At 39.2% G+C, this 57671-nt stretch carries 57 protein-coding genes and 1 riboswitch (2 of these 58 cut by a window edge); of the genes, 26 read left to right on the top strand and 31 right to left on the bottom strand.

All coding sequences use genetic code 11. The annotated features are described in order from the left end of the window. The 3 genes from I6E72_RS07655 to yaaA all read right to left on the bottom strand — a co-directional run. A protein-coding gene (locus I6E72_RS07655) for a methyl-accepting chemotaxis protein (protein ID WP_197111687.1) crosses the window boundary here: on the bottom strand, nucleotides 1–1609 show its 5' portion. 362 nt of this gene lie to the left of the window's left edge; the window shows 1609 of its 1971 coding nt (coding positions 1–1609); its start codon is at nucleotides 1607–1609; the stop codon falls past the left edge of the window. Between the two features lie 361 nt (nucleotides 1610–1970). Then, nucleotides 1971–2918, bottom strand: coding sequence for a mechanosensitive ion channel family protein (locus I6E72_RS07650; protein WP_197111686.1), 948 nt, complete (start codon nucleotides 2916–2918; stop codon nucleotides 1971–1973). A 121-nt stretch (nucleotides 2919–3039) separates the two neighbouring features. Further along, a complete protein-coding gene (gene yaaA / locus I6E72_RS07645; RefSeq protein ID WP_007583748.1) occupies nucleotides 3040–3819 on the bottom strand; it encodes a peroxide stress protein YaaA in 780 nt (259 codons plus the stop codon). A 225-nt stretch (nucleotides 3820–4044) separates the two neighbouring features. Between yaaA and tal the strand changes: the two genes are divergently transcribed. Further along, nucleotides 4045–4995 (top strand): transaldolase, encoded by a 951-nt coding sequence (gene tal / locus I6E72_RS07640; protein WP_007376481.1) that lies wholly within the window; start codon nucleotides 4045–4047, stop codon nucleotides 4993–4995. A 222-nt stretch (nucleotides 4996–5217) separates the two neighbouring features. Further along, nucleotides 5218–5406: a DUF3545 family protein gene (locus I6E72_RS07635; protein ID WP_007583746.1), complete on the top strand. Its 189-nt coding sequence runs from the start codon at nucleotides 5218–5220 to the stop codon at nucleotides 5404–5406. 107 nt (nucleotides 5407–5513) lie between these two features. Here the strand turns inward: I6E72_RS07635 and ung are convergent, their stop codons facing one another. The 8 genes from ung to I6E72_RS07595 form a co-directional block, all read right to left on the bottom strand. Continuing rightward, nucleotides 5514–6176, bottom strand: coding sequence for a uracil-DNA glycosylase (ung, locus tag I6E72_RS07630; RefSeq protein WP_197111685.1), 663 nt, complete (start codon nucleotides 6174–6176; stop codon nucleotides 5514–5516). Continuing rightward, nucleotides 6173–7033 carry a cobalamin-binding protein gene (locus tag I6E72_RS07625; RefSeq protein ID WP_197111684.1) on the bottom strand — a complete coding sequence of 287 codons (861 nt, stop codon included), beginning with the start codon at nucleotides 7031–7033 and terminating at the stop codon, nucleotides 6173–6175. The genes ung and I6E72_RS07625 overlap by 4 nt, the downstream gene beginning before the upstream one ends. Then, entirely contained in the window at nucleotides 7033–7632 is a 600-nt protein-coding gene (cobO, locus tag I6E72_RS07620) for a cob(I)yrinic acid a,c-diamide adenosyltransferase (protein WP_007376484.1), read from the bottom strand. Before cobO ends, I6E72_RS07625 begins: the two co-directional genes overlap by 1 nt. Further along, nucleotides 7625–9109, bottom strand: coding sequence for a cobyric acid synthase (locus tag I6E72_RS07615; protein WP_197111683.1), 1485 nt, complete (start codon nucleotides 9107–9109; stop codon nucleotides 7625–7627). Before I6E72_RS07615 ends, cobO begins: the two co-directional genes overlap by 8 nt. 4 nt (nucleotides 9110–9113) lie before the next feature. Further along, nucleotides 9114–10118, bottom strand: coding sequence for a FecCD family ABC transporter permease (locus tag I6E72_RS07610; protein ID WP_197111681.1), 1005 nt, complete (start codon nucleotides 10116–10118; stop codon nucleotides 9114–9116). Nucleotide 10119: 1 nt separating this feature from the next. Beyond that, nucleotides 10120–10932, bottom strand: a complete 813-nt coding sequence (locus tag I6E72_RS07605) for an ABC transporter ATP-binding protein (protein WP_197111679.1) — start codon at nucleotides 10930–10932, stop codon at nucleotides 10120–10122. A 511-nt stretch (nucleotides 10933–11443) separates the two neighbouring features. Beyond that, nucleotides 11444–11593: riboswitch (cobalamin riboswitch) on the bottom strand. A 34-nt stretch (nucleotides 11594–11627) separates the two neighbouring features. Then, nucleotides 11628–12560 (bottom strand): porin, encoded by a 933-nt coding sequence (locus I6E72_RS07600; protein ID WP_002961381.1) that lies wholly within the window; start codon nucleotides 12558–12560, stop codon nucleotides 11628–11630. A 166-nt stretch (nucleotides 12561–12726) separates the two neighbouring features. Next, the gene (locus tag I6E72_RS07595; protein ID WP_007583736.1) at nucleotides 12727–13599 is read right to left on the bottom strand and encodes a LysR family transcriptional regulator; all 873 of its coding nucleotides are present in this window, start codon (nucleotides 13597–13599) and stop codon (nucleotides 12727–12729) included. A 91-nt stretch (nucleotides 13600–13690) separates the two neighbouring features. Here I6E72_RS07595 and I6E72_RS07590 point away from each other — a divergent pair, with 91 nt between their 5' ends. Together I6E72_RS07590 and I6E72_RS07585 are read left to right on the top strand one after the other, a co-directional pair. Next, entirely contained in the window at nucleotides 13691–14065 is a 375-nt protein-coding gene (locus I6E72_RS07590; RefSeq protein WP_007583734.1) for a DUF413 domain-containing protein, read from the top strand. Between the two features lie 86 nt (nucleotides 14066–14151). After that, nucleotides 14152–15387 carry a GGDEF domain-containing response regulator gene (locus I6E72_RS07585; RefSeq protein ID WP_197111677.1) on the top strand — a complete coding sequence of 412 codons (1236 nt, stop codon included), beginning with the start codon at nucleotides 14152–14154 and terminating at the stop codon, nucleotides 15385–15387. A 17-nt stretch (nucleotides 15388–15404) separates the two neighbouring features. On the opposite strand, the gene rarD is transcribed toward I6E72_RS07585, so the two are convergent. Both rarD and I6E72_RS07575 read right to left on the bottom strand, forming a co-directional pair. Then, nucleotides 15405–16322: an EamA family transporter RarD gene (gene rarD / locus I6E72_RS07580; protein WP_101216526.1), complete on the bottom strand. Its 918-nt coding sequence runs from the start codon at nucleotides 16320–16322 to the stop codon at nucleotides 15405–15407. Nucleotides 16323–16373: 51 nt separating this feature from the next. After that, the gene (locus I6E72_RS07575) at nucleotides 16374–16829 is read right to left on the bottom strand and encodes a thioesterase family protein (protein ID WP_024596241.1); all 456 of its coding nucleotides are present in this window, start codon (nucleotides 16827–16829) and stop codon (nucleotides 16374–16376) included. A 385-nt stretch (nucleotides 16830–17214) separates the two neighbouring features. Here I6E72_RS07575 and recQ point away from each other — a divergent pair, with 385 nt between their 5' ends. The 4 genes from recQ to I6E72_RS07555 all read left to right on the top strand — a co-directional run bounded on the left by recQ (nucleotide 17215) and on the right by I6E72_RS07555 (nucleotide 21853). After that, complete coding sequence (gene recQ, locus I6E72_RS07570) at nucleotides 17215–19038, top strand: DNA helicase RecQ (protein WP_010553279.1); 1824 nt, start codon at nucleotides 17215–17217, stop codon at nucleotides 19036–19038. A 7-nt stretch (nucleotides 19039–19045) separates the two neighbouring features. Continuing rightward, nucleotides 19046–19330, top strand: coding sequence for a DUF3630 family protein (locus I6E72_RS07565; RefSeq protein ID WP_007583724.1), 285 nt, complete (start codon nucleotides 19046–19048; stop codon nucleotides 19328–19330). A 171-nt stretch (nucleotides 19331–19501) separates the two neighbouring features. Beyond that, nucleotides 19502–21211, top strand: coding sequence for a ShlB/FhaC/HecB family hemolysin secretion/activation protein (locus I6E72_RS07560; RefSeq protein ID WP_024609055.1), 1710 nt, complete (start codon nucleotides 19502–19504; stop codon nucleotides 21209–21211). Nucleotides 21212–21280: 69 nt separating this feature from the next. Continuing rightward, nucleotides 21281–21853: a mechanosensitive ion channel domain-containing protein gene (locus tag I6E72_RS07555; protein ID WP_197111674.1), complete on the top strand. Its 573-nt coding sequence runs from the start codon at nucleotides 21281–21283 to the stop codon at nucleotides 21851–21853. Between the two features lie 90 nt (nucleotides 21854–21943). Here the strand turns inward: I6E72_RS07555 and I6E72_RS07550 are convergent, their stop codons facing one another. The 3 genes from I6E72_RS07550 to I6E72_RS07540 are packed head-to-tail and all read right to left on the bottom strand — an operon-like array spanning nucleotide 21944 to nucleotide 24331. Further along, nucleotides 21944–23002: a succinylglutamate desuccinylase/aspartoacylase family protein gene (locus I6E72_RS07550; protein ID WP_007585786.1), complete on the bottom strand. Its 1059-nt coding sequence runs from the start codon at nucleotides 23000–23002 to the stop codon at nucleotides 21944–21946. Beyond that, nucleotides 22989–23894, bottom strand: a complete 906-nt coding sequence (gene rimK, locus I6E72_RS07545; protein ID WP_002961977.1) for a 30S ribosomal protein S6--L-glutamate ligase — start codon at nucleotides 23892–23894, stop codon at nucleotides 22989–22991. Before rimK ends, I6E72_RS07550 begins: the two co-directional genes overlap by 14 nt. 2 nt (nucleotides 23895–23896) lie before the next feature. Further along, nucleotides 23897–24331 (bottom strand): ATP-dependent zinc protease family protein, encoded by a 435-nt coding sequence (locus I6E72_RS07540; protein WP_007585784.1) that lies wholly within the window; start codon nucleotides 24329–24331, stop codon nucleotides 23897–23899. A 285-nt stretch (nucleotides 24332–24616) separates the two neighbouring features. On the opposite strand from I6E72_RS07540, the gene I6E72_RS07535 reads away from it, so the two are divergent. Next, nucleotides 24617–25588: a zinc transporter ZntB gene (locus tag I6E72_RS07535; RefSeq protein WP_197111672.1), complete on the top strand. Its 972-nt coding sequence runs from the start codon at nucleotides 24617–24619 to the stop codon at nucleotides 25586–25588. Between the two features lie 55 nt (nucleotides 25589–25643). On the opposite strand, the gene I6E72_RS07530 is transcribed toward I6E72_RS07535, so the two are convergent. The 10 genes from I6E72_RS07530 to I6E72_RS07485 all read right to left on the bottom strand — a co-directional run bounded on the left by I6E72_RS07530 (nucleotide 25644) and on the right by I6E72_RS07485 (nucleotide 36931). Then, nucleotides 25644–26828 carry a polysaccharide lyase family 7 protein gene (locus tag I6E72_RS07530; RefSeq protein WP_197111670.1) on the bottom strand — a complete coding sequence of 395 codons (1185 nt, stop codon included), beginning with the start codon at nucleotides 26826–26828 and terminating at the stop codon, nucleotides 25644–25646. A 1036-nt stretch (nucleotides 26829–27864) separates the two neighbouring features. Continuing rightward, nucleotides 27865–28200, bottom strand: a complete 336-nt coding sequence (gene rraB, locus I6E72_RS07525) for a ribonuclease E inhibitor RraB (protein WP_007585369.1) — start codon at nucleotides 28198–28200, stop codon at nucleotides 27865–27867. Then, nucleotides 28200–28913, bottom strand: coding sequence for a 1-acylglycerol-3-phosphate O-acyltransferase (locus I6E72_RS07520; protein ID WP_197111668.1), 714 nt, complete (start codon nucleotides 28911–28913; stop codon nucleotides 28200–28202). Before I6E72_RS07520 ends, rraB begins: the two co-directional genes overlap by 1 nt. 162 nt (nucleotides 28914–29075) lie before the next feature. Beyond that, entirely contained in the window at nucleotides 29076–31370 is a 2295-nt protein-coding gene (gene parC, locus I6E72_RS07515; protein WP_010553285.1) for a DNA topoisomerase IV subunit A, read from the bottom strand. Nucleotides 31371–31380: 10 nt separating this feature from the next. Then, nucleotides 31381–32475, bottom strand: a complete 1095-nt coding sequence (locus I6E72_RS07510; RefSeq protein ID WP_197111666.1) for a PQQ-dependent sugar dehydrogenase — start codon at nucleotides 32473–32475, stop codon at nucleotides 31381–31383. A gap of 29 nt (nucleotides 32476–32504) precedes the next feature. Continuing rightward, nucleotides 32505–34394 carry a DNA topoisomerase IV subunit B gene (gene parE / locus I6E72_RS07505; RefSeq protein WP_010553287.1) on the bottom strand — a complete coding sequence of 630 codons (1890 nt, stop codon included), beginning with the start codon at nucleotides 34392–34394 and terminating at the stop codon, nucleotides 32505–32507. Between the two features lie 108 nt (nucleotides 34395–34502). Then, entirely contained in the window at nucleotides 34503–35063 is a 561-nt protein-coding gene (locus tag I6E72_RS07500; RefSeq protein WP_007585377.1) for a YqiA/YcfP family alpha/beta fold hydrolase, read from the bottom strand. Beyond that, on the bottom strand, nucleotides 35048–35833 hold the full coding sequence (locus I6E72_RS07495) for a metallophosphoesterase (RefSeq protein WP_101226491.1): 786 nt from the start codon (nucleotides 35831–35833) through the stop codon (nucleotides 35048–35050). Before I6E72_RS07495 ends, I6E72_RS07500 begins: the two co-directional genes overlap by 16 nt. After that, nucleotides 35820–36278, bottom strand: coding sequence for a DUF1249 domain-containing protein (locus I6E72_RS07490; protein ID WP_007585381.1), 459 nt, complete (start codon nucleotides 36276–36278; stop codon nucleotides 35820–35822). The genes I6E72_RS07495 and I6E72_RS07490 overlap by 14 nt, the downstream gene beginning before the upstream one ends. Nucleotides 36279–36304: 26 nt before the next feature. Beyond that, entirely contained in the window at nucleotides 36305–36931 is a 627-nt protein-coding gene (locus I6E72_RS07485) for an NUDIX domain-containing protein (RefSeq protein ID WP_165725184.1), read from the bottom strand. 151 nt (nucleotides 36932–37082) lie between these two features. Here I6E72_RS07485 and tolC point away from each other — a divergent pair, with 151 nt between their 5' ends. The 3 genes from tolC to I6E72_RS07470 all read left to right on the top strand — a co-directional run bounded on the left by tolC (nucleotide 37083) and on the right by I6E72_RS07470 (nucleotide 40092). Then, a complete protein-coding gene (gene tolC / locus I6E72_RS07480) occupies nucleotides 37083–38438 on the top strand; it encodes an outer membrane channel protein TolC (protein WP_024590686.1) in 1356 nt (451 codons plus the stop codon). Nucleotides 38439–38548: 110 nt separating this feature from the next. Next, nucleotides 38549–39478 carry an LpxL/LpxP family Kdo(2)-lipid IV(A) lauroyl/palmitoleoyl acyltransferase gene (lpxL, locus tag I6E72_RS07475; protein WP_024590685.1) on the top strand — a complete coding sequence of 310 codons (930 nt, stop codon included), beginning with the start codon at nucleotides 38549–38551 and terminating at the stop codon, nucleotides 39476–39478. A gap of 41 nt (nucleotides 39479–39519) precedes the next feature. Continuing rightward, nucleotides 39520–40092, top strand: a complete 573-nt coding sequence (locus tag I6E72_RS07470) for a toxin co-regulated pilus biosynthesis Q family protein (RefSeq protein WP_101226493.1) — start codon at nucleotides 39520–39522, stop codon at nucleotides 40090–40092. A 75-nt stretch (nucleotides 40093–40167) separates the two neighbouring features. Here the strand turns inward: I6E72_RS07470 and glnE are convergent, their stop codons facing one another. Then, on the bottom strand, nucleotides 40168–42963 hold the full coding sequence (gene glnE / locus I6E72_RS07465; RefSeq protein WP_197111664.1) for a bifunctional [glutamate--ammonia ligase]-adenylyl-L-tyrosine phosphorylase/[glutamate--ammonia-ligase] adenylyltransferase: 2796 nt from the start codon (nucleotides 42961–42963) through the stop codon (nucleotides 40168–40170). 77 nt (nucleotides 42964–43040) lie between these two features. On the opposite strand from glnE, the gene I6E72_RS07460 reads away from it, so the two are divergent. The 6 genes from I6E72_RS07460 to ruvX all read left to right on the top strand — a co-directional run bounded on the left by I6E72_RS07460 (nucleotide 43041) and on the right by ruvX (nucleotide 47507). Further along, nucleotides 43041–43934, top strand: a complete 894-nt coding sequence (locus tag I6E72_RS07460; RefSeq protein WP_007585393.1) for a DUF350 domain-containing protein — start codon at nucleotides 43041–43043, stop codon at nucleotides 43932–43934. Nucleotides 43935–43996: 62 nt separating this feature from the next. Further along, nucleotides 43997–44497 carry a hypothetical protein gene (locus tag I6E72_RS07455; protein ID WP_165739977.1) on the top strand — a complete coding sequence of 167 codons (501 nt, stop codon included), beginning with the start codon at nucleotides 43997–43999 and terminating at the stop codon, nucleotides 44495–44497. 69 nt (nucleotides 44498–44566) lie between these two features. Further along, nucleotides 44567–45301, top strand: a complete 735-nt coding sequence (gene rsmE / locus I6E72_RS07450; protein WP_024592834.1) for a 16S rRNA (uracil(1498)-N(3))-methyltransferase — start codon at nucleotides 44567–44569, stop codon at nucleotides 45299–45301. A gap of 54 nt (nucleotides 45302–45355) precedes the next feature. Continuing rightward, the gene (gshB, locus tag I6E72_RS07445) at nucleotides 45356–46306 is read left to right on the top strand and encodes a glutathione synthase (protein ID WP_007585399.1); all 951 of its coding nucleotides are present in this window, start codon (nucleotides 45356–45358) and stop codon (nucleotides 46304–46306) included. 155 nt (nucleotides 46307–46461) lie between these two features. After that, nucleotides 46462–47019 (top strand): YqgE/AlgH family protein, encoded by a 558-nt coding sequence (locus I6E72_RS07440; RefSeq protein WP_007585401.1) that lies wholly within the window; start codon nucleotides 46462–46464, stop codon nucleotides 47017–47019. A 38-nt stretch (nucleotides 47020–47057) separates the two neighbouring features. Further along, the gene (gene ruvX, locus I6E72_RS07435; protein WP_101163676.1) at nucleotides 47058–47507 is read left to right on the top strand and encodes a Holliday junction resolvase RuvX; all 450 of its coding nucleotides are present in this window, start codon (nucleotides 47058–47060) and stop codon (nucleotides 47505–47507) included. Nucleotides 47508–47596: 89 nt separating this feature from the next. Here the strand turns inward: ruvX and I6E72_RS07430 are convergent, their stop codons facing one another. Beyond that, entirely contained in the window at nucleotides 47597–48733 is a 1137-nt protein-coding gene (locus I6E72_RS07430; protein WP_010553294.1) for a PilT/PilU family type 4a pilus ATPase, read from the bottom strand. Between the two features lie 9 nt (nucleotides 48734–48742). Continuing rightward, nucleotides 48743–49783: a type IV pilus twitching motility protein PilT gene (locus tag I6E72_RS07425; protein ID WP_007585408.1), complete on the bottom strand. Its 1041-nt coding sequence runs from the start codon at nucleotides 49781–49783 to the stop codon at nucleotides 48743–48745. A gap of 2 nt (nucleotides 49784–49785) precedes the next feature. Between I6E72_RS07425 and I6E72_RS07420 the strand changes: the two genes are divergently transcribed. From I6E72_RS07420 to I6E72_RS07385, 8 genes are all read left to right on the top strand, one after another. Beyond that, nucleotides 49786–50499 carry a YggS family pyridoxal phosphate-dependent enzyme gene (locus I6E72_RS07420; RefSeq protein ID WP_007585410.1) on the top strand — a complete coding sequence of 238 codons (714 nt, stop codon included), beginning with the start codon at nucleotides 49786–49788 and terminating at the stop codon, nucleotides 50497–50499. A 17-nt stretch (nucleotides 50500–50516) separates the two neighbouring features. Further along, on the top strand, nucleotides 50517–51338 hold the full coding sequence (gene proC, locus I6E72_RS07415) for a pyrroline-5-carboxylate reductase (RefSeq protein WP_007585412.1): 822 nt from the start codon (nucleotides 50517–50519) through the stop codon (nucleotides 51336–51338). 27 nt (nucleotides 51339–51365) lie between these two features. Further along, complete coding sequence (locus tag I6E72_RS07410; protein ID WP_007585413.1) at nucleotides 51366–51899, top strand: YggT family protein; 534 nt, start codon at nucleotides 51366–51368, stop codon at nucleotides 51897–51899. Between the two features lie 60 nt (nucleotides 51900–51959). After that, nucleotides 51960–52403 carry a DUF4426 domain-containing protein gene (locus I6E72_RS07405; protein ID WP_007376526.1) on the top strand — a complete coding sequence of 148 codons (444 nt, stop codon included), beginning with the start codon at nucleotides 51960–51962 and terminating at the stop codon, nucleotides 52401–52403. A 4-nt stretch (nucleotides 52404–52407) separates the two neighbouring features. Then, nucleotides 52408–53007: an RdgB/HAM1 family non-canonical purine NTP pyrophosphatase gene (rdgB, locus tag I6E72_RS07400; protein ID WP_197111662.1), complete on the top strand. Its 600-nt coding sequence runs from the start codon at nucleotides 52408–52410 to the stop codon at nucleotides 53005–53007. Next, nucleotides 53004–54140 carry a radical SAM family heme chaperone HemW gene (gene hemW, locus I6E72_RS07395; protein WP_024590676.1) on the top strand — a complete coding sequence of 379 codons (1137 nt, stop codon included), beginning with the start codon at nucleotides 53004–53006 and terminating at the stop codon, nucleotides 54138–54140. Before rdgB ends, hemW begins: the two co-directional genes overlap by 4 nt. Before the next feature lie 68 nt (nucleotides 54141–54208). After that, nucleotides 54209–56044, top strand: coding sequence for a DUF885 domain-containing protein (locus tag I6E72_RS07390; RefSeq protein ID WP_197111660.1), 1836 nt, complete (start codon nucleotides 54209–54211; stop codon nucleotides 56042–56044). Between the two features lie 89 nt (nucleotides 56045–56133). Continuing rightward, nucleotides 56134–56802, top strand: coding sequence for a hypothetical protein (locus tag I6E72_RS07385; RefSeq protein WP_165725178.1), 669 nt, complete (start codon nucleotides 56134–56136; stop codon nucleotides 56800–56802). Here the strand turns inward: I6E72_RS07385 and I6E72_RS07380 are convergent. Both I6E72_RS07380 and I6E72_RS07375 read right to left on the bottom strand, forming a co-directional pair. Then, entirely contained in the window at nucleotides 56785–57228 is a 444-nt protein-coding gene (locus tag I6E72_RS07380) for a hypothetical protein (protein ID WP_197111658.1), read from the bottom strand. The genes I6E72_RS07385 and I6E72_RS07380 overlap by 18 nt on opposite strands. A gap of 322 nt (nucleotides 57229–57550) precedes the next feature. After that, a protein-coding gene (locus I6E72_RS07375) for an SIMPL domain-containing protein (RefSeq protein WP_024590673.1) crosses the window boundary here: on the bottom strand, nucleotides 57551–57671 show its 3' portion. It continues 596 nt past the right edge of the window; only the last 121 of its 717 coding nucleotides appear in the window; the start codon falls outside the window, past its right edge; the stop codon is at nucleotides 57551–57553.

Here is a 57671-nt window from a genome sequence, read left to right as displayed (position 1 = left end):
CTTGCGTAGACTTAGCTAAGCTTCGTACTTCATCAGCAACAACAGCAAAACCACGCCCTTGTTCACCAGCTCTAGCTGCTTCAATTGCTGCGTTCAAAGCAAGTAAATTAGTCTGATCAGCTATCTTTTTAATAACGCCTAATACATTCACTATTTTTTCTGAATTATGCTTCAACTCCGTCACTTCATGTGCTGATTTTTTTGTAGCTTCTCCAAGAGAAACAAGTGCGTTGTAAGTACTATCATTATTTTCAGAGCCTTCTCGAGCCATTCTTTGAATATTTTCACATAATAATGATGCACTAGCAGTTGTACTCGCTATCTCTTTTACTGTTTCAGTCATTTCGGTAGTGGCGGCTGCAACTTGTATAGTTTGTGCTTGCTGCTCGGTAACTGCTAAGCTAGTTTGCTCAGTAACTGAGGCAAGCTCTGTTGCTGTACTGCCTTGCTGAACTGCAACGTTAGATAATTCACCAATCATTTTTCTGAGATTTTCTAACATGGTATGCAATGCAACTTGTAGCATGCCTACCTCATCGTGTGAATTAACTTCGATATTACTGCTAAGATCTCCTGCCGCCACTTTTTTAGCAAAAGTGGAAGCTACAATTATTGGGGTCGCTATTTTTCGAGAAAAGAAAACACCAATAAATACAACAACAATTGCAGCTACTATTATAGAAATCACACTAAAAAGCACAGTCTGATGGACTGGTGCAAATGCTTCTGATTCGTCAATTTCACTTAATATAATCCAGCTAAAATCTCCAATCTTTATACTATCGAAGGCAGAAAGCACGTTATTTCCATTATAATCTTTTATTATTTTAGTACCATGTTGAGCATTCAAAGCTAAATTTACAGCCTCTGTATCAGCACCATTATTTGTTACAGTTCCTGCAAAACTTGCTTTGAGTGAATGTCCTTCAGGGTCAAGATATGAATCAGAACGCATTAGCTTATCTTCTCCAACTAGGTAACTCTCACCAGTTTCTCCCATCCCTTCGCGAACACCCATTATTTGATTAGTCCCTTTGCTCGAAAGCTGTAAAGCAACTATTGTATCGCTACCATCAACAGGTATAGCAATAAACGCAGCGGGTTCTCCATTACTTGGTGCATACGGTTTGTAATCAGCAATACTAAAACTTTTAGATTGTTTAACCTCTTTAATTAAATCTCCTAAATTTGAACTCGCATATTTCCCTTGTAATATGTTTGTTTGATAATCAGATTCTCTAGCTTGAGTGTAATAAATAAGCCCATTGTTATTAATTAAAAACACATCGTAATAGTCATACTTCTGTATATATTCTGTAAAAAAGCGATCATAGTTGTCTTCCTCAAGCTGCGGAACAATTAAAGCCAAAAGCTCAATATCTGCTCTTTTTTGATTAAAATAATTTTCGATCTGAGTTTTTTTTATTTGATTAATCGCCTCAAGCGACTGAGATATATTGTATTCGACGCGTGATTTTGATTGTAATGTAGAAATTGTAGTAATTATGAGGGCGGGTATTATCCCTACGAGTAGGAAAATTAATGTTAGCTTAGTTTTTAAACTCCAGTGACTCGTTTGAAAAGCTGAATTTTCTTTCTTGCTTGGCATTTGTATTTACTAAATAAAGAGCAGTTAAGTTAAATCTAGCCTACCAAAAGCTAAAAATAAATTTATTTATTCAAAAACCTCGAATTTACAGGGGGAAACAAACAAAAAAGGAACATAAAAACACTAAAATGCATTTATTATCCAAACACCTCGTTGTTTATATATTTGTAATGGTTACAAGTTTATTTATTGCGCTCTTATTGGAAAATGATAATTTATACTTATATGAAGGGACTTAACTTTAAAATTAGAAATATCCTTTATTTTATAAAATGTCTAAAAAGCGCGTTTTACTCTGTAAAAACGCGCTGTTGGTAAGTAACTATTTCCCAATGCTTTTGCCTAATGAGTTTTAACTAAATTACTCACTTTGGTCAGAGTCAGTACCGTCTTTATTTGATGACTGCTGGCTTATTTTGTCGCTTATCATAGCATCGAGTTTTTCGCCCCCTTTAATACCAAAATCTAAAGTACGAATTGGGAATGGAATGCTAATGTCCGCCTCGTCTAGCGCTTGCTTAACGGCAACAACACCTTTATGGCGTACCGTCATAAAGTCAGGCTCGCCTGGGTATTTAATCCAAAACCATACCAGTAAGTTAATGCTGCTGTCACCAAAGCCTTCCGCGTATACAGCGGTTTCATCTTTGCGTATTACAAAGTCAAATTCGTTAATTTTTTCGACTATAACGTCTTTTGCCTTTTCTATGTCGTCACCGTACGAAATACCTACGGGTACTTCTATACGTCTAATACCTAGCGTGGTGTAATTTTTTAATACATTTCTAAATAAGACTTTATTTGGCACAAGTATTAGTTGCCCGTAAAAGCTCTCGATTAGCGTGTTACGTAGGTTTATAGAATGTATTGAACCAAACACATCATCGGTTTCTATTACGTCACCTGTTTTAAATGGCTTACGTACACCCATTGCTATACCAGCAATTAGGTTTTCGGTCATGTCTTGAAACGCAAAACCAATTGCTAAACCCACAATACCTGCACCAGCAAGTAGCGAAGTAACAGTACCTTTTAGCCCAACAAAATCAAGCGCTATAAATAAACCTATGCACAACACAATAACTTTAAAAATTGACGCCATTAAGTCGGCAATTTGTGTTGAGTCGAGTGAGCGGCGTAATACGTTTTTCATCAGCTTGCCAGCAAAGCGCGCCAATATTGAAAACACAATTGCGATCAGTATCGCAACTATAAAATTAGGGATATGGCTTATTACAACATCAAACCACCCTCCGAGCTTTTCTTCTATTAGTTTTTCGGCTTCGTCAATTGACGGAATGCTGATCATTTTATTTGCACCTATTTAATTAGTGTTCTCATTAATATTAGATGAGATTGCAAATATAACGCCAACATCAAAAAAGCCATGCAATGCATGGCTTTTAAATTTTTTATTTAAGCTTATAAACCTAATTTTGTTCGTCGCGCATAAATACCGGCTCAAGCTCTTTAACTGTTGCCTCTGGGCTAAAGTAATAACCTGCTACCGTAAACTCTTTAAGTTGGCTTAACTGCGTTACTTTATTTTCGATAATGTAGCGCGCCATCATGCCGCGTGCTTTTTTAGCGTAAAAGCTAATTACTTTGTATTGACCGTTTTTACAGTCTTTAAAGTGTGGGGTAATAATTTGTGCATTTAATGCTTTCTTATCTACCGCTTTAAAGTATTCGTTTGAAGCAAGGTTAACTAAATATTGTGCATCTTGTGCTTTTAATACGTCGTTTAATTTATTCGCTATTACGCTGCCCCAAAACTCGTATAAGTTTTTGCCACGTGAATTTTCAAGCTTGGTACCCATTTCAAGACGGTAAGCTTGCATTAAATCAAGTGGTTTTAATAAGCCGTATAAACCCGAAAGGATACGTAAATGGTTTTGTGCGTAATCAAGCTCGCTAGCTTTAAGCGTACTTGCATCTAAACCGCCATATACATCACCATTAAAGGCAAGTGCGGCTTGTTTAGCATTACTTTGTGTAAACGGCTGTGCCCACTCACTAAAGCGTGCTGCGTTAAGCCCAGATAGCTTGTCGCTAATTTTCATTAAACTGCCAATTTGCGCTGGTGTTAGTTCACGGCATACTTTCATGAGCTCTTCGCTGTGCTCTAGTAATTCAGGCTGAGTGAACTTGTCTGTTGCGGGTGGCGTTTCGTAATCAAGATTTTTTGCAGGTGAAATAACAGTGATCATAGTTAGCTATTGACTTGTAATTTATTTAGTGTCAATTTCAACATTAAATGAAACGAAAAGCACGTTTTGTTTAAATAAATCCTCTCTTAATAACCCATGCATTGCCGTTTTTTTATTGATCAGGACATAAGACCTATCAAGCATTGTCACACTGTTGCAGTATGGATTAGATATATTAAGAGTGATTAGATTTTTCTTTTAACTTGCTTGGAATGAGGAAAGCAAATGACTTCAGCTCTACAAAGGCTAAAACAACATTCATCTATCGTAGCCGACACTGGTGATATTGAAGCTATTAAAAAGCATCAACCAGAAGATGCAACTACAAACCCGTCGCTTTTATTAAAAGCGAGCGAGATTGAAGCATATAAGCCTTACCTAGATAAAGCTTGGAGCTACGCAAAAGAAACCGAGCAAGAGCCTGCTAAACAACTTGAACTAGCATGTGATTACTTTGCCGTATTACTAGGTAAAGAAATTAGCGCTATTGTACCTGGTTATATTTCTACTGAAGTAGATGCACGCCTTTCGTTTAATACGCAAGCTACGATTGATAAAGCACATACCCTACTTAGCCTTTACGAAAAAGAAGGTGTAAGCAAAGACAAAATTTTAATTAAAGTAGCGTCTACATGGGAAGGTATTAAAGCCGCTGAGCAACTAGAAAAAGAAGGGACTAAATGTAACCTTACTTTATTATTTAGCGATGCCCAAGCTCGCGCGTGTGCCGATGCAAACGTATTTCTAATTTCGCCATTTGTTGGCCGTATTTTAGATTGGCACGTTGCTAACGGTATGGAAAAACCAACCGATCCGCTACAAGATCCAGGTGTTCAGTCTGTACGCAGCATTTTTGAATTTTACAAACGCCATGACTACAAAACAGTTGTGATGGGTGCAAGTTTCCGTAATACAGGCGAAATTATTGCACTTACAGGTTGTGACAAGCTAACTATTAGCCCTAATCTTTTAGAAGATTTAGGTAACCTTGAAGGCGCACAAGAATATTTGCTTGAAAGCGATGTTCCACAAGAGCCAAAACCAGAGCCATTAACAGAAGCACAGTTCCGTTGGTTACATAACCAAGATGCTATGGCTACTGAAAAACTAGCTGAAGGTATTCGCTCTTTTGCTGATGCACAAGAACAACTAGAGGCGCGCTTTAAAGCAATGTAATTTGCTATAATCGTGTTTTAAAAACGTCGCAATAGCGGCGTTTTTTATGCCTAAAATACGCTACCCCTCTATATAATCTTCATATCGACTTCATATAATCCTCGTATAAACCTTCATCAATTAATCACACTTATGTAACATAACTGTCACTTTTTTATTCTATTTTAACTAGGCCTGTGGTATAGGTATTCTTGAGGTCAATAAAATCAATAGGAGAAGTTCATGGATAGCCTAAACGATATATTAGAGATATTAGAAGGACCAGATACAACAAGGAAAACCTCTCAGAAAAATAAAAAAAGAAAATGGCGTGAAATAGAAGCAATAAAAGACAAACAGCGCCTACGTAAAGAACTACAAGAACTAGACTACTTTACAGACAGTATTGCAATTGAAGAGCTCGACTTTTAATTCAATACGCCCCAACTAAACAAAAAGGCTTCCGATATATGGAAGCCTTTTTTAATGCGCTGAAAATAGCTGCATGAGATAAATTTATTATTCAGAGCCCAGGTTATTTACACCTGCCAGTTAATCTGTTTTTCATCTTGGGCTAGTAATAGCTCATTCGTTTTTGAAAAATGCTGACAGCCAAAAAAGCCTCTATGCGCCGAAAGCGGCGATGGGTGTGGCCCTTTTAAAATATGATGGCGAGCGCTATCTATGCCTTTACCTTTTTTTTGTGCATGTGCACCCCATAAAATAAATACCACACCTTCGCAGTGTTTATTAATATGCGCTATTACATTATCGGTAAATTGCTCCCATCCTAAATGCTTATGAGAATGCGCTTGCCCTTGCTCAACGGTCAATACTGTATTGAGTAGAAATACACCCTGATCTGCCCAACTTTGCAGGTAACCATGCTCAGGAGTAATAAACCCACTAATATCGGTAGCTAACTCTTTATACATATTTTTAAGTGACGGCGGCAGCTTTTTTACATCAGGCAATACCGAAAAACACAAGCCATGCGCTTGCCCTTTTCCGTGGTATGGGTCTTGTCCTAAAATTACAACGCGGATGTCATTTAGCGCTGTGGCATCAAAAGCGCTAAATACTTGAGGTTCAGGCGGATAAACAGCAACACCTTCATTGCGGCGATTAGCCACATACTCTAACGTTTCCTGCATGTAAGATTGCTGTAATTCACTTTCTAAAAATGTAGCCCAATCGCTCATTGTGTACTCTTAATCTGTTTACGTGATGCGTCTATTTTATCACACATATCCGCGAGTCCATCTAGCATGCGCGGAGTAAAACGATGTAATAAATCGGCATTTACGCTAATAAATTGATCATTTTTAACGGCGGGCACTTCTGGCCACTTTTGCCAATTAACAACCGGCTGTGGTGTTTTTGATTTTTCATCAGGAATAATGATAACTTGTGGCTTAGTAACAATGACATTTTCGATACTAATTTGCGGGTAATCTGTAACGCTCTGTGCAAATACATTGCTTACATGGCATGTTTCAATCAGCTGATTTATCCATGTATTTTTACTTACTGTCATCATGGGCTCAGCCCATAACTGATAAAACCCGGTAATATTTTTTTTATCTTGCTGGCTTTTAACAATACCATTTAGCTTATGTTTAAATGCGCTTGCCGCTTGCTGGCTTTGCTTAATGTTCCCTGTAAATTCACCAAAAGTAAGTAACTCGTCGGCCACACCAGCGATTGTGGTCGGGTTACTTAAATATACTTTTATGCCCAGGCGCTCTATTTGGGCTAAATCTTCGCTTTGATTTCCGCTTTTCCACGCAATTACTAAGTCGGGTTTAAGCGCCAATACTTTTTCTAGCGAGATGCCGTAATAACCCCCTATGCGCTCAATACTTTGGGCTTCACTTGGGTAGTCGGCGTAATCAACCGTGCCCACAATATTATCGCCCGCCCCTATGGCAAATAGGTTTTCGACTATATGTGGTGCAAGCGCGATTATTCGCAGTTTTTTAGAATCATTAACCTGCTCTGCAAGTGCACTGCCCGATACACTAAAAAGCAGCAGCCCAATAAAAAGCGCTTTAAACATTAGTAATCAAACCCTTCAAGCGCTTTTATACCAGAGTCGAATGCGTGTTTTACATTACGCACTTCGCTTACTGTGTCGGCAAGGTCTGTTAAAGTACGGTGCGCTGCACGCCCTGTAATAATAACTGACTGCATTGGTGGGCGGTTATTAAGCGCCGTTACTACTTCATCTAAATCAACGTAGCCGTAGGTCACCATATACGTAAGCTCATCGAGTAATACTAAATCAATACTGCTATCAGCAAGCATGCGTTTTGACTCTTGCCATGTTGCTTGGGCGGCTGCAGTATCGGCTTCTTTGTTTTGCGTATCCCAGGTAAAACCGGTGTTCATTACAACAAACTCAACACCTGCACCTTGTAATAAATTACGCTCGCCACATTCCCATGTACCTTTAATATATTGGCAAACGGCTGCTTTTTTACCATGCCCTACGCAACGTGCTACAACGCCAAAGCCCGAAGTTGATTTACCTTTACCGTTACCGGTGATTACCTGAAAAATACCTTTAACATCTTGTGCTGCAGCAACGCGCGCATCCACTTGTTCTTTTACTTTTTGCTGACGTTGCTTGTGCTTATCGTTGTTTTGTTCAGTCATTATTGTGCCCTTCATAAATCGAGATAATTTGCTGTATGTTTAAATGCGTTTCGCACATAGTTGCTAATCGTTCTAACTGCTGCTCGCGGTGAGCGGCAATACTAATTGGGTTAATTGAGGCGCTTGGTTTTACCCATTTTAAAATTTGCGATGTAGCATCGGCTTCATCAAATAAGCCATGTAAATAAGTGCCCGCAATGGCGTTATCATCGCTAATAAAGCCATCGAACATAAAACCATGTGGGTGGCTTTCATCAAAGGTTAAAAATGGCTTATTAAGCGCTGCACCTTGGCTAATCCCTGCATGTATTTCGTAACCACTACAGGGTGTTGATTGGTTATTTAAAAGCAGTGTAGCGGTTATTTTAGTTAATACTTTTTGCGCTGTCAGCGTGGTTTCAAAGTCGCATAGAGCAAGCCCATTCACTTGTTTTAATGACGATTCAATACCATCGGGATCGTTGATTGTATTGCCCAGCATTTGCATGCCGCCACAAATGCCAAGTACTTTGCCACCATAGCGTAAGTGGCGCTTAATTTGAGTGTCCCAGCCTTCATTTTTCAAAAAATTTAAATCGCCCAGCACATTTTTACTACCTGGGAGAATTATCAGATCAACTTCTGGAATCGTTTGGGTATGGCGCACGTAATTTATATTAATGTTTGGGTGCAAACGCAGTGCATCAAAATCGGTGTGGTTACTAATGTGGGGAACAAGTAGCACTGCAATATTAATTGTGGCGTTGGTTACATTATTATCAATTGCGACAGCGTCTTCAGCATCAAGCGCAAGATCGTGCAAATAAGGTAATACGCCAAGCACGGGTTTGTTTGTGTATTCTTCAAGCCAATCTAGCCCGCCTTGCAGCAAACCTATATCGCCTCTAAAGCGGTTTATAACAAAGCCTTTTACGCGCGCTTGTTCTGATTCGCTTAGTAGCGCTAATGTACCCACTAAGTGTGCAAACACGCCGCCTTTGTCGATATCAGCAATGATAATAACAGGGCAATCTACCTCTTCGGCGTAACCCATATTGGCAATATCGTTTTCACGCAGGTTTATTTCAGCAGGACTCCCCGCTCCTTCAACAAGGAGTAAATCAAAGCGTTTAGCTAAGCGGTTATGTGAGGTAATTACCGCATCCATCGCCACTTTTTTATAGTCGTGATATTTGCCCGCTTCCATATTACTAATGGCTTTTCCATGAATAATAACTTGCGCGCCCGTATCGCTATTAGGTTTAAGTAAAATAGGATTAAAATCTATTTCGGGCTCGACTTTAGCGGCTATTGCTTGCAAGGCTTGCGCACGGCCAATTTCTCCGCCATCTTTTGTTACCGCGCTATTAAGTGCCATATTTTGTGGTTTAAAAGGCGCAACCTTTACCCCTCGCTTAGCAAACACTCTGCAGAGGGCTGCAACTAGGGTGCTTTTACCAGCATCTGATGTAGTGCCTTGAACCATTAAGGTTTTCATGGAATTACACCCTTCGCTTTCTAAAAAATAATAAACTTAAAAAGAACACGCTACCAATAGCAGCGGTAATAACGCCCACAGGCAATTCTTGGTTTTTTAGTAAGGAGCGCGAAAGTACATCAACCCACACCATAAATGTACCGCCCACTAAGCTGGTTACTAGCAATCCCGCGATCGTGCCTTGGGAGATAAAAAAGCGCACAATATGCGGTACCATTAATCCTACAAACCCAATACCACCACACATAGCCACCAGCACAGCGGTAATTAATGAGCTTAAAACTAACATAAGTATTCTAAAGCGCTGGACCCTGACACCTAATGTAATTGCGCTTTCATCGCCAAGTAACATGGCATTGAGTTGTCTTCTAAAGCTCAGCATTACAAACGTACACAATGTAATTACCAATAAAGGCAACCAAAGCGTAGCCCACTGCGCACGAGCAAAGCTGCCCAGTGTCCAAAATAAAATAGCGGCTACCGCCTGAGGGTCACTCCAATAAAGCAACAAACTGGTAAACGCACTAAATAAAAACGACAGAGCAACGCCAGCTAATAGCATTGATTCTACCTGTGCACTTTGCTGCCTACCTGCAATAAGAATTAATAAACTCATAGCGAGTAAGCTACCTAATAACGCTGCTGCCGATAACATAAAACCTGCACTAATACCTGCTAGCGACATAAGTAACACCACGCCAAATGAGGCACCCGACGATATACCAAATAAGTAAGGGTCGGCTAGGGGGTTGCGCGTTACCGTTTGTAAAATAAGCCCCGCAATGGCTAAGCCAGAGCCTGCTAAAAAGGCGAGTAATGTGCGTGGCATTCTTAGCTCGTAAATAATACGCGTATTAAAAGACGCATCATTTGAGAGTAAAAAGCTATTAAGTACGTCTTGAAGTGAGGTCTCTGCCGCACCAAAACTAAGTGCTGTAAATAAGCTAAATAAAGCCGCTGAAGCACTTATAAATAACGCAAGTGATTGGTGAGTATTAACAGTGCTCATATTATTCATAACCATAAAAGTAAGTGATATGAGGGATGCTTTGCCCAGATTGCGACAACTGTGGGTGGTTATTTACTTGAGCGCATACACCAAAAACGTCGCCTAGCATGTTTTCGGTTAATACCTCACTTGGCGTGCCTGAATGCGTAATTTCACCATTTTTAATAACCACTAGTTCATCGCACATTGCAGAGGCTAAGTTTAAATCATGAAACGATGCAAACACCGTTACGCCCAACGATTTAGCAAGCTCCATAACCTGTATTTGGTATTTAACATCTAAATGGCTAGTTGGCTCGTCCATTATTAACAGTTGAGGTTGCTGAACTATGGCGCGGGCTATCAAGGCACGTTGCTTTTCACCGCCTGAGAGCGATTCAAAGCTCTGTTCACTATGATCTGCCAACCCTACGGTATTGATAGCTTGAATAATTTTTTGTTTATCAATGTTAGTTATTGAGCTAAATAGCGATTTATGAGGCGTTAGCCCAAGCGCAATAACATCAAATACGCTTAAGTTAAATTGCGACGGGGTTTCTTGCAAAACAACCGCTACTTTTTTTGCGTACTCATCGCTTTTTAGCTGCCAAATGTCGGTGTTGTTGAACTCTACAACGCCACCACTGGGTTTATTAAAACGATATAAACAACGCAATAAGCTCGATTTACCTGCGCCATTAGGTCCAATTAAACCAACAAATTTACCTGTGGTTATTTTAAGGTTTATTTTTTTGAGAATCGTTTTATTGCCAATATCCCACGATACGTTTTTAACGTTTAGTAATGGTGTATTTAATGGCGTTTGAGTGTGCAATAGTCAGTCCTAGGCTAGGGTCTGTTGATCTTTCAAGGTTAAATTTGCAACAGTCTGTTTGGTATTTAGGCAAGGCAGAGCCTATGTAGTGTGGTTATTCCCCATAAATGGGCGATAACGTAGCATTAATGCCAAACAGGCGCTGCCCAAAGGGTTCTTCCTAGGGGCTATTTACTCTTTGTTGCTCGGTTTTTACTTAGCCCACTAGGTTACAAACCTCGCGCCGCGATTAAACAGCCCCTAGTTTGAACAAATTTTAATCCGCAAAGATCAACAGATCCTAGGTTAAACTCACTAAAAATGCGATAAAAATACTAATGCACTACAAGAAAAAATGAGTAAACCCGCTCGTTAAAAAAATCATACCAATTGCATTAAATTAATGATTTATTATAGCGACAAATAAATAGCTTAATAACAAGGCGAAATTATGGCATATAGTTGTTATATATGAATAATTTTTAACAAAGTTAGTAAGTTATTTAATTCGCTAGAAAGATCATGTTTTTAATAAAATTGGTATTATACCATTTGTATCTGACTTACAGCTTAGCTGATTACAGTTGCGGGAACAGTCGAGGACTCGCACCTCATTCCAAATAAAGCTCTATTATGGGCGGCTAAGTAAATAATTTAAAGCAAAAAAAACCGCACTCAAAAGAGCGCGGTTAAAAAGGGAGTGTTTTAACTAATCGTTAAAACTTGTATTCCATACCTAAGCCTACGTAGTCTTGGTCAACGTTGTTGTCCATATCGAAGCTTGAGTAAAAACCAAATACTTTAATATTTTTATTTAATTTGTGATCAAGACCAACTGAAATTGCTGACTTATCGTCGCTGTCGTCAAAGTCCATATCTTGGTATTGCACTTTAAATGTGTTGTTACCCATGCTGTAAGCTGCATTTAATAGGTAACCATCCGCTTCTGCGCTGCCGTCAACTTTTTCTTGTGTTTGATACATTGCACCTAACTTAAAGTTTTCAACTTTACCTTGGATTGATGCACGCACTACGTCGTAGCCATTTACTTCACTATCGGCTGCAATAGAGGCGTATACCGCGCTCTTTTTAAGTGCCACGTCACCGTATGTCACCGCCATTGAATAACCGTTATCAGCGTCTACATCATCTTCAGCTACAAAAGTAGCAAGTACTTTAAAGCCTTCGTATGAGTTTGATGAATAACTAACTGTATTTCCTAAGCGGTTTTCACCTTTAAATACATTTTTAATGTCGCCTTCAAGGTCGTTAAATAAATCTAACTTACCTTGAGATTGCTTAAGCGCAGTATCGTTACGACCAATTACAACCTGACCAAACGCACCTTTTAAACCAACATATTGGTTACGCGCAGAAATATTGTCGTCGTTATCGCCTTTTGAATCAGCATCAGACACATCAACTTGAAACTCAAACTTATATACCGCTTCTAAACTATCATTTATTTTTTCAGAACCTTTAACACCAAGACGAGATGCATTACTTTTTATCTCGGTAAAAGACCCTTCGCCATCATCAGATGATTGCACTGTTACATTCGCTTTACCGTAAATGTCTACGTCGGCAAGTGCATTAAAAGATAAACCACTTAATAGTGCTAAGCATAAGCTCGATTTTACAAATTTCATGTTATTTCCTTGGATAATCACAAAAGACTAATTTTCAAAACTGCTGCATTTTGTCATTCCTAAATGACAGTAATATTACAACGGAAATATTAATGTCTTTTTTTGTTAATAAAAATGCATTAAATGTGAAATCAAAATAACATGAAAGCCTAGTAAATGGTCGTACTTACTTATCTTGCTTTAATGACAAGCTTGGCGTCATTTGCGAAAGTAAATTAACTAAGGTTTCTATTAGCTCTTTTTGCTCGTTGTCTCTGTGATACGCTATAAATACGTCTCTTGAGGTGTTTTCTACCCCTTTAACATGAAACAACTCACCTTTTTCTAAATGCCCTTCAACCAATACTTGAGGTATAAATGCACTACCACCACATTGCAGTATTAAATCAAGTGCAATACGTCCCGTGCTGGTTCTAAAGTAAGGTGGCGTTTTTCCTGTAAACTGACGCGCATGCCAAAGAGAAAAAGTAGTTCCCCAATCCACATACACATATTGATTATCAAAAAAGTTTTCGTTCGTTGCGGTGTCGTATCCGCTTACTGGAATGATTGGCAACTCACAAATTCGCTCTACCACTAATTCATCTACTTTTGGTGGATCAAACAATATTGCCAAATCGAGAGTACGCTCTAATAAAAGTCGAGTGCTTTCTTGTTGTGCTTTAACTTCTGCAACCAACGACACGCCCGGCATCGCCGATACAATATTTGTTATACCAAACTGTAAAAAAGCATCCCAAATATTAGGCGTTCCTGCTAAGCTAATTTGCTTATGCATATTGTCGGCAAGTGCAACATCTACTTTGGCGCGCTGCATGCCCGTAATAATCATTTGTGCGTGCGGTAATAAGCGCTCGCCAGGTGCTGTAAGTTGAATATTATTACGCTGGCGAATAAACAAATTAACACCAAGCCCTTGCTCTAATTGGCGAATTCTAAAGCTCACTGCAGACTGCGTAATATAAAGGTTTTCGGCCGCTTTACCAAAGTGACGCGTACGCACTACTTCAACAAATGTTTTTAATAAATCGATATCCAATTTTTTATCCTCACGATAAAAATAATTTGTTTAATAAATTGCCAAACTTGCATCATACTCCAGCTAATTAATAGGGTATGAGGATAAAGCTATGAGCAATAACATTTCATTACTACGCCAAGCATTTGTTAGCCAACGTCAATTTTATGATGATCAGAATTTTCCACGTGGTTTTAGCCGCAGCGGAAACTTCACCTTATTAGAAGCCAGTATATTAGAACAACACGGTGTTGTTTTAAGAGGCTTATACAGTAAAACAATTGAGCCGCAAAACGAACATCAAGAACAGTTTGTAGCAGTAGTAACTGGCTCACAAGAACCTACTAACCCAATCGAACGTGCTTGGGTAAAATACTTAAAGCTAACGACCTGTAAAACTAAGTTTCATACTTTATTTGGCCGCTCAAAAATGTCAGGACCGGCACCGATTAGCCAAGAGTATTATTCAGAAGCGGATAATCTGTAAGTACTTAAGTTATTTGCTTTTTTGCGTTTTAACAGTTACAACTTGTATAAGCAAATATTTTTGCAAAATATAAACAGGGTTGTTCCGTGACGCGAAAAATACTAATAGTTGAAGATACACCTGCAATGGCGCGAGTGCAAAAGCACATCGCGCTTAAAGCAGGCTATGAAGTTGATATAGCAGAGTCATTAGCACAAACAAAAGAGCTTATAAGTAAAAATAGCTACTTTTGCGCTGTAGTTGACTTTATATTACCTGATGCCCCATCAGGTGAAGCAGTACCCTGCACTGTTAATGCTGATATTCCAACGATTGTAATGACGGGCAATATTGATAAAAAAACTCGCGACACCGTAGAAAAATACCCAATCATCGATTACATCATTAAAGAAAACAAACAAGCTTACCAATACCTAGAAAAACAATTACACCGCTTACCTCGCAATGAAAACGTAAAAGTACTCGTTGTTGATGATTCTAAATCGACTCGCCGATACATTTGCAGCTTGTTAGTTCGTCACAAATATCAAATTATTGAAGCACAAGACGGACAAGAAGCATTAAAGATGCTCGAAAATTCACCCGACATTTCAGTCATCATTACTGATAACGAAATGCCAAACATGAATGGTGATGAGTTATGTAGCGAAATTCGCCGCTTATATAGCAACGACGAAAAAGCCATTATTGGTATTTCGGGCTCTGACTCTTTAGGGCTTTCTAGTTTATTTTTAAAAAATGGCGCAAACGATTATTTACATAAACCTTTTAATAGTGAAGAGTTTTACTGCAGGCTTAGCCAAAACGTCGATATGCTAGAGCAAATAGCCACAATTAAACGCCAAGCCAACACCGATTACCTAACTAATCTACCTAATCGTCGTTACTTTTTTGAAGAAACAAGCAAATCACTTAAAAATATTAAAAATAAGCAATGTTCAGGAGCGCTAGCCATGCTTGATATTGACCATTTTAAAATAATTAATGACACTCACGGGCATGATGTAGGCGACGAAGTATTAAAAGGGCTCTCCATTTGCTTTAGTAAATATTTTAAAAAGTATTTAGTGGCCCGCTTAGGTGGTGAAGAGTTTGCCGTTTACTTTGCAAATGCGGATAAACAAGAAGCACTAAAAAGACTTGAAGGTTTTAGGTACTTTATAGAGGCGAACAGCCAAGAGTTTAGTAAAGAAAAAATCAAATTTACTATATCTATTGGTTTTGCAGATGGGCCTGTTTATCAAATTGATGAATTATTAAAACAGGCCGATTTAAAGCTTTACGACGCTAAAGAATCTGGTCGTAATAAAGTAGTTAGCTAACAGCTCTATTAGGTTAATTATACTTCTGCGGCTGTAATAGCCGCTTTTTTACGTTTGCGTGATTGATGGTAAGAGTCCCAACTAAAAATAGCTAGCGCACTCCAAATACATGCAAACGTTACTAATCTCTCAGCGTCAAACACTTCACCGTAAAACACCACTGCCAATATAAACATTAGGCTTGGCCCAATATACTGAAAAAAGCCTAATGTAGTGTATTGCAAACGCTTAGCGGCGCCGGTAAAACACAGCAATGGTAATGTAGTTACAATACCTGCACTAATCAGTAATGCATTAGTATGCCAATCGTTAGCTGGCAGGCTTGATGTTGCTGTAGGCACCATTAACCACCAATAAATGAGTGCAACAGGCAGTAATATAAGTGCTTCGAGTAAAATGCCAGGCAAGGCTTCAACGGGTAGTTTTTTACGTAACAAACCATAAAGCGCAAACGATATAGCTAATGAAAATGCCACTACCGGAAACGAGCCAAAACTAATTAGCTGCAGCACAACACCGGTAAAGGCCAGTGCCACTGCTACACCTTGAAACTTACGCAGGCGTTCACCTAAAAAGAGCATACCCAGTAATACATTTAAAAGAGGGTTTATGTAATAGCCCAAACTCGCATCAAGCATATGGTTATTATTTATAGCCCATATAAATAAACCCCAGTTAAACCCTAGTAATGTTGAGGTAATAACAAGCATAAGCAAAAGCTTAGGCTGAACAATAATGCGTTTAACTTTATCCCAATACTTTAAAACACTTACTACTAGTACTAAAAATACAACCGACCAAACAACCCGATGCATTAAAATTTCAAAGGCAGAAACATGCTGAATTAACTTAAAATATATTGGCGCAAGGCCCCACATAAAAAAAGCAAGACAAGCAAAAATAGCACCTTTACGCTGCTCAGTATCAATCGACATAATAAACACTTAGTGATTTAAAAGGCCGCTAGTTTACTTCCCATACACGTTTTATCCAACTAAATACGTGCCTGTCCCAAAAGCAATTTGAACTGATTGCTCATTATGTAATTCCATTCTGCATACACATACTTTATTACCTGAGCGAATAAGTGTGGCACTCGCTGTAAAGCTCTCTCCTTTACCAGGGCGCAAATAATCAGTGCGCAAGTCGATAGTCCCAAGCGTGGCTAATTTTGTTTGCACACTTGTGATATCTAAATCGGTGAGTTTATCAATCACGCTTGCTGCAGCGAGCATACCGCCTACATTATCAAGTACGGCTGAAATAACACCACCGTGCAGTATTTTTTGCGCAGGGTTACCAATGAGTACATCCTGCCACGGAAATGTAATTTTGGCCTGTTCAGGGCTCAACGACTCAACCGATATTTGTAAAAACTGGTTAAACGGCATGCCATTTACAAATAATGCGCCCACTTGTTCAATTAACATTTCTTTATTCATTATTATTCTCTATGTTTAAACTGGTACGATGAGTAAAGCATAACTTAAGCAAAACTACGAGGCTCTAGTTAAATCATTTACTTAGCAACCTAACTTTAAGAAAGCAGATCTATCTTAATAAGCGGTTTCAACACTACCAGAGTTTAATTTACTTACAATAGAGTTGAGGTTAATACCAATTAGCTTAATTAAGTGATCTATCTGGAGGTAAGAAAATAGTGTCTATAACAAGGCAAAAAACTCGTTATTTAGTTGTTCTATATCAGAAATTTTTAACGCAGCTAGCGTCAGATTTGATCCCTCAAATTGATTAAGTAGTATTGTGGATTGGTATAAGTAACTCAGCTAAAGACATCTCACTAAAAAACCACTAAAATACCCGCCAATGAATACATCAACACCACCTTCTAGCACCCTTGTGCGTAAACCCGAAACTGTCCTCAAACAAGTGTTTGGCTACAGTGAATTTCGCGACGGCCAAAAAACAGTTATTGATGCTGCTATTAACGGCCAAGACTCGCTTGTATTGCTCCCTACTGGTGGCGGAAAATCGGTTTGCTATCAAATACCCGCTTTAGTGCTCGAAGGCGTCACTATTGTTATATCTCCGCTTATTTCGCTAATGCAAGATCAGGTAAGTCAACTACAAGCACTTGGGGTAAAAGCCGCGTACGTAAATAACAGCTTAGCGCGAGAAGAGCAGCAATTGGTGTATCAACAGCTTCATCAGGGGCAAATTAAGCTTTTATATGTGGCACCTGAAAAAGTATTACAACGCGAATTTTTAGAGCGTTTATCGCATTTAAATGTAAGCTTATTTGCCATTGACGAAGCGCATTGTGTGTCGCATTGGGGTCACGATTTTAGGCCTCATTACTTTCGCTTAAACGAATTAAAGCAACGTTTTGCACATGTACCCATGATGGCGCTCACTGCAACTGCCGATAAAGCCACCCGTTTTGATATAGTTGAGCAACTAAAACTACAACAGCCTTATATTCATACTGGCAGCTTTGATCGCCCCAATATTCGCTACACCATAGAAGAAAAATTTAAACCTATGGTGCAACTGCTTCGCTACTTAAAAGAGCAAAAAAGCCAGAGCGGTATTATTTATTGCACTAGCCGTAAACGCGTAGACGACATTGCTGAAAAAATTGCAGATGCAGGGCTAAACGCTGCCGCTTACCATGCAGGTATGAGTAACGAGCAACGACAATTTGTACAAACTGGTTTTGCCCGTGACGATATACAAATAGTGGTCGCAACCGTTGCCTTTGGTATGGGTATAAACAAGCCTAACGTGCGTTTTGTACTGCATTACGATATTCCAAAAAGTATCGAGTCGTACTATCAAGAAACGGGGCGTGCTGGGCGAGATGGACTTGCCGCAGAAGCCATAATGTATTTTGACCCAGCTGATATTGGCCGTGTAAGACGCTTTTTTGAAGACATAGACGACGAACAACGCCGCCGTGTAGAAGAACAACGCTTTAACGCAATGGCAAGCTTTGCCGAAGCACAAACGTGTCGCCGTCAAATATTGCTTAACTATTTTAGTGAATATCAACGCGAACCTTGTGGTAACTGCGATATTTGCTTAAATCCACCTAAAAGCTTTGACGGTACATTGGTTGCCCAACAAGCGCTTTCTTGTGTGTATAGAGCTGACCAGCGCTTTGGTCTTGGGTACATTGTTGAATTACTACGTGGTGCAAATACTAGCCGCATACGCGATAACAATCATCATGAGCTAAGCACTTACGGCATAGGTAAAGATAAAAGCAGTGAATTTTGGCTTAGTATTTTACGCCAGCTTATTCATCAAGGCTTACTTAGCCAAGATATAACGCAAGGTGCGTCACTTAGGTTAACCGAAGCCGCGCGTGCAATTTTAAAAGGTGAGTACGCACTGCAATTAGCCGAGCCACGCCTGCAAGCCAAACACGTTTATCAAGATAAATTAGCACAATTTAATTACGACAAAAAACTGTTTGCTCGCCTGCGCGCACTACGTAAAGAACTTGCTGATGCCGATGATGTACCACCTTATGTGGTATTTAATGATAAAACATTAGCCGAAATGGCGCAGCTTATGCCAACAAACGACAGTGAATTTTTAAAAGTGTCGGGTGTGGGTTTTACTAAGTTAAATAAGTACGGCGGCGAATTTTTAACGGCAATTCGCAATTACCTAGCTACAAATTAAGAATGTTATGACCCAAATAGAATATGACCACGCCCATAAATACATTTTAATTACACCAGTCGAGCCTCCACACGATGAAGACTTTGAACTGTGGAGCACACTCTTTTTACACTCAGACGATGTAACACTCAATGAGTATTCTGCAGGCGCCGATCGCCATCAAGTTCGCTTTACCTATAATCAGCAGACCTTTAATTTAAACTATGAGCATTACAGCCAAAGTATTTGGATTAATGCCGAAGGCCATGAAGCTGAGCACTTATTAGCCGCTTTAGCATTTTATTTAAGTTAGCTTTTAATATCCCGCCCACAGGCGGTTCTAAACCAGGTTGATTATTAACATAAGTGAATATGAGTAACAATTAATTAGTTTCAAAATCCATACCTTTTACTTACATTATAATAACAATGATGTAAGCTGATATTACGATAGTCATTTGCTACGTAGCAGTAAAGAGGTTTAATGGTGAACAAGAAATGGATAGCACAATGTTGTATTAGCTTAACGGTTTTAAGCTTTTATGTGCCTAATGCATTCGCACAACAATCTTCAACGAAAACTGATAACTGCCTTGTAGAACAGACAGATTTAAGCACAAATAAAAACTTACGCCGAGAAGTTCAAGACAAAACAACCCTCACGCACAGTAATAGTAACGCTAAAATAGCCTCAATAAAGCTCAAGCAACTTAATGTATTTAATACTGAGCTTGAAGAGGAAAATAATGCCCTATTCCGATTTGCTAACCGCGCTCATATTCAAACAGAGCCCGATGTCATTAATAACCTTTTATTATTCTCCCCTGGTGACAAGTACGATGCTAAAAAGCTTGCAGAGTCTGAGCGCCTACTTCGTAAAGAAAGCTACTTATATGATGCACAAATTAGTGCAATCGAAAACTGCGACGGTGACGTTAATGTAGAAGTGGTTACCCGTGATTTATGGACACTTTTACCTGAAGTAAACTTTAGCCGTAGCGGCGGAGAAAATAAATCGAGTATAGGTTTTAGAGAATCAAACCTGCTTGGTTGGGGGAAGCGCCTTTCTTTGTCACGCACGACCGACAGCGATCGTAGCGGTTATTTATTTGTTTACGACGATCCTAATATTTTATCTACTCGCTACCGCGGCCGTTTAGAGTACGCTGATAACAGCGATGGCAAGCGCCATTTACTTGAGCTAACCTATCCATTTTACGCGATAGACACCCCTTTTAGTTACGGTATTTTAAGCTATTCTGAGCAGCGCGAAGAGTCACTATATAAACGCGGCGAAGAGTTTAGCGAATTTGATCAAACTACTGATTTAAACCGTGCATTTATAGGACACTCTAAAGCGCTTAATAATAATTGGACCCAACGCTTAACCTTAGGTTATACCGACGAGCAGCATACCTTTGAAGCTATAGACACTACATTTGCACCACTTGCCGATGACAGAAGTTTAAGTTATCCCTTTATAAGCGGCCATTGGTTTGAAGATAACTACATAAAAGTACGCAATTTTGACAGTATATCTCGCACTGAGGATTTAAACTTAGGTTGGAATATTAAAAGCTTAATTGGCTATTCAGACGAATCATTAAGTAATGACGACAGCCGCGCGGTGTATTCTTTTAACTTTAAAAAAGCCCACTTTACTAACGATAATACCTTATGGCGTTTTAGTGCTGATATTGATGGCTATTGGAATAAAGAACAGAAAAAACTCGAAAACTTTATGGCCACCAGCCAAGTACAATATTATTTAAATACCAGTGAAGACCAATCTTGGTATGTTAAAGCCCGCGTGCAATACGCAAAAAACCTTACTGCTGATCAACAGCTTACTTTAGGCGGCGAAACAGGCCTGCGTGGTTACCCTATGGATTATCAACATGGCGACCGCAGCTTTTTAGTTAATCTAGAAAAGCGCTATTACTGGGAGTACGATTTACTACAACTATTTAAAGTGGGTGGCGCAGCTTTTGTAGATGTGGGCAGAGCATGGTTTAACGATAAAGATAATGGCGAAAACGCACATGTATTAAAAAATATAGGCGTGGGTCTTCGTTTAGCACCGAGTCGTGCAAATTCAGGAACCATGATCCACATTGATATTGCCGCCCCAGTTGATAGCTACGATGACGTAGACTCAGTACAGTGGCTAGTAAGCGTTAAAAACACTTTTTAAATAATACAAACACGTTAAACTAATACCAATTGCATTAAATTACATTGTTATGAAAGTTCAGGACCTAATGTGGAAATAATAGAAGTTTTAGAATTGTTTGCATCACAATATAAGTTGGTTGTAACTATAATCGCTATTTTGGTTTTCCCTCTGCTATTAAAAATAACCAAAAAATTACTCGAAAAAGCAATTAAGGGGAAAGTTGATTTACACCGAAAATACCGTGCAGAGCTTTTACTAAAAATTATACTCGCCTTTGTCGTGCTGTGTTTGGTTTTAGTATTTTGGGGTATAGAACTGCGTGGTTTATTGGTTTTAGGCTCTTCTTTATTCGCTATGTTGGGCGTAGCACTTTTTGCCGCTTGGTCATTATTGAGTAATCTCACCGCATTTTTACTAATGTTTATTCAAAACGATTGCCGTGTTGGCTATTGGGTACGAATTATTGATGGTGCGAATCATATTGAAGGCCGCATTGTTGAAATGGGCTTAATGAATGTAGTACTTGAGCATATTGATGGGCACCGCGTAATTTACCCTAACAATTTATTTGTGACACGCCCTGTCATGGTTTTAAATAAAGAACCAAAGCCAACAAAAGCGCCCATTATAAAGCGTATTATTGGCCCTAAAAAAACATAGTTTAAAAAGCAATATCCACAAAAAAGCCGCAGTAAGTAATTACCTACTGCGGCTTTTTAATGCTTAGCTAAACAGAATTTAGTTTAGCTATTAGTTATTTAGTTCTGCTGTTTTAAGCTCGTCATCTAAATCGTTTATCTCGTCAATAAAGTTCTCTAGTTGCTGCTCTACTAAACTATTGTCATTTGCAAAGTAAGCAAGGTGGAATACCGCATCACCTTCATTTACCAATGGCATAGTTTGCTGACCAATAACAATACCGCCTTTAGGCGCTAAAAGCTCAAGCTCAGAGTCACCTAGTGGGCTACTAATATAAGCAAGTACTTGCCCTTTAGTTACATGCTCCCCTAGTGATACTTGTGCACGCACAATGCCATCAACTTCGGCACGTATCCAACTAGTTGAACCTGCAATAATAGGATCTGGTAACTTTTTAGGACGCTTGCCACGGATCATTTTTAAATGACGCATAACATAATCAACACCCTGCACACCTGCCGCAATGGCGATTGGATCAAAACGCAGTGCTTCACCAGCTTCATAGGTTATAACCGGTATACCTAGGTTTGCTGCTTCACTTCGTAATGAGCCATTACGCAATGATGCATCTATAACTGCTGGCGTGCCGAATGCTTTAGCCATTTCAGCGGTTGCTTCATCAGCTAAGTTAGCGCGAATTTGCGGTAAGTTAGTTCGATGAATAGCGCCAGTATGTAAATCAATAATGTGGGTACAATGTATTGCCACTTGATTAAAAAACATATAAGCCATACGCCCAGCAAGTGAGCCACGCTCAGAACCTGGAAAGCTACGATTCATATCGCGTCTGTCTGGTAAGTAACGCGATTTATGAATAAAGCCAAACACATTCACAATAGGCACAGCGATTATTGTACCGCGCAGTTGGCTTGGGTCTATTTTAGCAATTAACTGACGCACAACTTCTACGCCATTTAGCTCATCACCATGAATTGCCGCACACACCATAAGCACAGGACCTTCCATTACACCGTTAACCACTTCAATAGGAATATTAAGTGGTGAATGGGTATAAAGTTTAGCTGCCTCTAAGGCAAGTGTTTTACGCTCGCCTACGCCTACACTCTCTCCTAATAAGGAAAAAGGACGGTTAATTTTAACCTTTGCCACGTGTTGCCGTTCCTTTACTTGAAGCATTTTTTTCGATGAAATCAATCACCATGCCTGCAATGTCTTTACCTGTTGCTATTTCAATGCCCTCTAAACCTGGTGATGAGTTTACTTCCATCACAAGTGGTCCACGAGATGAGCGAAGTAAATCAACTCCCGCTACGTTCAAGCCCATTGATTTAGCCGCCGCTACTGCCGTTTTACGTTCTTCTGGAGTAATACGAACTAATGTAGCACTACCGCCACGGTGAAGGTTAGAACGGAACTCACCTTCTTGTGCTTGGCGCTTCATAGCTGCTATTACTTTATCGCCTAATACGAAACAACGTATATCGGCACCACCCGCTTCTTTAATGTATTCCTGAACCATAATATTAGCTTTTAAGCCCATAAATGCTTCAATAACGCTTTCTGCCGCTTTGCGTGTTTCAGCAAGTACAACACCAATGCCTTGTGTGCCTTCAAGTAATTTAATTACAACAGGTGCACCGCCTACCATTTCTAGTAAGTCTTTTACATCATCTGGTTTGCTAGCAAAACCTGTTACTGGCATACCAACGCCTTTGCGCGAAAGTAACTGAAGTGAGCGTAATTTATCGCGCGAACGAGAAATAGCGACTGATTCATTTACAGGGTAAACACCCATCATTTCAAACTGACGAAGTACCGAACAGCCATAAAATGTAACCGATGCACCAATACGCGGGACGATTGCGTCAAATTCTTTTAAGTTTTCACCGCGATAGTGAATTTCTGGTTGCTCAGAGTTTATATTCATATAACAGCGCAATGCATCAATCACTTTAACTTCGTGACCGCGTGCCTCTGCCGCCTCAATTAAGCGACGCGTTGAATATAATTTTCTGTTGCGAGATAAAATACCGATTTTCATAGTTAAACCTTACGACCTAATAGTTGAGATAAAGCCGGGTCAACGACTATACGATTTTCCATGGCTGTACGCCCTAATAACATTCTAAACTTCATTGTTGCACGGCTTGTTAAAGTAAGCTCGATAGGCCAGCTGTGCTCGCCTGCATGCAATGTAGTTTCTATAAAGTAACGTAACTCTTTTTGCCCACTTGAGCTGGTTACGTACTTCATTTTTTTAACTTTTGCATTGCAAGTGACTTGTGTTTGCTCATCATCTTGCAGTGGCTGGGCCGTAAATTTAACCCATTTTTCTGAGTCAACTTCGTATTCTTCAATGTTAATTGCATGAATACATGAAGTGCGAGCGCCAGTATCAATTTTTGCTTTTATCTCGTTAATACCAAGCCCAGGTAAACTTAACCACTCACGCCAACCAACTGTGATCTTTGCTGTCATAAATGTGCCCTTAATAAAAAAGTGACTTATACGCTACAGGTAAAAAAACACCAACGAAATAAATTTATCTAGTCGATTAGTAAATTAAATTGATCTTTTTAAACAACTGGTCACACAATGCACGCCTTGCTGAATAGTACTTTATGCCACTTTACTCAGCCCAAAGGCTCTGCATATATTTTGCTATTTAAGCTTAACTTATTAAAAATAAAGGTAAGTTTAAAATACTTAAGTAGATACACTATAGTTAACGGTATTAAAAATACACTATTATGAGAAATAATTATGATTAATGGTTTACTACATGCACTTGTACTTGATGGACAAGGCGGCGCTCGCCCTATTGAAAGCACTAATGAGCTAAATAGCTGGCAACCAAGCCACGGAAAACTTTGGGTGCACATGGACTATAGCCAAAGCGAGGCTGTTGAGTGGCTCAAGGCACAGCCTCATTTAAACGATTACGAATTAGAGTCCTTAATTGCTGATGAAACACGCCCGCGAATTACATCAACGACTAACGGACATATGTTATTTTTACGTGGTGTAAATTTAAATCCAGCACAAAGCCCTGAAGACATGGTTTCAATTCGTTTATTTATTAGCGAAGACATTCTTATTACTACCCGCAAGCGTCGTTTATTATCGGTGCAGGATACGCTCACCTGTTTAAATGAAAATAATGGCCCATGCAATATTTCTGAGCTAGTATGCTCTATTACACAAAAATTAACCTCACGTATGCAAAGCGTTATTGACTCACTAGATGAAACACTCGACGAATTTGAAGAAGAAATAGATGAACCAAGTAAAAAGTTTGATAACCAAGGTTTATCACAGTTGCGCCGTCAAACAATTGCCTTAAAGCGTTATTTAAAACCGCAAAAAGAAGCCCTTAGCTCAATGGTAAATAATCACTACCCGTGGCTGTTAGATGACGATAAAGCAAAATTAAACGAAACAACAAACTTACTTATTCGTTATTTAGAGGAGCTTGATAGCTCTATTGAACGTGCGCAAATCATTCAGCAAACAATCACTAACCAAGTGTCTGAGCAATTAAATCAGCGTATGTATGTAATGTCGGTTGTAGCTGCATTGTTTTTACCTTTAGGCTTTTTAACCGGCCTGTTAGGCGTAAACGTAGGAGGTATTCCGGGTACCGAAAGCCCTTATGCATTTAGTGCTTTTGTCATATTTTTAATTGTGCTTACTGGCGGTATTGGTGTGTATTTTAAAAATAAAAAATGGCTATAAATTAAAGCAATTTTAGTATGGCCACTCAATTGAGTGGCCATGATTGAGTAGCTAATTAGTTAGTTTCTCGGGTATAACTAACATTTGTCATCGTTACTTTAGATTCTGTAATCCCTAAATCTTCAAAGCACTCTTTGAAAGAATCCGAATTACCCGATTCCCCACACTCATCCAATGTATCAGGGTCTTGTGATTGTAGGTAATTACCAAATTTAAAGTATGACTCTGAGTCATCTTCTACAGGTATACCAAATGAGCGACCTAGTGCGCTAACATCAACATCGCCATAATTATTTTCAACACGTAGAGTAAACGAGCCACCACTAGTAATAGTACCAAGGGCAAATTTTTCTTCGTTACCGCTTGTATTTCGCAGACGAACATAAACGTCAAAAATGCCATTTCCAGCTACACTGTCATCAAATCCAGATTCATCTGTATCTGAAACATACACTTTAGAAATTGTCCCGGTATCGCTAGCATGGTGCTGAGAGATAATTGTTTTACCACCATCTGACATTTCAACTTTTACAGTTGCCTCAAAAACCTCATAGGTTTCGGTCATTGCAACACGTGCACTTTCTTTAACTTTATATTCATGACGCCAGCCATTCCCGTTTGGAGTGATATGACGCGCTTCTAAAGGAACAAACTCCAAAGTATCGCTATTTACTAATGGATGAGGATCATTACCTTCAAGATCAAAAATACTACCGTTGGTGATGTTACTCGCTATACCAGAGCCACTACCCGTATCACCGCCGCCAGTATCACCACCTGTGTCTCCACCGCCAGAAGAACTACCCTTAGTTAACGAAAAGTCATCAAAACGAACATCGCTTGAACTCTTATCATGCTTAGCAAATACTTGTAGTGAACCAGTGTTAACCGTGGTGAAAGTTTTAGATACTTTTGTCCATGAAGAAACATTGAATTTCTCACTTTTAAACAAACCATTAAGATCATTGATCCCGATTTGCCCCTTACCGAGTACATAGGCACTTAACGTGTACTGAGTATTTCGATCTACATCTACATTTTGATAAACACGCCCTGGGCTACCTTGTATTTTCAGTGATTTAGAGCCTTTATACGAATCTGAAGATAGCGCTGCAGGCTCTGTTTCATTCCAATTACTCCAGCCACCTTCAAAACCTGAATTTTCAATCGAGGCAGCGTGCGCAAAAGAAGTACTTGCAGCAACTGCAGAGCAAATAAGTAACTTTTTAAATTTAACCATTATTTTTATTCCTTTAAACCTGAATAATAAGCAACCTTACAGCTTAGCTTGGCGATAAAAACCAAACCTAGATCGCATCATGTAAACAGACTTTTAAACCCAAAAAATTGGTAACAACAAAAAAAAGAATTTGAAAAGAAAAAATCTCTAAATTGGTATTACCAAAACCATCACCTAACCGGCAAAACAAGGCTATATTTTTTGTTACCAATATGTCAACAAGTTAATTGTTACCATGAAAACTATAAAACCTCTAAAGGGATACATTTAAAATACAAAAAAACACATTAAAAATAATAGGATAAAAACGTATTGATTTCTATTTACACTATGTAATAAATTTTAAATTTAATAAAATAGTAGTACCTAAAATAAAAACCACTATTACCAATATTTAACGCAAAACTTAATGCCTTATGAATAAACAGCGTTATTTCCTGATAAAATTGTTACCAAAACAGACTGGTAATACCTGTTAAATTTAATTTAACTTTAGTTATAAAGATAAATTTGAATGACTAAAATTTAAAAATACGCGCTTATATAATTTAAAATTTCAAAATATTAGTGCAAATAAATAATTAAAAGTAAATTTTATATGTGAGATTAACCTTTCAAATTAATAGGTGATGATGAAATTGAAATGCTAAACAGGTACTAATTTTGAGATTTCTTTGGAGTGAGTAACACTTTATTGTCTACATGGATAAAGGTGAGGGGCGTGAGCAGAACGCGGAAGCTGCGCTCGGTTAACTTATTCTTACATGGATGTAAGCAAGTAGAATAACTCAGGATCAGTTATGGAGCCCACTAGGCTACAAACCTAATGCTGCTATTAAATTTTCCTGGCTTGAAAAAATTTTAATCCTGAAAGGTCAACAGACCCTAGGGCACTTTTTTGACTAATAAATCCGCCTCTAAATTAAGCAAGTTTGAATCATGTAAAATTAGCACTCCCTAATTCGAGACACAAAAAAGCGAGTACTTTTACAATACTCGCTTTCAAATTAATAAATCTAGACTCTAGTTAGCTGCATTACTCTTGAAAGTAAGTACCCCAACCATCGTACTCAACTTCGCACTCAACGGCTAGTTGCGCTAGCTTATCAACGTCTTCCATAATAACGTCTACGTCTAGCTCAGCTTCAACTACAATGTCAAAGCTCCAAATTTTGTTACCGTCTTCAAGCTCAAGCTCTGCTGGTTCTTCAACATCGTAACCCAATTTAAAAGCAGCAAGTGCAGCTTGCTCTAACTTAGGAAAGTCTTCACACACAAAGTGGTGCTCTACTTCATAAAGTATTTCAGGGTCTGACCCATCTTCAAGTAGTGAACTTACGATGTCTTCACTTATTTCACGCCAGTTTTCCATTATTTTTCTCTCACTTGAGCATCTAATTCAGTTATTTTAGCAGCCATAATGCTATGCACGCTTTTAGCATGCTCACGCGCGCTAATTTCTTTATCAAGCGATATAGGCGCTAACATTTCGATGTGAATTGTACCATTATCCCAACGATTTAGCTTAATGGTTTTATGTGTTGTATTCATACATACCGGAATTATGGGTACATCTGCGCTCATTGCGGTGTGAAACGCGCCAGTTTTAAACGGCAATAAACCTCTTCCGTAACTTCGTGTACCTTCAGGAAACATCCATACAGATAAGCCATTCTTCTTAATTTTTTCGGCTGCTTTTGAAATAGTTCCCGCCGCTTTGGAGCGATTAGATCTGTCTATTAATATATTACCCGACAACCAATAAAGCTGACCAAAAAATGGGATCCACTTTAAGCTCTTTTTACCCAAACTTACGCAGTTTTTTGGCACCATTGCTGGCACTGTAAATAAGTCGTAGCTATTTTGATGATTAGCAACATAAACTGCAGGACCTGGATCAACTGCATCTTTATGACGTGTTAGAACTAGCTTAACGCCAACCATTTTAGCCATTGAGCCAAACCAACCCGCTATAATATGTACATTATTAGGGTGAAATGGTCTTACAATCGAAAGTAATAAACCAAAAATACAACTGAATAATATAAACAGCAGCATAATAAAAACGCGTATAACAGCTAGCAAATGGGCTTCTCCAAAAATGAATTATAATTATTATAGCGTTATTTTGTGACACAAACGAGTCAATAGCGCACAAGTGTACGCTGAAATATTTAAGCTCTTTATTTTAAAACAAAAACGGCCTGCAAATGCAGACCGTTTTTATTTATACAAAAAAGTAATTGGCTACTCTTCGCTAATAACGTCTATTGGTTCATCATCTTGAGGAGTTAGCTCAACAACGGCTTCGTCAACACGCTGTAAGCCACGCGGTAGTTTATTACCCCTACGTCCTCGCTCACCATGATAATGCTCTAAATCACTTGGTTTAAGTGTTAGTTTACGCTTACCAGCATGAAGCGTAACACTGCTTCCTAGTGGTACAACAGCAAGCACTTTTACAAACTCTTCACGGGCTTGTACTTTAGCACCTGGTATAGAGATGATTTTATTACCTTTACCCTTACCTAATTTTGGTAAGTCTCGCAGCGGGAATAAAAGCATTCGACCTTCGTTAGAAATAGCCATACAGTAATCGCTAGCAACATCGTTCACTCTAATAGGAGAAAGTAATATTCCACCTTTAGGGACACTTACGAGCGCTTTACCGTTTTTATTTTTACTAACTAAGTCTTTAAAGTCGGTAATAAAGCCGTAACCTGCATCTGACGCCATAAGCAATACTTGCTCGTCTTCACTCATTACCACGTGCTCAAAATTAGCGCCTGGTGTTAAGTTAAAACGACCTGTCATTGGCTCCCCTTGGCTACGCGCCGAAGGTAGACTGTGCGCATCAGTTGCAAACGCCCGCCCTGCTGAATCTAAAAATACCGCAGGTTGATTACTCTTACCACGAGCAGAGGCTCTAAAGCCGTCACCTGAGCGATAATTTAAGCCTTGTACATCTAAGTCATGACCTTTACCAACGCGTGCCCAGCCTTTGTCTGATAGCACAACAGTAACTGACTCTGACGGAATTAAATCTTTTTCGTTAAGTGCTTTCGCTTCTGAGCGCTCAATCACTGGTGAGCGACGATCGTCACCATACATTTCAGCGGCTTCTTGAATTTCTTTTTTAAGCAGTGTCGACATACGACGTTCTGAGCCCAAAATTTGCGCTAATTTATCACGCTCTTTGGCCAGTTCGTCTTGCTCACCACGAATTTTAAACTCTTCAAGCTTGGCTAAATGACGAAGTTTTAATTCTAAAATTGCTTCTGCTTGTGTATCAGTTAAATCAAAGCGCTCCATTAATACAGGCTTTGGTTTATCTTCGCTGCGAATTATCTCAATCACTTCATCAATATTTAAAAAGGCGGCTAGCAAACCCTCTAAAATATGTAGACGTGCTAATACTTTATCTAAACGATACTGCAAACGACGACGCACTGTTTCGCGTCTAAATATTAGCCACTCACTTAAAATACAGCGTAAATCTTTAACTTGCGGGCGGCCATCGAGGCCTAGCATGTTTAAGTTTACTCGGTAATTTTTTTCAAGATCGGTGGTTGCAAATAAGTGCGCCATTAATGGCTCAGCTTTAATGCGGTTTGAGCGCGGAATAATTACAATGCGTGTTGGATTTTCGTGATCTGACTCGTCACGTAAATCGGCAATCATTGGTAATTTTTTAGCGTTCATTTGCGCTGCAATTTGCTCAAGTACTTTACCACCAGAACATTGATGCGGCAGCGCTGTAATAACAATATCGCCATGCTCTTCGGTATAAACCGCACGCATTTTGATAGACCCACGACCGGTTTTATATATTTTATGAATATCGGCTTTTGGGGTAATTATTTCAGCATCTGTTGGGTAATCTGGTGCATGTACAAGCTCAAGTAATTCTTCAAGCTCTGTTTTTGGTTTATCAAGTAATAAACAACATGCACTAGCCACCTCACGTACGTTATGTGGCGGAATATCGGTTGCCATACCTACGGCAATACCCGTTATACCGTTTAGTAAAATATGCGGTAAACGAGAAGGCAGCACAACAGGTTCATCCATTGTGCCATCAAAGTTTGGTGTCCAATCGACGGTGCCTTGGCCAAGCTCTTTTAATAGTACTTCTGAAAACTTAGATAAACGCGCTTCGGTATAACGCATTGCTGCAAACGATTTAGGGTCATCTGCCGCACCCCAGTTTCCTTGTCCATCTACCAAAGGGTAGCGGTAAGAAAACGGCTGCGCCATTAATACCATCGCTTCGTAACATGCACTGTCGCCGTGTGGATGGTACTTACCAAGCACGTCACCCACTGTACGGGCTGATTTTTTGTACTTAGCGTTAGCCGACAAACCCAGTTCGCTCATCGCATAAATAATACGACGCTGTACTGGTTTTAAACCATCACCTACATGCGGTAAGGCGCGGTCCATGATCACGTACATGGAATAATTTAAATAGGCGTCTTCGGTAAAACGCCCCATTGTTTGTTGCTCAATTCCTTGCATTAGCAAGGTATCTGTATCACTCATTAAAGCTTACCTAGTTTTTCTTATAGCTTACACGGTAGATTACATTGGCGTAATCATCGCTTACTAACAGACTGCCGTCACCTAATTCTGCAAATGCAACAGGGCGTCCAAATGTTGTTTCGTCTTTCATAAAGCCAGTAATAAATGGCGTATATTTAGTTACGCGACCTACTTCAATTGTTGCTAGCCCTACTTTATAACCTGACTTTTTAGAACGGTTCCATGAGCCATGTTCAGCAACAAATAATTGTTGCTTATAGCTTGCTGGAAATTGCTTACCGTTATAAAAATGAATGCCCAGTGGCGCTACATGCGCAGCAAGTGCAAGAGCTGGCGACGTGTAATCGGCAATATTTTTACCTTCACCAAACTCAGGGTCAATAATTGCACCGGCATGAACATACGGAAAACCAAAATGCTCACCTTCTTGCGTTGCACGGTTTAACTCATCAGGCGGAATATCATCGCCCATCATGTCGCGACCGTTATCACTAAACCATAAAGCTTGAGTAGCTGGATGAAAATCAAAACCGACGGTGTTTCTAACGCCCTTGGCTATTGTTTTTATTTGTTTTGTTTCTACATTAAGCGCAAAAATACGACCAAAACGTTCATCCTCAGCACAAATATTACACGGTACACCCACCGGAATGATTAGCTCGCCCGTTGGTGCAAAACGTAAAAATTTCCAACCATGATGACGCTCGCTCGGTAATGCGTCATAAACCACATCAAATTTTGGATCTTTTAATTGGGTATCAATATTTTTAAAGCGAATAATACGATGTACTTCGCCTACGTATAAATCGCCATCTTTAATTGCTATGCCAGAGGGCATGTTTAGGCCTTTAGCCACAACAATTTTTTTATCTGCTACGCCATCGCTATTATGATCAATAAGCGCATATACGTTGCCCGCTTTGCGAGAGCCAACATACACAATACCTTTTTTTGAAACAGCTATTTGACGTGCATTTTCTACATCATTTGCAAATAAGCTTATTTCAAATCCCGGTGCGACTGTGAGCTTATCGAGTATTTTTTTCGCCATTACAGGAGCGGTAGTCAGCCCAAGTAACAGCAAACTTCCTAGTAGTTTTTTCATTCGCCTCTCCTAGTGTTAAGCACAGGTAATTAAACGAGTGCCTTGTTACCATGATCTTCTAACCATTGACGACGATCAGGCGATCGTTTCTTAGCAAGTAGCATATCCATCATTTCCATGGTTTCTACTTCTTCATCAAGCGTAAGCTGCACTAAACGTCGTGTATTTGGATCCATCGTGGTTTCACGTAGTTGTAACGGGTTCATTTCACCCAGACCTTTGAATCGTTGTACGTTTACTTTTCCGCGTTTTTTCTCGGCTTCTATGCGCGCCAAAATAGCGGTTTTTTCTTGCTCATCAAGTGCGTAATAAACTTCTTTACCAATATCGATTCTAAATAATGGCGGCATTGCTACATACACATGCCCTGTTTTTACTAACTCAGGGAAATGGCGAACAAACAGTGCACATAATAGTGTTGCGATGTGTAGTCCATCCGAGTCAGCATCGGCTAATATACAAATTTTATTGTAGCGTAATGCCGACATATCGGTTGATTCTGGATCAATACCCAGCGCCACTGAAATATCGTGTACTTCTTGTGATGCTAGTATTTGGCCTGACTCAACTTCCCAGGTATTCAAAATTTTACCACGTAGCGGCATGATAGCCTGAAATTCACGGTCTCTTGCTTGTTTAGCAGAGCCACCAGCAGAATCACCTTCCACTAAAAACAATTCGGTACGGTCGTTATCAGCAGCGCTACAATCGGTAAGTTTACCCGGTAAAGCAGGACCTGCAGTAACACGTTTACGCACTACTTTTTTAGCTGCACGCAAGCGAGTTTGTGCATTTGAAATACATAACTCAGCTAATAATTCTGCGGTATCAGTATGTTCATTCAACCATAAACTAAACGAGTCTTTTACAACCCCCGATACAAACGCAGAACAGGAGCGTGATGATAGTTTTTCTTTTGTTTGACCGGCAAATTGAGGGTCTTGCATTTTAACCGATAACACGTAACTACAACGATCCCAAATGTCATCAGGAGTTAATTTCACACCACGAGGGAGTAAGTTTCTAAACTCACAAAATTCACGCATTGCTTCAAGCAAGCCTTGGCGTAAACCATTTACATGCGTACCACCTTGCGCGGTAGGAATAAGGTTTACGTAGCTTTCAGCTATTGATTCACCACCTTCTGGTAGCCATACAACAGCCCAGTCAGCGCCTTCAATTGAACTTTTAAATTCGCCAACAAATGGGTCTTGCGGTAATGTTTCAAAACCTTTAATTGCTTCAACTAAATAGTCTTTTAAGCCTGTTTCATAAAACCATTCTTGGGTTTCTTTTGTTTGCTTATTAACAAACTTAATTCGCAGTCCTGGGCACAAAACTGCTTTGGCTTTTAATAAATGATTAAGCTTGGTAATTGAGTAGTTTGGTGAATCAAAGTAGCTAACATCAGCCCAAAAACGAACCGTAGTGCCGGTGTTACGCTTACCGACTGTACCAATTACGTTTAAGTCTTCTACTTTATCGCCGCTTTCAAATGCCATTCTAAATTGCTGAGCGTCGCGCCTTACTGTTACTTCTACACGCGTAGATAACGCATTTACTACCGAAATACCTACGCCGTGTAAACCACCCGAAAATTGATAGTTTTTATTAGAAAACTTACCACCGGCGTGTAATTTAGTGAAGATCAATTCAACCCCAGGGATACCTTCTTCTGGGTGAATATCAATAGGCATACCACGCCCGTCATCACTTACTTCAAGCGAATTGTCTTCGTGGAGTATTACGTCGATACGAGTAGCATGACCCGCCATAGCTTCATCGACACTGTTATCGATAACCTCTTGGCCTAAATGATTGGGACGTGTTGTATCTGTGTACATCCCTGGGCGTCGTTTTACCGGATCTAATCCATTAAGTACTTCAATGGCTTCGGCGTTATAATTTTGATCACTCATAGTTTTTATCTTTATATCCGCTAAGGCTCTAATACGTTTTACTAGTTTTATTGTTATATGCGCTAAAGCGTTAATATAGTAACTAACCTCAGTTCAGGCTAACTAGTTTTACGTGATTTTAAGAAAATCTACAATACTTGCAAAGGTGCGTTCAAATTCAACGTAGCTATGATCGCCACCAAATTCTATCAATTGCTTGCATTGCGAATAATATTTTACTGCGTGTTGAAAGTTCAACACTTCATCGCCTGTTTGCTGTAATAAGTACAGTAACTCAGGGTATGCTAATTTATCTACAGCGAGTAATTTAAGTGCCTCAATATGGCTGTTATTTAAATCGTAATGATAATCTTGATACGGATTATAATTAGGTCCAAGTAACGACTGTAATAAATTATAGGGTGCGACCGCGGGATTAATAACCACTGCAGGAATTTGATAACGCTGCGATAAATACGTGGCAAAAAAACCACCTAACGAGCTACCTAATAAAACGGTATTTGGCGTTAGTAATTGTTCAAGCTCAATTATAGCTTGTAGGGGCTCGTGGTTTAAGTTCGGTACACAATAATCAACGTCATAGTTTGCCATAAGCTCACCAAAGCGCACAGCTTTATATGATTTTTGTGAACTATTAAAGCCATGAATATAAATTACGCGTTTAGCCATACTACTTCCGTTTTTACTTCTACTTTATCTTTTTTACTCTTTATATTTAGCGTTCTGTAAGCTGGTCCCGCATTTTTTTGCTCCCACTGTGAAGTGTGCTTTACAAACTGTATTGAGCTGGCTGGGGTCGCATATATGGGCAGCCCTCTAAAGCTTTGTTCGTAATCATTGTGCACATGCCCATGAAAAAGCGCAGATACATTATTACTATTAACTAAGATATTTAAAAGCTGTGGGCCATTTTCTAATAAGTGTTTATCAAGGTAGCCGTTTATTGGCAGCGGATTATGATGACAAAATATAACTTTACTATTATTCGAGTTGACTAAAGCGTCCGTTACTTCATCTAAATGCGTGCCAGTAACCCATCCTGCGGGCGTGGGCCCTTTAGAATTAATAAGAAGTAGCTCAATCCCATTAGCAATAATATGTTTAGCCGAATTTATTTGCCCACCACTTATGCGATTAAGCATTGCTAGTTCATCATGATTACCTGGCACCCAAAATACAGGACAAGTAATGTCACTGGCATTTATAAGTTCACTAAATAATAAGTACGATTCAAAACTATGATCTTGTGTTAAATCGCCACCAAAAATAATACAGTCTATTGATTGCTTAGCTATGTGCGCCAAAGCTTGTTCAAAATGAGCTGCAGTATTTACATTAAAGTACTCACCGCTTTTGTCTGCAAATAAATGGCTGTCGGTAATATGCGCAATGCACAAAGATGATTTATCAAATGTATATGTATCATCAAACCAAGCCATTATTTACATCCCAATTTAATGTTGCTTGCCCGTGCTCTACACAGGCCACTAACCAGTCGTATAAAAAAGCATTAAGTTGATACTTTTCATCTTTTTGATGCATTTTAGGGTTAGGGTATCCATAAGATGGTTTTATGCGTTGATGGTAATCGTGGTGAACAATTTCAGCCACTTTGGCATCGTGATACATGCGTACCGTTAAATACAGTGGCGTAATCCCTTTAACCATTCCTGTTAGCTGCTTAATTGAAATATCCATGGTGTATTTTGCGCTGCCATCAATTTTTGTAGCAAACTCACTGTTGCCAAGTTTTACTTCACGGATGCTTCCTATATTGCGCTCGCTCGGTAACAACTTTAATAGTCGCACATAGTTATGCTCACAAAGTGTTAAATACTTTGGGAGGCTCTGAATATATCGCTTTGTTGCTAATTGTGCTGTCAAAGTACCACCATAATATTAGTAAGAGTTTATGCCCATTTACTTGCCATTTTTTCACGATTAAGCGCAAGCCACTGCATACAAATAACCGTTGCCGCATTATCCATTTCACCGTTATTGAGGCGCATTAGCGCATCATCAACTGATAGAATGTGAGTTTTTATATCCTCCCCTTCAGTTTCAAGACCATATACACCTGATTTCACTTGGCTTAAGTCAGTACGCGCTAAATATAAATGTAAGCGCTCAGTTGTGCCACCAGGGCTTGATAGGTATGAAAGCATAAATTCAAGTTCAGTTAATTCAAGCCCAGCTTCTTCATACGCTTCTTTTTTTACAACTGATTCGTAATCAGTGCTGCCGTCTGTCATTCCAGCTATACACTCTAGCAGCCAAGGCGAATGCTTGCTTTTAATAGCGCCAATACGTATTTGCTCAATTAAAAGAACAGTATCTGATATTGGATCGTAAGGGAGTACTGCAATTGCATCGCCACGTTCTAATATTTCTCGGCTAATTACTTTAGATTTTCCACCCGCAAAAAGAGCATGTTCAAATTGGTATAAATCAACCTGAAAAAAACCTTTATAAAGGTTTTTTGTTGGCTTTAAATTCACATCTTTATGTGTAAATTGAACGAGTTTTTTATCAACCACGTAGCTACCTCCTACTTATCTAAAGCTTTAAAATGCGTTAATATATTCTGTTACACTTGAACATACTGTTTTACTAATTATTTTTTTTGTTATGCAGTAAAACAGGTTAACATGCTTTTAGTACAAAAATTGTCTAAGGACCGAACCCCACATGAAAAAGAACATTCTTGCGGCGCTAGTTAGTTTATCATGCGCATTAGGTGCAACAGCAGTGAAAGCTGAAGATTTACTACAAGTTTTTGAAATAGCGACAGCTAACGATCCTACTGTTTTAAAAGCAAAAGCCCAAGCCGATGCGCAGTCTTACCAAAGCGATTTGGCGATGAGTGCACTATTACCTCAAATTGGTTTAACTATGGGTTATACAAAAAGCGATGCAACGTCGTACCAAAGCGTTGGCGACTTATCTAACCAAGTAAAAGTTGAAAGTGATACAGACCAATTCTCTCGCGGTGTGAGCTTAAGCCAAACATTATTTGATTTAGGTGCCTGGAATACGTTAGATATTGCCGACAAGCAAGCGCTTCAAGCAAGCGGCCTATACGATGCAGCTAAACAAAACTTAATTGTACGCGTTGCTGAAGGTTATTTTAACGTATTAAGTGCAAGCGATAACCTTGAATTTGTTGAAGCTGAAAAACGTGCAATTGAACGTCAACTTGAGCAAACAAAACAACGTTATGCGGTAGGCTTAACAGCAATTACAGACGTACACGAAGCGCAAGCTCAGTTTGATAACTCTGTAGCTCAAGAAATTATTGCAGGTAATGCTGTAGAAACAGCACGTGAGCAACTTCGTGAGATTACAGGTAAATATCACGAAAAATTAGACTTTTTAAATACAGATACTTTCTCAACAACTAAACCAACTAAGCGCTCAAGCGACTTTGTTAAAGTAGCTGAAGATAAAAATATAAACCTACAAGTGTCTAAAGTAACGGTTGATATTGCAAAAGATCAAATTGAATTAGCAAAAGCGGGTCATTATCCAAAGCTGACACTAAGTGCTAGTTATGGCGATTCTCTTACAGACAATCAAATAAATGGCGCTAACTTTGATGATCAGCCTCGTTCAGACTCAAGCTCTGTAGGGCTTAACTTTAGCGTGCCTTTATATTCAGGTGGTGCAACAGTTGCTGCAACAAATCAGGCCCGTGCGTTTTACGTAGGTGCGAGCCAAGACTATGAAACAAATTACCGCGCAGTAACTCGCACAGTAATTACATCTTATAATCAAGTTGTTTCAGACATTGCTACTTACAAAGCGCTAGAGCAAGCGGTTGTTTCAGCTCAAAGTGCCCTTAAAGCAACTGAAGCTGGTTTTGAAGTAGGTACTCGTACCATTGTTGACGTACTAGTAAGTACGCAAAATTTGTACGATGCAAAGCGTAACCTTGCTGATGTACGTTACCGTTATGTGTTATCTACCCTTCGCCTAAAACAAGCTGCGGGTACATTAACAAGTGCAGATTTAGTTGCTATAAACCAAGGTTTAAAAGCCGCTTAATTTTCATTACTCGTGCAGTATGAACACATTGGAAGCCAGCTAAATGCTGGCTTTTTGTATTTTACAGCGCTTAGCGTTAAACTATCGTTTTTATTCTCAGAGATATTTTTGTGGTCACCTCATCTCCTTTTAAAGCATCTTTTTTGGGCCCTCGATACTGGTTAACGTGGATTGGCGTTCTATTTTTATATTTAATTTCTTGGTTACCGCAAAAACTACAATTAGCAATGGGTAAACAGCTTGGTCGCTTAGTTCATAAATTTATGAAGCGCCGTCGCCATATTGCAGAAGTAAATATTAAGCTGTGTTTTCCTGATATGAGCGCAGCAGATCAAAAAGACCTTGTGCTCAAAAATATGGAAAACACCGGTATTGCAATGGTTGAGACTGGCATGGCCTGGTGGTGGCCACAGTGGCGAGCACAAAAAGCATTAGGGTCTTTTAAAGGGCTTGAGCACTTTGAACGCGTACAAGCGTCTGGTAAAGGTGTTTTATTGCTTGTACCTCATATTCTGCATCTTGAAATGGCTAGCCGTATTATGGGCTTAGAGTGTCAGGGTGTTGGCTTTTATCGCCCTCATAACAACCCACTAATGGAATACTTTACGACTAATGGGCGCCTTCGCTCTAACGAATATTTAATCGGTCGAAAAGATGTAAAAGGTTTACTAAAAGCATTAAAAAATAAAAAGGTATGTTATTACTTACCCGATCAAGATTACGGTCGTAACCGCTGTGAATTTGTCCCATTTTACGCAGTACCTGACGCTGCAACTACAACGGGTACTCTTATGTTTGCAGGCAGTAAAAACTGCGAAACAATGAGTTTAATAACTCGCCGTGATGAAAATGGTAAATATCACTTAGAAATACTGCCAGAGCTTGAAAACTTCCCCAGTGGTGATAATAAGGCTGATGTAACACGTGTAAATCAACGCATGGAACAATCTGTTAATGCCGCACCCGAACAATATATGTGGCTACACCGTCGTTTTAAAACTCGACCTGATAAAAATACCCCTTCTTTTTATAAAAAGTAATGGTATAACAATAATAGGAACAAATAAGGTGGGTAATAATCATGTGGTTTTGGATTAAGCATTTATCATTTGCAGCTGTACTAATAGCACTCGCCGTATACTTTTTGTTGAGTGATGGTTCTTTATTTGATATTAAAAAATCTAAAAATGCAGCTGCCGAAGGATTATCACGTTTTTACTCTTCTATTCGTAACCAAGTAAAAAGTAATAAAGAACGAGATCAATTTGTTTTAAAACTTAAAACACCAGAACAAACCTTGGATAGAGTATTGGCTGAACGTGCGCGAACAGTAGATCCAATGCCTACAAATTGGACTGGAGAAGTTGAGCCTAGGCGCTTTGAAAATGGCACAACACTTAAAGACGTACTCTATCAATATGCTAAAAATGAAGGTATTGAGCTTTACTGGTATTTAAGTAAAGACTACGTAGTTAAAGATCATTTTAGAGTAGACAGCAACTTTACTTCAGCACTTTATCAAATTGGTCGTGCTATAAATGACGACTTTGAGCATGAGGTTTACACTTACTTTTGCCACAAACAAAGAGCAGCGGTTATTACAGAGTTACCATCAGAATTTGTGAGAACAAACTGTTTAAAGCTAAAGGTTTAAGGGTTTAAGGGTTTACACGTACAAAAAACCCAAGCAAGCGCTTGGGTTTTACAATTCAATTCAATTCAATTCAATTCAATTCAATTCAAAAATACTATTCCAAATATTCGTTACGTTAGTAATATCTTGTAAAAAAGCTTCTCGCGAGATCAATTTGCCTTTTTGATCCAAGCTCAGCACGTGATAACACGAGCGATAATCAATATACGCTTTGATCAACTGCTGTTTTTGCTCTTTAGTAATACAGCCTATATTTGCTGCATCCGTTAATATTCTTACGTTATCTGAATAAACGGTAAGCTGCTCAAACTCATTCGCGTGTTTAAGTACTAAATATTGCGTAATAAACTCAATATCAGCCATACCACCAATATCTTGTTTTAAATCAAATTGTTCAGTATTTCCTTTCGCTAGATGATCGCGCATTTTTTCGCGCATTTTTATTACATCGGCTTTTAACACGGTATCATCGCGCTGTTGGCAAAGAATACTTTTACGAATTTGTGAAAAACGCTCTATAAGATCGTCTTGGCCCAAAATTAACCGAGCCCGCACAAGTGCTTGATGTTCCCACGTCCATGCTTGAGTTTGCTGATAGTGATTAAAGCTCTCTAAATTGATAGCAAGTAAACCTGATGCACCTTCAGGGCGTAATCGCGTATCAAGCTCATACAAAATACCCGATGCAGTACGAGTATTAAATAAATGCATTAAGCGCTGAGCGAGTTTTAAATAAAACTGGCGAGAATCTATCGGTTTTTCACCATTGGTTTGGCTTGAGCCATCATGATTATGCACAAACACCAAATCTAAATCTGAGTCGTACCCTACTTCTAAGCCGCCTGTTTTACCATATGCAATAACAGCAAAACCTTTGTTTTCATCATCAGTGCCAGGGGGCATACCAAAACGCTTAACGGTGTTATGCCATGCAATATTAACAGCTTGATCAACAATCGCTTCAGCCAATACGGTTAAGTGATCGCTTACTTTCATTACATCAAGAACACCGGTTGCATCAGCAGCAGCAATTCGTAATTGATGCGTTTGCTTAAATTGCCTAAGCGACTCCATTTGCAGTTCTAAATCGTCATGCTCTATTCGCAAAAAATACTGTCTTATTTCATCTTTATAAGCGGTTAATGGTGTCGGTTTATAAAGAACAGCCGGGTCTATTAGCTCATCCAGCAATATAGGGTAGCGAGAAATATGCTCGCCTATCCATTTGCTATGACAACACAGTAAAACAAGTTGCTTTAATGCACCTTGGTTTTCGTACAGCAATTCTAAATAAGCAGTACGTGAAATTATCTTATTAAAAATTTGGCAAACCATTGTAAAAGCAGCTGCGCTGGCATTAAAGTCATTTAACTGGCTCAATAAAACAGGCATTAATTTATCAAGGGTTTCACGCCCTCGGTTACCTATGTTGACCTTAGACAGCCTTAATTTAAAATCGTTAAGGGGTGCTTGCCATTCATCTCTAGCCTCTTTTAGAAAGCTCACATCACCATGATCCCAAGCACTAATAAATGCACCTTCACAGGTATCTAGTGGCGCGGTTTCTTCGCCAATAACGAGTGCAAACTCGCCGTTAACTTGCTTCATTACCTTTTCAATAGTGATTAAAGTGGCAGAAAAATCAGCTTGTTCTAATAATAAGTTTAAGCGCTGCTGGTTCAATTCATCATCGGGGAGTGTTTGCGTTTGCTGATCGTCAAATATTTGTAAGTACTGTTCAACTTTTCGCAAATAAAGGTAATTGCGTTTAAGCTCGCTCGCTTCTTGCTCATCTATAACTTGGCTAAGTGCCAGCTCATTTAATGCTTTAAGTAATGATTGAGTTTGTAAATTAGCCTCTCGCCCACCTCGTACCATTTGTAGGGCTTGCACTATAAATTCAACTTCACGAATACCACCAGCTCCTAATTTTATATTATTAGTTAAGCGTTTACGGCGAACCTCTTGTGCAATCATTAACTTCATTTTACGCAAAGATTCAATCACCGAAAAATCAATATACCGGCGATAAACAAACGGCTTTAAAAGCTTAATAAATTCATCCCAATATTTGTTAGGCGTGCCAATTAAGCGCCCTTTTAACATCGCGTAGCGTTCCCAGTCGCGACCTTGTTCTTGGTAGTAATCTTCAATGGCATTAAAGCTCATAACCAAAGGGCCACTTTCGCCAAACGGGCGTAGGCGCATATCAACCCTAAATACCTGCCCGTCACCGGTGGCTTGGTTAAGTGATGCAATGAGCTTTTGTGCAACTTTGGTATAAAATACTTGAGCCTCAAGGCTTCTGCGGCCACCTTGGGTTTTTGTACTGCGCGGATATGCAAAAATGAGATCAATATCAGAGGAGTAATTTAGCTCTTGTCCGCCAAGTTTTCCCATACCCAACACCATTAACGGCATTGCTTGGTTTTGCTCATCAAGCGGCTCACCATTTACTTTTGCCACCTGTGCATGCGCCCATTGGTTAGCACTATTTATTAGCATGTCAGCCAGTTGGCTTATGTAATTAATACTATCGGCAATGGGATTGTTACAGCATAAATCTAAAAAGGCGACTTTGAGCCAGTACTTTTCACGATATTGGCGAAATACTTTATGGCACTGCACTTCATCAATATCAGCTAAATTAAGGTTTTTAAAAGGAGAATCTATTACTCTATTTTGTATTTCGTCTTTGCATAATAGCCAAGTATTTAAATCAGGTTGTGATTCTAAACTGCGCCAAGCAAAGTCGCTTAATGCTAATAACCTTACAACTTCACTTTGTTTACTTTGCTGCGGGTATAACTGTTCAAAGCGCATCAAGCCAAGTTTTTGTAATTGAATAGGAAGTTGCTTTACGTTACTCATCAATCCTCTCTTTTATATCATCAATAACCGTACTAGAATGATTAAAACCTAGAAAGGTTAACTTAATTAGGATTACCATGTCATATTTGTCTTTATCTAACACTAGTTTTATTGCGATTGCCATTAGTTTTGCGGTTATTTGCATAACTATTTTTTGTTTACGAGTTGTCACTCAAATCAAAGCAAAACAAGCGCTTAAAGATGAGCTAGCACAACACGACAACTTTGCCATGGGTATTAGTTTTGCATCTGAAATATCAGTTGTTATAGCCACTATGGCTTTCTTATTTGACGAAATAAGTATAAGTACCGCACAGTCAAACCCGTTAAAAGTGTTAATTATTATTATTCTTTTATTCACTTTTATAAAAGTGGGTCATTTAATTCACAGAAAATGGATACTCCACAGGTTTAACGAAGAAGCTGCCATACTAAAACAAAATGTATGTGCTGCATTGGTAGATTCAGGCATGTTAATCGCTAACTGTATTATCGCACTTGGCTTGTACACGTGGACGCACACCCAAGGATTTAGCAACTTACTTATTGCTTGTGTTAGCTTTTTTACGCTTCAGGGAATGTTTGCACTGGATAGTAAAATACGAGAACACCGCTTTGCAAAAGCAAATCAAGGAGCTTCGCTACAAAGTAACTTTAACCTAGAGAATACATCTATTGGTATAAGGTATGCTGGCAAATCAATAGGTTTAGCATTGGCTGTGTATGCTGGTTTATCTAGCGCAGCATTTCAAAACGGTAAAATGGTAGAAAACATATTTACACTCGTTATGCATTGCGGTGTAATGTGGATACTGCTTTACAGCTTAACGTATGTGATAAAAGTTATCTCTTTACCAAATATTGATACGGCTCTTGAAATAGACCATCAAGATAATATTGGGGTAGCATGTATAGAGTTTGCTGTTTTTTGTGCTATAGGCTATTTACTTATTAGCATGTTTTCTCTTTAGACCTTTTTACTAAAATACAGCCATTAAAAGTCTGCATTTAAGTAATAATGGTAATTACTTAAATGCAACAAGGTCCTAGCTCTATGCCACTTGAAATAACGAATTACTTGTTAATTGACATAGACAACGAATTTAGCCGAGCATTTGCCGAATACTATGTAAATAATAATGGTAAAACAAAAGCGAGTACGCTTATTGCAGCAGGCAGTAATACCCGCCAGTTAGTAAAAATGATGTTTGACGAACTTATTAAAGACTATAGTTATTGCGACCTTGAAAACGAAATAAGCGTTTCTGAATTAATTAACTATCTAAAAGAGCATCACGATTTACACGGAGTCCTTTTTAATAGTACCGATTACTTACTAGCAAGCGATAAACAACGCTTTATTTATAACTCGTTACATGAAAAGCGCTTTTTAATAAGCTTTGATGATACAGGCTATACACTAAGCCTAGTTACTGACGAGACGTTAACAGAACCTTCGCAAAATCATCACGATATAGCGCACACACCACAAGATTTAATAGACCTTGCAGAGCAACTTAATAAAAATAAATAATTGCGCACAGCTCCCAGCTTACTTACCATAGCAGTATATATTTTTACGCTAAGTAATAAGTGACGCCCTATGCGAGTTCCTCATATTTATCAAACATCGAGTATTGCCCTAAACACCCCTGTAACTTTAGATGACGATGCTGCAGGGCATATTGGCAGAGTGCTGCGCATGAAAGTAGGCGAGCATGTATCTATTTTTAATGGCGAAGGCGGCGAATACCTTAGTGAAATAATTGAGGTAACAAAAAAAACAGTCGTCGTAATGCCGTTAGAGCTTAATCCTCATGATGTAGAATCCCCGCTTAAAATTCATTTAGGCCAGTGTGTATCCCGTGGTGATAAAATGGATTTTACAATTCAAAAGTCAGTTGAACTGGGCATTACCGAAATCACCCCTATTTTTAGTCAGCGCTGTGGCGTGAAACTAATGGGCGATCGTCTTGAGAAAAAACACCAACAATGGCAAAAAATTGCAATAGCAGCGGCAGAGCAATCTGGGCGTAATTTTGTGCCAATTATTCATCCCCCTGTAGATTTAAAACAATGGCTTGCACAACAAACCAATGCAATTAAGCTCACTCTTCACCCTCGTGCTGAGCACAGCATTAAAACCATTACGGTACCTAAAGATGGCGTACGCTTTTTAGTCGGCCCAGAAGGCGGCTTTACCGACGATGAAATAGCACTAACTAAACAACTAGAATTTGTGGATATTCGCTTAGGCCCGCGCGTTTTACGAACGGAAACAGCCGCTTTAACGGTCTTAAGTGCATTACAACTTCAATTTGGCGATTTAGCTAATTGAAATAACTAAAAGCACCCTCATATAAACAGTAACATTTATAGTAAGGCACAGCGCATGGCAATTAAGTTAGGTATTATTTCAGATCCTATTAGTGGATTTAACATCAAAAAAGACACCGGTTTTGCAATGATGATGCAAGCGCAAGAACGCGGCTACGAAATTTATTATATGGAGATGGATGATTTATCTCTTCGTAAAGGTAAGTCGTACGCTACAGCGTCTAAAGCGCAAGTGTTTAATAATGCAGAAAAATGGTACGAGCTTGAAGAAAAAGCCACTATAGCCCTTGCCGACCTTGATGTTATTTTAATGCGAAAAGATCCTCCTTTTGATACCGAATACATTTACGCGACGTATATTTTAGAGCGTGCAGAACAAGAAGGTACGTTAATAATTAACAAGCCACAAAGCCTTCGCGATGCTAACGAAAAGCTATTTACAGCATGGTTTAGCGAACATACGCCAGACACACTTGTTACACGTAGCCAAAAACAAATTCGTGAGTTTTTAGCCGAGCATAAAGACATTATTTTAAAACCCCTTGATGGCATGGGTGGCGCATCTATTTTCCGCCTTAGAGAAGACGATGCCAACATTGGTGTAATTTGTGAAACGCTAACCGAGCACGGCAGCCGCTTTGCTATGGTGCAAAATTACATCCCAGAGATCAAACAAGGCGACAAGCGCGTATTGGTTATTGATGGTGAGGTTATTCCGTATTGTTTAGCGCGAATTCCACAAAATGGTGAAACACGCGGTAATTTAGCTGTTGGCGGTCGAGGCGAAGCCCGTCCACTTAGCGAGTCAGATTTAAAAATAGCGCAAGCGGTTGCACCAACGCTTAAAGAAAAAGGCTTAATATTTGTAGGTTTAGATATTATTGGCGATAAATTAACTGAAATTAACGTAACTGCACCAACGTGCGTGCGCGAAATTGAAGCTGCTTATGATATTTCTATTACAGGTATTTTGTTTGATGCCATTGAAAGAAAGCTAGATAAATAAGTATCTACCTATCGTTATTAAAAGCACTTTCGTGTCATAAATTTTAATATAGTTGTTAACTATTAATTTTTAAACTGTATGAAAGTGCTTTTTTAGTTTTAAAAACAAAGGTATGTGCCATACTCAAAGTTCATTAACTAAAAAGGGTGAAATCTATGCAGTCATTAGAAAATCATTTTTTAATCGCGATGCCGTCGATGCAAGACCCTTTTTTTAAACGTGCTGTTACCTATATTTGTGAGCACAATGAAGATGGGGCTATGGGCTTGGTAATAAACCAACCTATTGATGTTACCGTTGGCGAACTTTTAGATAAAATAGAAATTGATAACGACAAAACGCAAAACGCAGCAAAAGTAAGTGTGTTTGCAGGCGGACCCGTTAAAACTGACCGTGGTTTTGTTTTGCACTCTCCTCAATCAGGTTATTCAGCAAGCCAAAAACTCAGTAGCGATATTATGATCACTACCTCAAAAGACGTTTTAGCAAGCTTAACTACCGCACAAGCACCTGAACAATTTATTATTACATTGGGTTATTCAGGGTGGGAGCAAGGACAACTCGAACAAGAGTTACTTGATAACAGTTGGTTGATCATAGAAGCCGATCCGAAGATCATTTTTGATACCCCCGTTGAAAAACGATGGGAAAAAGCAGTTTCAATGTTGGGCTTTGATATTAGCCAACTCAGCCCTGAAGCTGGTCACGCATAATAGTAACTTAACCCTTAGCAAACTTAAACAAGATACACATGACAAAAAAATCGCTTAAGCCGCAAGGCGAACGCACTGTAATGGGCTTTGACTTTGGCACCAAAAGTATTGGTATTGCTATTGGGCAAGAGCTAACAGGCAGCGCCTCTGGCCTTAAGGCTGTAAAAGCACAAGATGGCATTCCTAACTGGGACCATATTGCTGTACAAGTAACCGAATGGCAGCCTGACTTAATGGTTGTTGGCTTACCACTAAATATGGATGGAACGTCACAAGAGGTTACCTTTAAAGCAAAAAAGTTTGCCAACAGATTACATAATCATTATGGCATTCCGGTACAAACACAAGACGAGCGTTTAACGACTGCGGATGCTAAAGCGCGACTTTTTGAAAGTGGTGGCTATAAAAACTTAGGCAAAGGTAACGTAGATAATATGTCTGCGGTTATTATTTTAGAAAGTTTTTTTGAGTCTAGTTACGGTGAATAAACAGGCTATATAAATAACCTGTTATATAAATAAAAAGCGCCAATTGGCGCTTTTTTTATATTAAGTATTTATATTCATTACTTTTTAAATCATTGATCGCTATTTTTATCGTCAAGGCCATCAATAGTAACGCCTTGTAAAAAGCCCGCACCTTGCTGTTCGTTATTGCGCAGTTTAATCATTAAGCGTAAATCATTTGGCGAATCAGCATGATGCAGTGCATCAGCGTAATTAATTCGCTGCTGTCTATACAGCTCAAATAATGCTTGGTCAAAGGTTTGCATGCCCATTTCTTTCGATTTAGCCATTGCCTCTTTAATACCACCAATATCACCGTTTTTAATCAGTTCAGCAACCATTGGTGAGTTAAGCAATATTTCAATAGCTGCAACACGGCTTTCACCATCAGCAGTCGGCACTAATTGCTGCGCCACGATAGCACGTAAATTAAGTGCTAAATCGTACTTAAGCTTATCGTGTTTTTCTTTTGGAACTAAATGCATAATACGGTCAATCGCTTGGTTAGCATTATTAGCATGCAGTGTTGCAACACATAAATGACCTGTTTCGGCAAAGCTTAGTGCGTATTCCATAGTTTCTTGAGAGCGAATTTCACCAATCAAAATTACATCGGGAGCTTGGCGTAATGAGCTTTTAAGTGCTGACTCAAAGCTTTCGGTATCAAGCCCTACTTCGCGTTGAGTAATAATACTTTTACGATGCTCATGAACAAATTCAATCGGATCTTCAATAGTCAGTATATGACCACGTTGATGTCGGTTTCTGTAGCCAATAAGTGCGGCTAGCGAGGTTGATTTACCCGTGCCAGTACCACCAACGAACAAAACAAGGCCACGCTTAGACATAATTACATCGGTAAGAATAGAAGGAAGACCTAGCTCACTCACATCAGGTATTTGCGTAACAATACGGCGAATAACCATACCTGCTTTATCGCGTTGCCAAAAGGCAGAAATACGAAAGCGTCCTTCGTCGGTGGCAATCGCAAAGTTACATTCTTTCGTTGTATGAAACTCTGCTTTTTGCTTTTCGCTCATTGCAGATTCAACTAACTCAAGCGATTGCTCATCTGTAAGCCTATCGTCACTGAGGGCTGTTAGCTCGCCGTTTATTTTTGCACTTACAGGTAGCTGACTCGATACAAATAAGTCAGAGCCTTTTTTCTCAATCATGATGAGTAAAAAGTCGTTTAAAGATAAAGCCATAATAGTTTCTTACCCGCCAAATTGTGTTTTGTCTTGTGCTTTTTCTTTCGCTGCCGCATTTGTAACAATGCCGTGATTAACTAAATTAGTTAAACATTGATCCATTGTTTGCATGCCCACAGACGCACCGGTTTGAATAGACGAGTACATTTGTGCAATTTTATCTTCACGAATTAAGTTACGAATAGCAGGTACTGCAATCATAATTTCGTGTGCTGCAACTCGCCCGCCACCAATCTTTTTAAGCAGTGTTTGCGAGATAACAGCACGCAAAGATTCAGATAACATTGAACGTACCATTGATTTTTCTTCACCTGGGAATACATCGATAATACGGTCAATGGTTTTTGGTGCAGATGTTGTATGCAACGTGCCAAACACTAAGTGACCCGTTTCAGCAGCGGTCATTGCAAGACGAATTGTTTCTAAATCACGTAACTCACCCACAAGTATTACATCTGGATCTTCACGCAATGCACTACGTAGCGCGTTTGAAAAGCTATGAGTATCGCGATGTACCTCACGTTGATTAATAAGGCTTAATTTATTATCGTGAACAAACTCGATTGGATCTTCTATTGTTAGAATATGGTGATGTTTATTTTGATTTATATAATCGACCATAGCGGCAAGTGTTGTTGATTTACCAGAGCCCGTTGGACCTGTCACTAACACGAGTCCACGTGGGGTATCGGAGATTGTTTTAAAAATATCTGGCGCACCTAAATCATCAAGCGTTAACACTTCACTTGGTATGGTACGAAATACCGCAGCAGGCCCGCGATTAGAGTTAAACGCATTCACACGAAAACGTGCTAAATTAGGCACTTCAAACGAAAAATCCACTTCGAGATTTTGTTCATAGTCCTTGCGTTGATTATCGTTCATAATATCGTAAACCAGACTGTTTACGTCTTTGTCTGCAAGGGCTGGTATATTAATGCGGCGAACATCACCGTCTACGCGTATCATAGGTGAAACACCCGACGATAAATGTAAATCGGATGCTTTGTGTTGCACACTAAACGCTAATAATTCGGTAATATCCATTTATGACTCCACAACTAACTGATAAATATATGGTTACAATAGCAGAACGACTCACATCCGCCTACGCTAGAATTGCAGACGCGGCAAAAATTGCACAACGAAACACTAACGAAGTCACTCTACTGGCAGTGTCTAAAACTAAACCAAGCGAAGATGTTATTGCAGCTTATGAGCATGGTCAGCGCGAATTTGGTGAATCTTATGTTCAAGAGGCTATAGATAAAATAGCTCAACTACAGTCATATAGCGACATCATTTGGCATTTCATTGGCCCTATTCAATCTAATAAAAGTGCTTTAGTGGCTGCCAACTTTGATTGGGTGCAAAGTGTTGATCGCATAAAAATAGCGAAACGATTAGATTCCCAGCGCCCAGACGATAAACAGCCTCTTAATATACTTATTCAAGTAAATATAAGTAATGAGGAAGCGAAGTCGGGTTGCCACCGCGATGAAATAGATGAACTTGCCGATTTTATTAACCAATGTGAGCACTTAACACTTCGAGGTTTAATGGCAATTCCCGCTAAAAGCAACGATCTGGATACGCAAATTCAATCTTTTGAGCAATTACAAACTTGCTTTGATAAACTAAAGACCCAATATCCTCAAGTAGATACTTTGTCGATGGGTATGAGTAACGATGTTGAAGCTGCCATTAGTGCAGGCTCAACCATGGTAAGGATCGGCACAGACATTTTTGGAACACGAACTTAAAAGGTGATAACAGATTTATGTCAGATAAAAAAATCGCATTTATAGGCACAGGTAATATGAGCTACGCCATTATTGGTGGCATGGTAAAAAACGGTTTTAACGCAAGTAACATTATTGCGACTAACCGCAACCAAGAAAAGCTTGAAAAGGTAGCCTTTGATTTCAAGGTGCAAACTACCAGTGACAATAACGAAGCCCTGCGCGATGCTGATGTAATTGTTTTGTCTGTTAAACCACAAATGATGGGCGATTTATGTAAATCGTTTCAAGAGTCGGGCGTAGATTTTAGCGATAAACTGTTTATTTCTGTTGCTGCGGGCTTAACTGTAAAACGTTTACGTGAAATGCTAGGTCAAGACGTTAAAATGGTACGTTGTATGCCAAATACACCGTCTTTATTAGGCCGTGGTGTATCAGGTTTATATGGCGCGGGCGAAACACAAAGCGAACACGAGTTTGTACAACAAGTTTTTGAATGCACTGGCATTGTTGTATGGGTCGAAAAAGAATCACAAATTAACGATATTATTGCTGTGACCGGCTCATCACCAGCTTACTTTTTCTTATTTATGGAAGCCATAGAAGAAAAAGCTAAAGCGCTGGGCTTTAATGATGAAGACGCTCGTCGTTTAGTACAACAAACAGCCCTTGGCGCCGCAGAAATGGCACTTAGCCAGCCTGATATTACTATTTCGCAACTACGTTCAAACGTAACATCTAAAGGCGGTACTACTCACGCAGCTGTTGAGCACTTAAAAGATGAAGGCTTAACTAAAACCGTTGGCGATGCAATGGATGCGTGTATTGCGCGTGCAGAGCAAATGGAAAAAGAACTTTAAAACCACTTTTTTATTGAAGGTTACACTATGAATGCCATGCAATTTTTAATCAGTACCCTGTTTGATTTGTTTTTAATGGTGGTATTACTGCGCTTTTGGCTGCAGTGGGCAAAAGCCGACTTTTATAATCCAATGAGCCAGTTTGTGGTTAAAGCCACTTCGTTTGCGGTAAAACCACTGCGTAAAATCATTCCGGGATTTGGCGGACTTGATTTAGCATCTCTGTTGCTGGCATTTATAGTGGCTGTAGCCAAAATTAGTACTTTAATGCTTGTTATATATAATGCGTGGGCAATACAGCCTGTAATTATACAAGCACTTATAACGGTACTAAAAGAAGGCCTTAACTTAGTTTTTTGGGTACTTATTATTCGCGCTATTTTAAGCTGGGTTAGCCAAGGTTATAACCCTATAGAAGCGGTTTTCCATCAGCTTACTGAACCAATGCTAAAACCAATTCGTAAAATATTGCCATCAATGGGTGGCTTAGATTTATCAGTTTTAGTACTTATTATTGGTATTCAGTTTTTGCAAATGCTGCTTATGGATTTTTTAGTCTAATATGGATTTTTTAATTAGAGGCCCAAAGGCCTCTTTTTTATATGTTTTGAGGAATACATAATGAACCGTTTAATTAAGTTTTGTTTTATTGCTTGTTTAGCATTTGCATTTAACGCGCAAAGCGAAGAAATGCAAGGCGCACAATATAAAGAGCTTGGCCCTTGGCAAGTGCATTACATCGCCTTTCCTTCTACTTTTATTCAGCCAAAAATAGCAAAAGCGTATGGCCTTGAGCGAAGCGGATACAAAGGCATTGTAAATATTTCTGTTTTAAAAAATGATGCCGAAAATACAGCCCAAACAGCAAAGCTTACTGGCACAGCTAGAAACCTACTTGGCAATAAACAAACGCTTACTTTTAAAGAAGTAAAAGAAGGTGATTCAATTTATTACCTTGCCCAAGTTGATTATACCAACGAAGAGATTTTACGCTTTGAGATTGAAATACAACAAAGTAATCAATTTCAAAAATTACAGTTTCAGCAAAAATTTTACGTAGATTAATAACATGACCAAAACTTTAGTACTTGCTACAGGTAACCCTGGCAAAGTAAATGAGCTAGCTAACATGCTAAGCCCTCTGAATATTAATGTAGTTCCACAGAGCGATTTTAACGTAGGTGAAGTTGCCGAAACCGGCACTACCTTTGTTGAAAATGCCATTATTAAAGCGCGTCATGCCGCTAAAATTACTGGCATGCCTGCTATTGCCGATGACTCAGGTTTAGAAGTTGATGGCCTAAATGGCGCACCCGGTGTTTACTCTGCCCGTTTTGCAGGCCCAGGTGCCAGCGATCAAGATAACATTGATAAGTTACTCGTAGACTTGGGTAATAACCCTATCCGTAGTGCTCGTTTTTGGTGTGTACTGGTATTAATGCGCCACGCAGATGACCCTACCCCCCTTATTTGCAGTGCAAGCTGGGAAGGCGAAATTACGATCACTCAAAATGGCAACGGTGGCTTTGGTTACGACCCTGTATTTTTTGTAGCAGAGAAAAATTGTACCAGTGCTGAGCTTACAAAAGAGCAAAAAAATGCAGTGAGTCATCGCGGCCAAGCACTACAAAAACTACTGCTAGAGCTACAGCAAAAAGGCGGCCTGTGAACCTTCCACCACTGAGCTTATATGTGCACGTACCTTGGTGCGTGCAAAAATGCCCGTACTGCGATTTTAATAGCCACGGACAAAAAGGTGAAATACCTGAAGCTGAATATGTTCAGCATTTAATTGATGATTTAAAAGCAGATTTGCACTTAGTGCAAGGACGTAAAATTCACAGTATCTTTATTGGTGGCGGTACTCCGAGCTTATTAACTGGTGCGGCTTATACTCGTTTATTAAATGAAGTCGACAACCTAATTGGTCTTGAAGAACACTGCGAAATTACCCTTGAAGCCAACCCAGGTACAGTAGAAACAGGTCGTTTTAAAGATTACGTAAAAGCAGGCATTAACCGTATTTCTATCGGTGTGCAAAGCATGCAAAACGACAAGTTAAAAGCACTTGGTCGGATTCATGGCAGCGACGAGGCAAACTATGCCGCGCAACAAGCTAAAGAAGCCGGTTTAAATAGCTTTAACCTTGATTTAATGCATGGCTTACCTGGGCAAACACTTGATGATGCACTGAGTGATTTAAAACAAATAATAGCGCTCGATCCACCGCATATATCGTGGTATCAACTAACTATTGAACCCAATACTCAGTTTGCTTCAAAACCTCCTACCTTGCCACAAGACGAAACACTGTGGGACATTCAAGAGCAAGGGGTCGAGTTACTAGCTCAAGCAGGTTACATACAATACGAAATATCGGGCTATGCAAAACCAGGCTATCAGTGCCAACATAACTTGAATTATTGGCGTTTTGGCGATTATCTCGGTATTGGCTGCGGCGCGCATGGTAAGGTTACTGATGCAAATACAGGGCTTATTACGCGTACTGAAAAGGTTAAACACCCACGCGGCTATATGGATTTAATTAAACCGTATATGTATAAAAGCTGGCATGTAGAGCAAGACGATTTAGCGTTTGAATTTTTTATGAATCGCTTTCGCCTTGTTGAGCCTTGCCCAATTAATGATTTTAATAAACTTACAACACTGCCACTGCAAAGTCAGCAAAGTGCATTAAACCAAGCAATTAATAAAGGTTTATTGACTCAAACAGACAGCCATTGGCAGGTAAGCTTAAAAGGTCATCGCTTTTTAAATGACCTGCTAGAATTATTTGTGTAGCCCCCAGCGCTACACAAAAAATAAATATAAAACACCCTAATGGGTTTCTAACAACAAAAGGGAAAACAATGCGTAAACTTACTTTTATTGCGGCCGCAGTAAGCGTTGCACTACTTGCTGGTTGCCAGCAAACAACACAACAAGCGACTTCGGCTCCTATTGCACAAGCAGTTCAATCACAACAAAGTGAAATAGACAAAGCCAATGCATTTTTTGAAGATACATTTAACCGCGACGTAATGAGCAGTCCTGTATATCAAACATACATGGGTATTAAGCAAGATTACGATAAGTGGGATGATGGCAGCGAAGAAAGACAGCTTAAAGATTTAGCGCAAACAAAAGCTGACCTAGTTGCACTAAAAGCAATCAGCCGTGATTTATTAGATGATGCAACAAAAGTTAGCTACGACTTAAAAAAACAAGATCTTGAAAGCTCAATTGCTGACTTTAAATGGCGCTACCATAATTACCCTGTGAACCAAATGTTTGGTACGCATTCTATGATCCCTGCATTTTTAATTAATCAGCACTCAATTAGTAATGTAAAAGAAGCTAAAGACTACATTTCTCGTTTAAATGGTGTAACTGGTGTTATTGATCAGCTTATCGTTGATTTAACTGTACGTGCAGAAAAAGGCATCATTGCCCCTAAATTTGTATTCCCGCATGTTATTGATTCAAGCAAAAACATTATTCACGGTGCACCGTTTGAAAAAGGCGATGATTCTACATTGCTTGCTGACTTTAAACGTAAAGTAAAAGCGCTTGAAATTAGCCAAGACGAAAAAGACTCGTTAATCAGCGATGCATCAGATGCATTAAAATCGGCTGTTAAACCATCTTACTCTAAACTAATTAATTACCTTGCACAGCTTGAAAAACGCGCAGATGATCGCGATGGCGCATGGAAATTACCTGATGGCGAAGCGTTTTATAACAACGCACTTAAGCGCACAACTACAACAGATTTAACTGCTAAAGAAATTCATGCAATTGGTCTATCTGAAGTGACACGTATTCATGATGAAATGCGTGAGATTAAAGACAAAGTTGGCTTTAAAGGCGACTTAAAAGCGTTTATGCAGTTTATGAAAACTGACAAGCAATTTTACTACCCTAATGATGCACAAGGTAAACAACGCTACCTTGATGAAGCCACTGGGCTTATTGATACAATGAAAACGCGTTTAGATGAGTTATTCATTGTTAAACCAAAAGCAGGTTTAAAAGTAAAAGCGGTTGAAGCATTCCGTGAAAAAGCAGCAGGTAAAGCATTTTACCAACAGCCAGCTCCTGATGGTTCACGCCCAGGTGTTTACTACGCTAACCTTTACGATATGGAAGCAATGCCAACGTATCAAATGGAAGCGCTGGCATACCACGAAGGTATTCCGGGACACCACATGCAAATAGCTATTTCGCAAGAACTAGAAGGTATTCCTAAGTTCCGTAAGTTTGGTGGCTACACAGCGTATATTGAAGGCTGGGGTTTATACTCAGAGTTCATTCCTAAAGAAATGGGCATGTACTCAGACCCTTACTCAGATTTTGGTCGTCTTTCAATGGAATTATGGCGCGCATGTCGCTTAGTTGTTGATACGGGTATTCACGCAATGAAGTGGACTCGCCAAGAAGGTATTGATTACTACGTAAATAACACGCCTAATGCAACATCTGACGGTGTTAAAATGGTTGAGCGTCACATTGTAATGCCTTCACAAGCAACGGCTTATAAAGTGGGTATGCTTAAGATTTTAGAGCTTCGTGAAGAAGCTAAAAAGCAACTTGGTGATAAATTTGATATTCGCCAGTTCCACGACGTAGTGCTTAAAAATGGTCCTGTACCACTTAATGTACTAGAAAACTTTGTTAATGAATGGGTAGCAAGCAAAAAGGCTTAAAACCAATTTAAACAATTGCTTTAAATATGAAAGGTCGCATTTGCGGCCTTTTTTGTTTTATAGTAGCAAAAAAGATTTTGGAAATAATAATGGATTTAAGCATACAACTACTTAATGCGCGTATTTCAAAGCAGCAGTTAAATGAGCTCGATAACGACTTTAGGCAGTTAAGCCCTGCTCAGCAAACTTTGCAGCTTAACCATTTATATGACAGCGCCCAACGGTTGAGTGTTAAGTATGACTTTATGCAAAACATAGCAATCCGTATATTAAGTACTAATACAGCACCTTCTCTATTTATTAACCAACTCACTAATATTGACGCATTGAGCTTTTTCACCCCAGCGCTGAGAGTAAATAAAGGCTTTTTAGTACAAGATACTCAAGGAAATAATGTACTGCACAATGTGTTTAAGCATGCCGATGCTACAAAGCTGCCATTTAACTATGTACGCTCTTTAATGTTGTTTGAATCAAATGATGACTTAGTTAAAGCGTTGGCGCAGCCCAACTCTCACGGATTAACACCAGTTGCCTGCTACATTGCCTATGCAAATAAATCGAGCACACCGGTAAAGCATGAATTCTCAGCTTTGTTAGCATTAATGGAAATAGAGCAAAAACAAAATCCTAACGCAAAACAGCAGCTTGCCAACGTACTAAAAGGGCAAAAAGTTAACGAGACAACAATTTTACTGAGCGCCGCTTACTTGCAACGCTCAACGGCGCAAGTTGCTCACTTAATCAAGGCGCTTTAATTCACTCACAACTTCTCTACGCACACTGTCTATGGCATGTGTAATAGATTGCGCAGCACTTTGCTGATCAACCATATTTGGCCAATTTGTTTGCCAGACCTTTTGTAAGTCTTTTGTTTTTAAATGTACTTTATCAACGGCTAAGTAGCTTAAGTCATGAATTAAGTTAACTTTAACCCAGCCTTTTCTAGGGCTGCCATCTATTTTGTTATTATCGTAATGTGCCGCAAATACAATAAGCTCAAGCTCGGCTAGTTCTTGTAATATTTGAAAGCTAGCAATGCGTGTATTGTTGTTCTCTTCACTTGCCTCCATTCGCCATGCATTATAACTAAAGCCAATAAACGCAAACACCACGCTCGCTATAGCAGTAAAAAAATACGAACGGGGCGCCAGTACAAACTGACCATATTTAGACTCTGACATATTATTTCCTAGGGCCTGTTTATCTTTCGAGGTTAAATTTACAGCAGTATGTTTGGTATTTAGTCAAGGCAGAGCCTATGCAGTGTGGTTATTCCCCATAAATAGGCGATAACGTGGAATAAATGCCAAACATGCGCTGCCCGAAGGGTTCTGCCTAGGGGCAATTTACTCTTTGTTGCCTACATGGATGTAGGTAAGGGGCGTGAGCAGGACGCGGAAGCTTTGCTCGGTTTTTACTTAGCCCGCTAGGTTACAAACCTCACGCCGCGATTAAACCGGCCCCTAGATTGAACAAATTTTAATCCTGAAAGGTCAACAGGCCCTAGTCATTTAAATAATATTCAACACTGGTTACCACTCTTATGTTTTTTATTTGCGGTGTGTTTGAATCTCGATTACTGATACTAAATTGCCCTTGGCGAGCTGTTTTTATTTTGCCTAAT

Source organism: Pseudoalteromonas sp. NSLLW24 (assembly GCF_015864725.1).
GTDB lineage: Bacteria > Pseudomonadota > Gammaproteobacteria > Enterobacterales > Alteromonadaceae > Pseudoalteromonas > Pseudoalteromonas arctica.
This window is presented reverse-complemented; position numbering and strand designations above follow the sequence as displayed.

What these genes read in the sequence shown, in the direction of transcription:
- I6E72_RS07615 (WP_197111683.1), bottom strand. Translation starts at nt 9,109, where the DNA reads ATGAAAACCTTAATGGTTCAAGGCACTACATCAGATGCTGGTAAAAGC.
- I6E72_RS07635 (WP_007583746.1), top strand. Translation starts at nt 5,218, where the DNA reads ATGGATAGCCTAAACGATATATTAGAGATATTAGAAGGACCAGATACA.
- I6E72_RS07625 (WP_197111684.1), bottom strand. Translation starts at nt 7,033, where the DNA reads ATGTTTAAAGCGCTTTTTATTGGGCTGCTGCTTTTTAGTGTATCGGGC.
- I6E72_RS07535 (WP_197111672.1), top strand. Translation starts at nt 24,617, where the DNA reads ATGATTAATGGTTTACTACATGCACTTGTACTTGATGGACAAGGCGGC.
- rimK (WP_002961977.1), bottom strand. Translation starts at nt 23,894, where the DNA reads ATGAAAATCGGTATTTTATCTCGCAACAGAAAATTATATTCAACGCGT.
- I6E72_RS07380 (WP_197111658.1), bottom strand. Translation starts at nt 57,228, where the DNA reads ATGTCAGAGTCTAAATATGGTCAGTTTGTACTGGCGCCCCGTTCGTAT.
- I6E72_RS07440 (WP_007585401.1), top strand. Translation starts at nt 46,462, where the DNA reads ATGCAGTCATTAGAAAATCATTTTTTAATCGCGATGCCGTCGATGCAA.
- I6E72_RS07405 (WP_007376526.1), top strand. Translation starts at nt 51,960, where the DNA reads ATGAACCGTTTAATTAAGTTTTGTTTTATTGCTTGTTTAGCATTTGCA.
- ung (WP_197111685.1), bottom strand. Translation starts at nt 6,176, where the DNA reads ATGAGCGATTGGGCTACATTTTTAGAAAGTGAATTACAGCAATCTTAC.
- I6E72_RS07565 (WP_007583724.1), top strand. Translation starts at nt 19,046, where the DNA reads ATGACCCAAATAGAATATGACCACGCCCATAAATACATTTTAATTACA.
- I6E72_RS07530 (WP_197111670.1), bottom strand. Translation starts at nt 26,828, where the DNA reads ATGGTTAAATTTAAAAAGTTACTTATTTGCTCTGCAGTTGCTGCAAGT.
- proC (WP_007585412.1), top strand. Translation starts at nt 50,517, where the DNA reads ATGTCAGATAAAAAAATCGCATTTATAGGCACAGGTAATATGAGCTAC.
- I6E72_RS07420 (WP_007585410.1), top strand. Translation starts at nt 49,786, where the DNA reads ATGACTCCACAACTAACTGATAAATATATGGTTACAATAGCAGAACGA.
- cobO (WP_007376484.1), bottom strand. Translation starts at nt 7,632, where the DNA reads ATGACTGAACAAAACAACGATAAGCACAAGCAACGTCAGCAAAAAGTA.
- I6E72_RS07610 (WP_197111681.1), bottom strand. Translation starts at nt 10,118, where the DNA reads ATGAGCACTGTTAATACTCACCAATCACTTGCGTTATTTATAAGTGCT.
- rraB (WP_007585369.1), bottom strand. Translation starts at nt 28,200, where the DNA reads ATGGAAAACTGGCGTGAAATAAGTGAAGACATCGTAAGTTCACTACTT.
- I6E72_RS07410 (WP_007585413.1), top strand. Translation starts at nt 51,366, where the DNA reads ATGAATGCCATGCAATTTTTAATCAGTACCCTGTTTGATTTGTTTTTA.
- I6E72_RS07425 (WP_007585408.1), bottom strand. Translation starts at nt 49,783, where the DNA reads ATGGATATTACCGAATTATTAGCGTTTAGTGTGCAACACAAAGCATCC.
- recQ (WP_010553279.1), top strand. Translation starts at nt 17,215, where the DNA reads ATGAATACATCAACACCACCTTCTAGCACCCTTGTGCGTAAACCCGAA.
- I6E72_RS07430 (WP_010553294.1), bottom strand. Translation starts at nt 48,733, where the DNA reads ATGGCTTTATCTTTAAACGACTTTTTACTCATCATGATTGAGAAAAAA.
- I6E72_RS07385 (WP_165725178.1), top strand. Translation starts at nt 56,134, where the DNA reads ATGGATTTAAGCATACAACTACTTAATGCGCGTATTTCAAAGCAGCAG.
- parC (WP_010553285.1), bottom strand. Translation starts at nt 31,370, where the DNA reads ATGAGTGATACAGATACCTTGCTAATGCAAGGAATTGAGCAACAAACA.
- glnE (WP_197111664.1), bottom strand. Translation starts at nt 42,963, where the DNA reads ATGAGTAACGTAAAGCAACTTCCTATTCAATTACAAAAACTTGGCTTG.
- I6E72_RS07500 (WP_007585377.1), bottom strand. Translation starts at nt 35,063, where the DNA reads ATGGCTAAACGCGTAATTTATATTCATGGCTTTAATAGTTCACAAAAA.
- ruvX (WP_101163676.1), top strand. Translation starts at nt 47,058, where the DNA reads ATGACAAAAAAATCGCTTAAGCCGCAAGGCGAACGCACTGTAATGGGC.
- parE (WP_010553287.1), bottom strand. Translation starts at nt 34,394, where the DNA reads ATGAGTGATCAAAATTATAACGCCGAAGCCATTGAAGTACTTAATGGA.
- I6E72_RS07510 (WP_197111666.1), bottom strand. Translation starts at nt 32,475, where the DNA reads ATGAAAAAACTACTAGGAAGTTTGCTGTTACTTGGGCTGACTACCGCT.
- I6E72_RS07455 (WP_165739977.1), top strand. Translation starts at nt 43,997, where the DNA reads ATGCAACAAGGTCCTAGCTCTATGCCACTTGAAATAACGAATTACTTG.
- I6E72_RS07540 (WP_007585784.1), bottom strand. Translation starts at nt 24,331, where the DNA reads ATGACAGCAAAGATCACAGTTGGTTGGCGTGAGTGGTTAAGTTTACCT.
- rdgB (WP_197111662.1), top strand. Translation starts at nt 52,408, where the DNA reads ATGACCAAAACTTTAGTACTTGCTACAGGTAACCCTGGCAAAGTAAAT.
- I6E72_RS07460 (WP_007585393.1), top strand. Translation starts at nt 43,041, where the DNA reads ATGTCATATTTGTCTTTATCTAACACTAGTTTTATTGCGATTGCCATT.
- I6E72_RS07560 (WP_024609055.1), top strand. Translation starts at nt 19,502, where the DNA reads ATGGTGAACAAGAAATGGATAGCACAATGTTGTATTAGCTTAACGGTT.
- rarD (WP_101216526.1), bottom strand. Translation starts at nt 16,322, where the DNA reads ATGTCGATTGATACTGAGCAGCGTAAAGGTGCTATTTTTGCTTGTCTT.
- I6E72_RS07650 (WP_197111686.1), bottom strand. Translation starts at nt 2,918, where the DNA reads ATGATCAGCATTCCGTCAATTGACGAAGCCGAAAAACTAATAGAAGAA.
- I6E72_RS07600 (WP_002961381.1), bottom strand. Translation starts at nt 12,560, where the DNA reads ATGAAATTTGTAAAATCGAGCTTATGCTTAGCACTATTAAGTGGTTTA.
- I6E72_RS07495 (WP_101226491.1), bottom strand. Translation starts at nt 35,833, where the DNA reads ATGGCTTGGTTTGATGATACATATACATTTGATAAATCATCTTTGTGC.
- rsmE (WP_024592834.1), top strand. Translation starts at nt 44,567, where the DNA reads ATGCGAGTTCCTCATATTTATCAAACATCGAGTATTGCCCTAAACACC.
- tolC (WP_024590686.1), top strand. Translation starts at nt 37,083, where the DNA reads ATGAAAAAGAACATTCTTGCGGCGCTAGTTAGTTTATCATGCGCATTA.
- I6E72_RS07390 (WP_197111660.1), top strand. Translation starts at nt 54,209, where the DNA reads ATGCGTAAACTTACTTTTATTGCGGCCGCAGTAAGCGTTGCACTACTT.
- gshB (WP_007585399.1), top strand. Translation starts at nt 45,356, where the DNA reads ATGGCAATTAAGTTAGGTATTATTTCAGATCCTATTAGTGGATTTAAC.
- yaaA (WP_007583748.1), bottom strand. Translation starts at nt 3,819, where the DNA reads ATGATCACTGTTATTTCACCTGCAAAAAATCTTGATTACGAAACGCCA.
- I6E72_RS07575 (WP_024596241.1), bottom strand. Translation starts at nt 16,829, where the DNA reads ATGAATAAAGAAATGTTAATTGAACAAGTGGGCGCATTATTTGTAAAT.
- tal (WP_007376481.1), top strand. Translation starts at nt 4,045, where the DNA reads ATGACTTCAGCTCTACAAAGGCTAAAACAACATTCATCTATCGTAGCC.
- I6E72_RS07470 (WP_101226493.1), top strand. Translation starts at nt 39,520, where the DNA reads ATGTGGTTTTGGATTAAGCATTTATCATTTGCAGCTGTACTAATAGCA.
- I6E72_RS07590 (WP_007583734.1), top strand. Translation starts at nt 13,691, where the DNA reads ATGAGCAATAACATTTCATTACTACGCCAAGCATTTGTTAGCCAACGT.